Source organism: Kurthia sp. Dielmo (assembly GCF_000307285.2).
Taxonomy (GTDB): Bacteria; Bacillota; Bacilli; order Bacillales_A; family Planococcaceae; genus Kurthia; species Kurthia populi.
The window spans coordinates 234572-275441 of record NZ_HE578958.1 but is presented as its reverse complement, the minus strand read 5'-3'; the positions used below and the strand labels follow the sequence as shown (position 1 = coordinate 275441).

46 protein-coding genes are annotated in these 40870 nt (G+C 37.2%); 24 read left to right on the top strand and 22 right to left on the bottom strand.

Annotated features, from left to right (window positions below):
* On the top strand, positions 1-222 hold a 222-nt coding region (locus KTHG_RS21215), incomplete at its 5' end, for a hypothetical protein (RefSeq protein WP_186439555.1).
* A gap of 21 nt (positions 223-243) precedes the next feature.
* On the opposite strand, the gene KTHG_RS09970 is transcribed toward KTHG_RS21215, so the two are convergent.
* Entirely contained in the window at positions 244-648 is a 405-nt protein-coding gene (locus KTHG_RS09970) for an Ohr family peroxiredoxin (protein WP_126989727.1), read from the bottom strand.
* 108 nt (positions 649-756) lie between these two features.
* On the opposite strand from KTHG_RS09970, the gene KTHG_RS09965 reads away from it, so the two are divergent.
* Both KTHG_RS09965 and KTHG_RS09960 read left to right on the top strand, forming a co-directional pair.
* On the top strand, positions 757-1179 hold the full coding sequence (locus KTHG_RS09965) for a MarR family winged helix-turn-helix transcriptional regulator (protein ID WP_126989726.1): 423 nt from the start codon (positions 757-759) through the stop codon (positions 1177-1179).
* A gap of 292 nt (positions 1180-1471) precedes the next feature.
* A complete protein-coding gene (locus KTHG_RS09960) occupies positions 1472-1858 on the top strand; it encodes a GNAT family N-acetyltransferase (protein ID WP_255512425.1) in 387 nt (128 codons plus the stop codon).
* 352 nt (positions 1859-2210) lie between these two features.
* Here KTHG_RS09960 and KTHG_RS09955 read toward each other — a convergent pair whose 3' ends face one another.
* Complete coding sequence (locus tag KTHG_RS09955; protein WP_139993233.1) at positions 2211-2543, bottom strand: GNAT family N-acetyltransferase; 333 nt, start codon at positions 2541-2543, stop codon at positions 2211-2213.
* Positions 2544-2648: 105 nt separating this feature from the next.
* A complete protein-coding gene (locus KTHG_RS09950) occupies positions 2649-2861 on the bottom strand; it encodes a DUF4362 domain-containing protein (protein WP_186439554.1) in 213 nt (70 codons plus the stop codon).
* A gap of 817 nt (positions 2862-3678) precedes the next feature.
* On the opposite strand from KTHG_RS09950, the gene KTHG_RS09945 reads away from it, so the two are divergent.
* A complete protein-coding gene (locus tag KTHG_RS09945; RefSeq protein ID WP_126989723.1) occupies positions 3679-4101 on the top strand; it encodes a hypothetical protein in 423 nt (140 codons plus the stop codon).
* Between the two features lie 115 nt (positions 4102-4216).
* On the opposite strand, the gene KTHG_RS09940 is transcribed toward KTHG_RS09945, so the two are convergent.
* Together KTHG_RS09940 and gabT are read right to left on the bottom strand one after the other, a co-directional pair.
* On the bottom strand, positions 4217-5602 hold the full coding sequence (locus KTHG_RS09940) for an NAD-dependent succinate-semialdehyde dehydrogenase (RefSeq protein WP_139993229.1): 1386 nt from the start codon (positions 5600-5602) through the stop codon (positions 4217-4219).
* Between the two features lie 3 nt (positions 5603-5605).
* Entirely contained in the window at positions 5606-6907 is a 1302-nt protein-coding gene (gene gabT / locus KTHG_RS09935; RefSeq protein ID WP_126989721.1) for a 4-aminobutyrate--2-oxoglutarate transaminase, read from the bottom strand.
* Between the two features lie 98 nt (positions 6908-7005).
* Here gabT and gabR point away from each other — a divergent pair, with 98 nt between their 5' ends.
* The 5 genes from gabR (at position 7006) to KTHG_RS22125 (ending at position 10587) form a co-directional block, all read left to right on the top strand.
* Positions 7006-8418: a MocR-like transcriptional regulator GabR gene (gene gabR / locus KTHG_RS09930; RefSeq protein ID WP_139993227.1), complete on the top strand. Its 1413-nt coding sequence runs from the start codon at positions 7006-7008 to the stop codon at positions 8416-8418.
* Positions 8419-8565: 147 nt separating this feature from the next.
* The gene (locus KTHG_RS09925) at positions 8566-9495 is read left to right on the top strand and encodes a M23 family metallopeptidase (protein WP_139993225.1); all 930 of its coding nucleotides are present in this window, start codon (positions 8566-8568) and stop codon (positions 9493-9495) included.
* Between the two features lie 37 nt (positions 9496-9532).
* Complete coding sequence (locus KTHG_RS09920; RefSeq protein ID WP_139993223.1) at positions 9533-9949, top strand: hypothetical protein; 417 nt, start codon at positions 9533-9535, stop codon at positions 9947-9949.
* Positions 9950-10063: 114 nt separating this feature from the next.
* Entirely contained in the window at positions 10064-10345 is a 282-nt protein-coding gene (locus KTHG_RS22130) for a DDE-type integrase/transposase/recombinase (protein ID WP_139993221.1), read from the top strand.
* Positions 10342-10587, top strand: a complete 246-nt coding sequence (locus KTHG_RS22125) for an IS3 family transposase (protein WP_370362758.1) — start codon at positions 10342-10344, stop codon at positions 10585-10587. Before KTHG_RS22130 ends, KTHG_RS22125 begins: the two co-directional genes overlap by 4 nt.
* Positions 10588-10743: 156 nt before the next feature.
* On the opposite strand, the gene KTHG_RS09905 is transcribed toward KTHG_RS22125, so the two are convergent.
* Positions 10744-11511 carry a sporulation protein gene (locus tag KTHG_RS09905; RefSeq protein WP_370362757.1) on the bottom strand — a complete coding sequence of 256 codons (768 nt, stop codon included), beginning with the start codon at positions 11509-11511 and terminating at the stop codon, positions 10744-10746.
* A gap of 98 nt (positions 11512-11609) precedes the next feature.
* Here KTHG_RS09905 and KTHG_RS09900 point away from each other — a divergent pair, with 98 nt between their 5' ends.
* Together KTHG_RS09900 and KTHG_RS09895 are read left to right on the top strand one after the other, a co-directional pair.
* Entirely contained in the window at positions 11610-12080 is a 471-nt protein-coding gene (locus tag KTHG_RS09900) for a GNAT family N-acetyltransferase (protein WP_139993217.1), read from the top strand.
* 101 nt (positions 12081-12181) lie between these two features.
* Entirely contained in the window at positions 12182-12994 is an 813-nt protein-coding gene (locus KTHG_RS09895; protein WP_139993215.1) for a hypothetical protein, read from the top strand.
* 37 nt (positions 12995-13031) lie between these two features.
* Here the strand turns inward: KTHG_RS09895 and rbsK are convergent, their stop codons facing one another.
* The 5 genes from rbsK to KTHG_RS09870 all read right to left on the bottom strand — a co-directional run bounded on the left by rbsK (position 13032) and on the right by KTHG_RS09870 (position 18051).
* A complete protein-coding gene (gene rbsK / locus KTHG_RS09890; RefSeq protein WP_139993213.1) occupies positions 13032-13934 on the bottom strand; it encodes a ribokinase in 903 nt (300 codons plus the stop codon).
* 21 nt (positions 13935-13955) lie between these two features.
* Positions 13956-14966, bottom strand: a complete 1011-nt coding sequence (locus tag KTHG_RS09885) for an aldose 1-epimerase family protein (RefSeq protein WP_139993211.1) — start codon at positions 14964-14966, stop codon at positions 13956-13958.
* Positions 14967-14992: 26 nt separating this feature from the next.
* On the bottom strand, positions 14993-16345 hold the full coding sequence (fucP, locus tag KTHG_RS09880) for an L-fucose:H+ symporter permease (RefSeq protein WP_139993209.1): 1353 nt from the start codon (positions 16343-16345) through the stop codon (positions 14993-14995).
* A gap of 33 nt (positions 16346-16378) precedes the next feature.
* Entirely contained in the window at positions 16379-17017 is a 639-nt protein-coding gene (deoC, locus tag KTHG_RS09875; protein WP_139993207.1) for a deoxyribose-phosphate aldolase, read from the bottom strand.
* Positions 17018-17106: 89 nt separating this feature from the next.
* Entirely contained in the window at positions 17107-18051 is a 945-nt protein-coding gene (locus KTHG_RS09870) for a sugar-binding transcriptional regulator (RefSeq protein WP_186439552.1), read from the bottom strand.
* 442 nt (positions 18052-18493) lie between these two features.
* Here KTHG_RS09870 and KTHG_RS09865 point away from each other — a divergent pair, with 442 nt between their 5' ends.
* Positions 18494-18880 carry a DUF485 domain-containing protein gene (locus KTHG_RS09865; RefSeq protein ID WP_126989712.1) on the top strand — a complete coding sequence of 129 codons (387 nt, stop codon included), beginning with the start codon at positions 18494-18496 and terminating at the stop codon, positions 18878-18880.
* Entirely contained in the window at positions 18877-20424 is a 1548-nt protein-coding gene (locus tag KTHG_RS09860) for a solute symporter family protein (protein WP_139993203.1), read from the top strand. Before KTHG_RS09865 ends, KTHG_RS09860 begins: the two co-directional genes overlap by 4 nt.
* A gap of 46 nt (positions 20425-20470) precedes the next feature.
* On the opposite strand, the gene KTHG_RS09855 is transcribed toward KTHG_RS09860, so the two are convergent.
* The 6 genes from KTHG_RS09855 to KTHG_RS09830 form a co-directional block, all read right to left on the bottom strand.
* Entirely contained in the window at positions 20471-21886 is a 1416-nt protein-coding gene (locus tag KTHG_RS09855) for a phospholipase D-like domain-containing protein (RefSeq protein ID WP_139993201.1), read from the bottom strand.
* Positions 21887-22037: 151 nt separating this feature from the next.
* Positions 22038-22541 (bottom strand): SH3 domain-containing protein, encoded by a 504-nt coding sequence (locus KTHG_RS09850; RefSeq protein WP_139993199.1) that lies wholly within the window; start codon positions 22539-22541, stop codon positions 22038-22040.
* Positions 22542-22744: 203 nt separating this feature from the next.
* Positions 22745-23284, bottom strand: a complete 540-nt coding sequence (locus tag KTHG_RS09845) for a DUF1697 domain-containing protein (RefSeq protein WP_186439551.1) — start codon at positions 23282-23284, stop codon at positions 22745-22747.
* Positions 23285-23334: 50 nt separating this feature from the next.
* A complete protein-coding gene (locus KTHG_RS09840; RefSeq protein WP_139993195.1) occupies positions 23335-23616 on the bottom strand; it encodes a GNAT family N-acetyltransferase in 282 nt (93 codons plus the stop codon).
* Positions 23617-23859, bottom strand: coding sequence for a (4Fe-4S)-binding protein (locus tag KTHG_RS09835; RefSeq protein ID WP_139993193.1), 243 nt, complete (start codon positions 23857-23859; stop codon positions 23617-23619).
* Between the two features lie 77 nt (positions 23860-23936).
* Positions 23937-24209, bottom strand: a complete 273-nt coding sequence (locus tag KTHG_RS09830; RefSeq protein ID WP_139993191.1) for a GNAT family N-acetyltransferase — start codon at positions 24207-24209, stop codon at positions 23937-23939.
* Positions 24210-24631: 422 nt separating this feature from the next.
* On the opposite strand from KTHG_RS09830, the gene KTHG_RS09825 reads away from it, so the two are divergent.
* The 5 genes from KTHG_RS09825 to KTHG_RS09805 all read left to right on the top strand — a co-directional run bounded on the left by KTHG_RS09825 (position 24632) and on the right by KTHG_RS09805 (position 29047).
* Positions 24632-25555 carry a DUF4097 family beta strand repeat-containing protein gene (locus KTHG_RS09825; RefSeq protein WP_186439550.1) on the top strand — a complete coding sequence of 308 codons (924 nt, stop codon included), beginning with the start codon at positions 24632-24634 and terminating at the stop codon, positions 25553-25555.
* A gap of 95 nt (positions 25556-25650) precedes the next feature.
* Positions 25651-26511 carry a hypothetical protein gene (locus tag KTHG_RS09820; protein ID WP_139993187.1) on the top strand — a complete coding sequence of 287 codons (861 nt, stop codon included), beginning with the start codon at positions 25651-25653 and terminating at the stop codon, positions 26509-26511.
* Positions 26512-26764: 253 nt separating this feature from the next.
* Positions 26765-27643, top strand: coding sequence for a hypothetical protein (locus KTHG_RS09815; protein ID WP_126989704.1), 879 nt, complete (start codon positions 26765-26767; stop codon positions 27641-27643).
* A gap of 125 nt (positions 27644-27768) precedes the next feature.
* Positions 27769-28623 (top strand): hypothetical protein, encoded by an 855-nt coding sequence (locus tag KTHG_RS09810; RefSeq protein ID WP_139993185.1) that lies wholly within the window; start codon positions 27769-27771, stop codon positions 28621-28623.
* Positions 28624-28681: 58 nt separating this feature from the next.
* On the top strand, positions 28682-29047 hold the full coding sequence (locus KTHG_RS09805; RefSeq protein ID WP_139993183.1) for a GNAT family N-acetyltransferase: 366 nt from the start codon (positions 28682-28684) through the stop codon (positions 29045-29047).
* A 76-nt stretch (positions 29048-29123) separates the two neighbouring features.
* On the opposite strand, the gene KTHG_RS09800 is transcribed toward KTHG_RS09805, so the two are convergent.
* The gene (locus KTHG_RS09800; RefSeq protein ID WP_139993181.1) at positions 29124-30263 is read right to left on the bottom strand and encodes a hypothetical protein; all 1140 of its coding nucleotides are present in this window, start codon (positions 30261-30263) and stop codon (positions 29124-29126) included.
* 306 nt (positions 30264-30569) lie between these two features.
* On the opposite strand from KTHG_RS09800, the gene KTHG_RS09795 reads away from it, so the two are divergent.
* The 4 genes from KTHG_RS09795 (at position 30570) to KTHG_RS09780 (ending at position 33154) form a co-directional block, all read left to right on the top strand.
* Positions 30570-30974 carry a hypothetical protein gene (locus tag KTHG_RS09795; protein ID WP_126989700.1) on the top strand — a complete coding sequence of 135 codons (405 nt, stop codon included), beginning with the start codon at positions 30570-30572 and terminating at the stop codon, positions 30972-30974.
* 69 nt (positions 30975-31043) lie between these two features.
* The gene (locus KTHG_RS09790; protein WP_139993179.1) at positions 31044-31538 is read left to right on the top strand and encodes an NUDIX hydrolase; all 495 of its coding nucleotides are present in this window, start codon (positions 31044-31046) and stop codon (positions 31536-31538) included.
* A complete protein-coding gene (locus tag KTHG_RS09785) occupies positions 31528-32277 on the top strand; it encodes a GNAT family N-acetyltransferase (RefSeq protein ID WP_139993177.1) in 750 nt (249 codons plus the stop codon). Before KTHG_RS09790 ends, KTHG_RS09785 begins: the two co-directional genes overlap by 11 nt.
* 88 nt (positions 32278-32365) lie before the next feature.
* A complete protein-coding gene (locus KTHG_RS09780; RefSeq protein WP_126989697.1) occupies positions 32366-33154 on the top strand; it encodes a hypothetical protein in 789 nt (262 codons plus the stop codon).
* Between the two features lie 139 nt (positions 33155-33293).
* Here KTHG_RS09780 and KTHG_RS09775 read toward each other — a convergent pair whose 3' ends face one another.
* From KTHG_RS09775 to KTHG_RS09760, 4 genes are all read right to left on the bottom strand, one after another.
* The gene (locus KTHG_RS09775; RefSeq protein WP_139993175.1) at positions 33294-33842 is read right to left on the bottom strand and encodes a GNAT family N-acetyltransferase; all 549 of its coding nucleotides are present in this window, start codon (positions 33840-33842) and stop codon (positions 33294-33296) included.
* A gap of 167 nt (positions 33843-34009) precedes the next feature.
* Entirely contained in the window at positions 34010-34537 is a 528-nt protein-coding gene (locus tag KTHG_RS09770; RefSeq protein WP_126989695.1) for a hypothetical protein, read from the bottom strand.
* 12 nt (positions 34538-34549) lie between these two features.
* Positions 34550-35740 (bottom strand): ParA family protein, encoded by a 1191-nt coding sequence (locus KTHG_RS09765; RefSeq protein ID WP_139993173.1) that lies wholly within the window; start codon positions 35738-35740, stop codon positions 34550-34552.
* Positions 35741-35937: 197 nt separating this feature from the next.
* Positions 35938-37446 (bottom strand): primase C-terminal domain-containing protein, encoded by a 1509-nt coding sequence (locus KTHG_RS09760; protein WP_186439549.1) that lies wholly within the window; start codon positions 37444-37446, stop codon positions 35938-35940.
* Between the two features lie 749 nt (positions 37447-38195).
* Here KTHG_RS09760 and KTHG_RS09755 point away from each other — a divergent pair.
* Both KTHG_RS09755 and KTHG_RS21210 read left to right on the top strand, forming a co-directional pair.
* Positions 38196-40049 (top strand): XRE family transcriptional regulator, encoded by a 1854-nt coding sequence (locus KTHG_RS09755; RefSeq protein WP_139993171.1) that lies wholly within the window; start codon positions 38196-38198, stop codon positions 40047-40049.
* Positions 40050-40508: 459 nt separating this feature from the next.
* Positions 40509-40667, top strand: coding sequence for a hypothetical protein (locus KTHG_RS21210; RefSeq protein WP_186439548.1), 159 nt, complete (start codon positions 40509-40511; stop codon positions 40665-40667).
* The last annotated feature ends 203 nt before the right edge of the window (positions 40668-40870 follow it).

Sequence of the window (40870 nt, the reverse complement as noted above, 5' to 3'; positions counted from 1 at the left end):
TTATTAGTTAAAAATCGCTTTTATCGTCTTGGCGGTATTTCGATACAGGTCCTCATTGTGGCATGCATCGTGAGCCTGTCATGGCAGCGCGCTATTGATCTTCCAGAAGTTATGCACACCGTAATTCCAACAATTCTTCCCGTTATCACTATTGGCTTTAATAGCTTGATGACCATTTTTATTGGTTGGCTCGTATTAAAAAACCGCCCATCTAGCAACTAGAAGGGCGGTTTTTTATATAATTTAAACGGCTTTAATTGTTACATCAATATTACCAGCAGTTGCTTTTGAGTAAGGGCATACTGTATGCGTTAATTCTAAAAGCTCCTGCGTTTGTTCACGTGGCAGACCATCAATATGTCCGACAATCTCCACTGCTAAAATAAAATCAAATGGTGCTTTTTCAAATAAGCGTACAGTCGCTGTAATTGATGATTTTTCTTTAATCCCTTTTTGACGCTTAATCAAATCAAGCGCGCTATTGAAGCAGGCACTATACCCTGCAGCAAATAATTGCTCTGGATTTGTCGCATCTGCTACGTTTGAACCTGGAGGCGCAATCTTCACTTTAAATGATTTATCATCAGCAATCGATTCACCACTGCGGCCACCAACATTTAACATTTTCGTTGAATAAATTTCTTTCATTTCTTTACACACTCCTTTTAGTTACGAACAATTAGATTGTACACAATTTAATTGTGTTTGACAAGTAATTAGCTTCTTTCTAAAATAGAGTGGACTGGAGGTTTTACGATGAATGCAAGTTTAGATAATCAGCTTTGTTTTTTATTGTATGTATCATCAAAGGAAATTATTAAAGACTATACTGCTCGCCTGAAACAGTATGATTTAACGTATACAGGCTATATCACAATGCTCGCCTTATCCCATGAGGAGCCAATGACAATTAAAGAGCTTGGCAGTAAACTCTTTTTAGATTCGGGGACACTTACACCACTGCTAAAACGCTTAGAAACACATGGCTATGTAACACGCGCGCGTTCAAAAGAGGATGAACGAAATTTACTCGTTTCACTTACAGATGAGGGATTCACATTACGAGAGGAACTTGGCTGTATCGGTGAAGATGTGTTTGAAAAGTCTTCTTTAGATACAGAGCAGGCAAAAGCATTACATGCGATGTTAAGCCAATTTGTCGCAAGCCTAGACAAGTAAAAAAAAGGTGCCTTCGTGCGCCTTTTTATTTTACCTAAAAATGGCTAAATATATAGTTAAAGGTTATTCTGTGTTATGCTATGAAAGTGAAAATACGAAAAGAAAGTTAGAGGAAGTACTTTGAGTAATTATCAATTTTTAATGGCAAAGCATGCCTGCATGGAAAGTGAGCGTTTATTTCTACGCCCCGTTACGATGCATGATGCAGTGGATATGTTTGACTATACGTCAGACGAAGAAACGACACGCTTTTTGTATGAGCCGCATACGGAGCTGCAACAAACAGAAAAAAATGATTGGCAACTATTTTATGAAAGAACCTATCGGCAAATATGCACTCGTTTTAAAAGAGTCTGGTAAGATGATTGGTGCTATTGAGTTTCGGGTAGATGACTGGAATAAGAGTGGGGATTTAGGCTTCACCTTAAATCGCCGTTTCTGGGGAAATGGCTATATGACAGAAGCCGGGAATACCTTACTTCATTTAGCATTTACAATTTTAGAGCTAGAGCGCGTCCATGCTGCCCATGACGTCAATAATCCGATGTCCGGAAATGTATTACGCCGCTTAGGTATGACACAAGAAGGGATACTGCGTAAAAGTGAAATGATTCGTGGCACACTTGCAGATAGTGCGTACTATTCGATTTTAAAAGAAGAATATACCATCCGTTTCTAGCGCTTTTATGCGAGCCGAAGAAGCTGATATTAAGCGATATAAAAAGGATAGCTGAACGGAGAAATTCCTTTAGCTATCCTTTCTTTATGTATTTTAATAATTCGCTTAGCTATACCGCATCTAAATATTTAAGCACCCATATACCTACACCTAGAGCTACAAACACATAAAATGCGATTTTCGTTTTATTACCCGATTTCTTTTCTTCCATCTAATGACGACCTCTTTCTAATTATGATTATGATTATGATTATGTTAAATTATACCTTAACAAATCAATGATAGAAGGAATACCCCAATATTTCAGTACAATTCTTACTTTAAATACACATTTTTCGAATAAAACAACTTATCACAGCAACTTTTTTTCAAGCACTATTTTATGTAGCCCATTTTTATCTGTATATGTGCTCATCACATCAAATCCACTTTTAATATTTAAAATTAGCATATTCCGCCATTTATTCATTGTTTTCGTTTGGACAACATGACAGCCCTGTTCCCTTACATACTGATGCTGGATTTCCATTAGCTTAGAAGCAATACCATATTTTCGATACTTTATTTTCACGCCGCCTAGCCAGCTATAAAATGTATAAGTATCGAGTTCATAGCCCATCTTATAACCAATCACTTGATTTCCTTCCATTGTCGTAACAACGACTAAACGAGGCTTGCTTGTCATTTTATTAATTAACTCATCCGCTTCGCCGTAGCTATCCTATTTATTATCAATCGTCACCTGGATTTTGTTATTTTCAAACGGATAATTATATAAAATAGGATTACTCTATATCGTATAGCGCACAATTCTAATCGTACCGTCTTCCCCCTGTTGTTCATGTTCAAAAAATTGTTCAAAACGTTCCCTATTGTCGATTTCACCATGTAATTCCACAATATCACTCACTTTCACAACATAAGCATTTGTGGCATCATCACTACACGCTGACAGTACAAATAAAGAGCTTAGCGCTAAGAAAACCATCGATTTTTTTAACATATGAAGCTCTCCTTTATTTTCCAATTCCAACCACAATACCATATATCATTTGAAAACACTATTTGATTGAAGGCATTAAGATTTATTGTAAGACGACAAATTTTATTTGGGCATCACAAATCATTAAATCTAAATCACCAATCACCTCAAGAAGCGTGTTTTGGCTACGACATATTTCTGAATATGCGCCAACTGCATGTCATTTGGCTTGTTGGATTAATAAGCATTTGCTTCGTTTAATCATTATCACAAATAAATACGATTTATATGGCGATAATTGTGATGCTTTGTTAACCACTTCATTAAAAAACAGCCCGTTTCTAACCCGTTTTGCCGTATTTTGGGTTCATTTCGGCGCTCCGAGGGGCATTTTCCACACAGCGCTCGTTCAGTTTTGGATCTTTATGTCGCATTTTTTTATTACTTGAATAAATGACAGCACACACGCTTTTTTGAGCAGTACATAATCAAAAACAGCCCGAAATTCACGAAAATGGGTTGATTTTCGGGCTCTAGCGGCTAATATACGCCCTTTTCATTCCTTAAAAAATAGTCTTTATTTGCGCTAGAAGTAGTAAATAAAAATTTTCGTTGACAGCATATGCACGATGGTTAATACCCTTCTTTCTTTACGTATGCAATTTGCCCTTGTTTGGCACATATTTTCAATTATGTCGTAGCTAAAAGACGCTTCCTGATCAAATGACGATTTTCTAACTGCTTTATTTTTCTCGTTCCAAACAAATGAGGACTCTAGTAAATTTCCCGATTTATGATATGCTGTTAGCATCAACTAACAACGAAAGAGTGGAATTTCATGAAACAGATTACAGCCTTTGATTTTATTTTAAAAAATGGTGAGCGTCTTCATTTTGATGCGGATGATTTCCGTATGATGCACTTTGATCATATCGAACAGCATCAGGACGAACAAATCGTTCAAAATGTCAGCGTCTTTCTTTACCATAATGCCAATCGTTTTGAATCCTATGTCCACCAGCTAGCAGAAGGTGAACAGATTTTACCGTTTGATCGTATCCAACAAACATGTGATATTGCGAAAATTGCTCTTACATACGATGATGATGCACATGAGATCTATCATATCGGCTGGCATGCAGATGCACAGTCAAATAAATACCAAACGAGTATTGTACATCCACGCAGCGGTGATTTATTGATTACCATTAATCCAGATAAAACCGTGACACAGCAATTTGCAGAAGTATTAATGCCTTAATTTGATTTCGATTCGTAGCAGCTGACGCGTTCAGCTGTTTTTTTAACGACAAAAAGAGCCACGCGAATACTCGCATAGCTCTTTTTCACACACGCTGCTTAGGGGGCAAACGTTGTTATAAAGACATCGACACATATTTCGTTTCTAAATATGGCTCGATTCCCTCTGTGCCGCCTTCGCGACCCATGCCCGATTCCTTCATACCACCGAACGGAGCATGTGCGGCTGAAATAATGCCATCATTCCAGCCAACGATACCGTAATCTAAGTTTTCGCTTAAATACGTACCTGTCTTATAGCTTTCTGTAAAGAAGTATGTTGCTAGTCCGTATAATGAGTCATTTGCAATAGCAATTGCCTCATCTAGTTCCTTGAACGTCACAATCGGAATCACAGGACCAAATGTTTCTTCTGTCATAATTTTTGCATCTGCTGAGACATTCGTCAGTACAGTTGGCTCAACGAAGTAGAACCCTTGCTCTTCATCGACGTTATAGCCACCACCTACTGCTGCATCCGCGCCTTTTGATAAGGCATCCTGGATTTGGTCCTGGATTTTATCAAAGCCTTTACGGTTAATGACCGGGCCGACATTGACATCCGCTTCCATGCCATTACCTACCTTCAGCTCCTTTACCTTTGCAACAAGCGCATCTGTAAATGCATCTGCGATATTTTCATGTACAATAAGACGGTTTGGCGACACACAAGTTTGCCCTGCATTACGATATTTTGCAATAATCGTCTGCTCCACCGCTACTGCAATATTTGCATCCTCTGCCACGATAATCGGTGCATGACCACCAAGCTCCATCGTCGCATGCTTCACTGTTTGCGCGCACTGTGATAATAATAATTTACCGACAGCCGTACTGCCTGTAAATGTAATTTTACGCACCGCCTTATGCGATGTGAAAATTTCACCGACCATTGGCGCATCCGCTAGCACATACTGCACCGCATCCTCAGGAATCCCTGCACGATGCGCAAGCTCAATCAGACGAATCGTCGTAAGGGGTGTTTCCTCTGCCGGCTTCACGATAAATGTACAGCCCGCCGCAAGTGCTGGTGCTGCTTTACGTGTCATCATCGCCGCTGGGAAATTCCATGGGGTAATCGCCGCAACGACACCGATTGGCTGACGTGTCACAGATAAGCGCTTATTTGGTACATGTGTCGGAATCGTGCGACCATAAATACGCTTCGCTTCCTCCGCATACCAATCAATATAGCTCACCGCATAATCCACCTCACCAAGTGCCTCTGCAAGTGGCTTACCGTTTTCAAGCGTAATTAATTCACCTAGCTCCTGACGATTTTCACGAATCATTGCAGCCCAAGCTATCAATAATTTCGAACGATCATACGCAGTTAATGCCTTCCATGAAGGAAATGCAAGCTGCGCCTTGTCCACTTTTGCGGTTACTTCCTCTTTTGTGCTCGTTTGAAGTGAATGAATAATTTCACCCGTCGCTGGATTACTTACATGTACAACACCCATGGCCTACACTCCTTCTGCAAATGCTTTATCTAAAATCGCAAAGCCTTTTTCAAGCTCTTGATCTGTAATCACAAGTGGTGTTAAGAAACGAATAACATTGCCTTTAATACCAGCTGATAATAGTAATAAGCCATTTTCATTCGCATACTTTGTAATGCGTCCTACCGCTTCTTTATTCGGCACCTTGCCATCTTTCACAAGCTCTACCGCCACCATTGCGCCAAGACGACGAATATCACCGATGAAGTCATATTGCGTACGGTATGTTTCAAGCTTCGCCTCAATTTTTTGGCCGATTGCTTCTGCTTTTGAATTTAAGTTTTCTTCTTCTACAATATCAATAACCGCTAATGCCGCTTCACATGCAACTGGGCTACCAGAATATGTGCCACCTAATTCCCCAACATCTGATACTTCCATTATTTCTTTACGTCCAACAACGCCACTTAATGGAAGACCTGCTGCCATTGATTTAGACACCGTCATTAAATCCGGTACAACATCAAATTGTTCAATCGCAAATACGGTACCTGTACGGCTGAAGCCTGTTTGAATTTCATCTGCTACGAACACAATATCATTATCCTGACAGAATTTCGCAACCGCTTGAACGAATTTCTTCGGCGGTACGATAAAGCCACCCTCACCTTGTACAGGCTCCATTACAACACAAGCGACCATTTCTGGTGCGATTGTTGAGATGAAGAAATCGTGGAATTGCTCAATAATGTAATCCACATACTCTTCGTCTGTTAGGCTATCTGGTTTGCGATATGTGTATGGAAACGGTGCTTTATAAATTTCCGGCGCGAAAGGACCAAAACCAAGCTTATACGGCTTCACTTTTGATGTCATACCCATTGTTAAATTTGTACGCCCGTGGTAGCCATTTGTAAATGCGACTACTGCTTGTTTGCCTGTATATTTACGTGCGATTTTCACAGCATTTTCAACCGCTTCAGCACCTGAGTTTAATAAAATCACTTGTTTTTCATGTGTTCCCGGTGTGATTTCCACAAGTTTTTCAGCAAGCTTCATATAAGAATCGTACATAATCACGTTGAAGCCTGGGTGTAAAAACTTCTCTACTTGTGCTTGTACTGCTGATACTACCTTAGGATGGCTATGGCCAACATTAAGCGTACCAATAGCAGCTGCAAAATCGATCCATTCATTGCCCTCTACATCGATAATTGTGGCACCCTTTGCTTCTTTTGCAATTGCTGTACAGCCGTTACTAACACCTTTCACCACGTATTTTTGGCGTTTGTCATTTAATTCATCAGTAAGGTTTGTCGTAAGCATTGTTAAGTCCTCCCTTGTTTCTTTTTTTCCTATTATGAAGGATTTTGGTACAATAAAAAGCACCAAGATTTCAAAAAAAGGTACCAGGGGTGAACAGTATGTTGATTCAATTAGACAGAACACAAAAAGGCCGCTTCCTTTATCAAGAAATTTATCGTCAAATTAAACAGCTGATTTTAAATAATGAATTACGTGCCAATACAAAGCTTCCACCAAAGCGTGAGCTCGCTCAGATGCTCGATGTTAGTACAAATTCCATTGCAAATGCTTATGAGCAATTACTTGCCGAGGGCTATATTTATACGATTGAGCGCGTCGGTTATTTTATTGAAGAAATCGAGCAGTTTGATATTAACCCAAATGTCGCAACCACTTTTCCGGCTCATTTACGTGAGCAGCCAGAGCCACCTAAAACTTGGCTGTCCCTCTCTCATATGAATAGTAACGCACGACTTTTCCCGATGCGTAAATGGTTGAGCTGTGAGGCGAAGGTATATGATCGCTATATCGAAGAGCTTGGCGAAATGGCACATACACAGGGCCCCTATGTGCTACGAAAAAATATTGCCGAGCTTATTTATGCAACGCGTGGTGTCAAATGTGAGCCGGAACAAATTGTCGTCCATGCGACGAGCCAAGGTTTATTGGAGCGCCTTATTCGGATTTTGCCGGAGAATCCATCGTTTGCGGTAGAAAACCCCGGCTATGCGCGCTACTATCAATTATTAAAACGTCACCATATTCAGGCGCATCTTGTTCCACTCGATGATGCGGGTATCGATGTCCATCATCTCGAGCAGCTTGATGCCCAGCTCGTGATTGCTACCCCGTCGCATCAGTTTCCAACCGGAACCATTATGCCAATTTCTAGACGTGTCGAATTGCTCAACTGGGCTTCGCGACAGGAGGACCGCTATATTATCGAGGACGATTATGATAGTGAATTTAAATATGAGACGAATCATGTGCCATCCCTTCAAAGCATGGACTACAATCATAAGGTCATTTATATGGGCACCTTCTCAAAAACGCTGCTTCCTGGTATTCGCGTGAGCTATATGGTGTTACCAGTAAAATTACTTGAGAGCTACCGCGAGATGTTTCCACTTGAAATTCAGGCGGTCAATACATTGGTACTCTATACATTAAATGAATTTATTGAAAGTGGTCAGTATGAAAAGCATCTCCGTAAAATGACAAAGCATTTTGAAGAAGTGCGAAGCTGCTTAGTCGCGGAGTTAACGAAGCAGCTCGGCGACCAAATCATCATTTCAGATGTTCCTGCTGGGCTTCATTTTTTAATTGAGGCAAAAAGCGCGCGTAGCTATGATGAGATTGAGCAGCAGGCGGCGAAGCATAATGTAGAAGTGTATACATTAAAGCGTTTTTCATTAAATCCATATCCACTTATTCGCGAAAATCGCTTCATTATTATTGGTTTTGCGTATATCGACATGAAAGATATACCAGAAGCAGTACGTAGGCTTGGATGTGTATTGTTTGATGAATAGCTCTTATAATTAGAAACCGTCGGATTATACCAGTTCTATTTTTTCACTGCATACGATGTTTTTGTATTTTTTTAAGGAATGTGAAACTTTTTATCGCACTAAACCGTATTAATAGGTAATAGTCTGTTCACTTAAGGAGTGACAACGATGCAACCACAACAGCTTATTTCATCTATTAATGACGGTGCTTTTCGCGCCATTTACAATGCGACGATACCCGAGTATCGTGCGACCTATTCATTTGATCAATTTACGGCCATTGCACAAAAAATTCAACACGATACATATACATTACATTATACGATTTCACTGCCACCGCTAAAAAAAATGGTGTGGCTTGATGAAAAACGCAGCAATGCGATTTGTGCCATTTTTGACTCAAAGGGCTATATTCATTTTTTAACGATGAAGCCTTATTTGAGATTTCCTGAGGCCGATCAATGCTTTTCTACAACGCAGTTTGAGTTACCTGTGCGCGGTGAATGGCAGGTCGCTCAGGGCGGAATGAATGAACTCATTAATTATCATTATCCTTTCTCTAGTCAGCGCTATGCCATTGATTTAAAACGGGTCAAAAATAAGCGTTATTTTGAGAATATTGGCAATATGTGTGAAGATTATTATGCCTTTAATGAAGAAATTTATGCCCCAGCAGCCGGCAAGGTAGTGGCTATCGAGGATAACATTAGTGACCAACCACCTGGAGAACGTAATGAACTAAGCACGTTTGGTAACTATATTATTTTGAAGCATGGGCATAGTGAGTATAGTTTGCTCGCCCATTTACAGCAAAATTCGATTCATGTGAAAAAAGGAGATTCCGTACAGCTTGGCGAATTAATAGCGTATAGTGGAAACTCTGGCGATACGACCGCGCCGCATGTTCATTTTCAAGTGATGAATTCGATGGATTTAAATAAAGCGAAATCTTTACGCATTCGCTTTAAAAACAATCTACTTCCAATACAAGGCGATATTATCACTGGCACAATCGAGCCTAAAGAACATATCATTCCCCCTGAAAAACCATTTCTAGGTGGTATTCGTACAATTTTACAATTGTTTAATCGTAGTTAATGATAATTGTATAATTTAATAAATGGTGGTGATATGAATGAAAAAATACATTTTATTGCTTTCCTTTGTTCTTCTATTAATAAGCGGCTGCGCGCAGCAACCGAAAAATATGAATGTCAATGTTGTCGTCGAGCGTTATGATACGGTTCAAGAGGACTACATTAAATTCATGACAGTGAAGGACCAGCAACAAATAAAAGAAGGTAAAAAATTCGTTAAAGAATTAACGTGGTCAAACGAAGCGCCACCTAGAACGATTCCGAATTATCGCTTTTACGATGTAGCAGAGGACAGTGCAGATTTTGACATAAAGCCAGTCATGTATTATGTATGGTTTGATGAGGCAACAGCTACTGCCATCATTTCAAAAGATGACAAAAAAACTTCCGCATCATTAGACAATGCACAAGTAAATGACATGTATGATTTATTAGTCACTTCATCGAAAAAATAACAAAGAGGCTTGGATTCTCGAACTGACCTAAAAATCTGAGACAACATAAAAAGAAAAAGACACTTTCAAGGGTATACAATCTTTGGAGGTGTTTTTTGATGAGCAAAAAACTTATTGAACAGAGATTTCACAGCGAAGCGCCCACTTCAAAAGCTCGTAACCGATGTGACCTACTTACCTTTTGGGGATAAACTATTCTATCTTTCAATTATTATGGATGTATTTAATCGAGAAATTATTGCGTATACGATTCATGATAAACGAGACACCACGTCCACATTGGATACGTTAAGCTACAAGATCTACCACCAGGTTGTGTACTTCCTAGTGATCAAGAATCGGTATATACTTCGCATGAATACCAGCAAACGGTCAAAGAAAACGGCGTTATCATGAGCATGTTCCGTAAAGGCACGCCCGCTGATAACACCATCATTGAAACGTTCCACGCCAGTTTAAAATGCGAAACGTTTTATCTTGAAAGGCTTTTGAGAACAACAAATGACCTTGTCGTTCAAACCGTTCAATCATACATCAACTACGATAATCATACGCGAATTTTGGCAAAGTTAAACCACCTTTCTCCAGTTCAGTACCGGAAAAAGGTGGCGAAACAAGAATTTGACGGCGACTCCTAGGGGAATAGCATGAGTGGAAGACCCCGCAGTGAGCTTGCGAGCGAGGAGGCTTCCGCCATGCCCCAGGAAAGCGTCCGTCAAATTCAGCTGAAAGAATGTGTCTTTTTTCTTTGTCTCACTTTCGCGGGTCAGTTCCTATGCCAAAGCCTCTTTTTATTATAAATAATCTTGAATTAATCGACGTAAATCCTCTTGTAATGTAGGTAAATCCTGCTCTGTAAATGTGAGCCCCACATACGATTCATCCACATCAAATGCTTCCGATAAAAAGCTCGTAAATCCACGTGCCTTGCGGTCAACTTGGAATAATACTTCTACTTTATGCGATGTTTGATTCACAAACACGACTTCTAATTCATCTAAATAGCCGCGGAAGGGCCCAGTTGTTGGCACAAATTCATATTCCTGCACGAAAGAATGACGTGTATTCATACGTAATCCAGCCTTTTCACATTCTACCTCACGTAGGCGGAATCCTAAATTTTTCACTGCATCAATGACCGCACCCGCTAGACGTGTTGGACGAATCGCTACTGCATCCTTATCACTTGGATCAACGGCATGCTTAATATCTAGTCCCGTATTTAACCAAGCACGTGTACGGCCAACTGTTGCGGGGGCATCATATGGTAAATTAAATGAAAATGGTAATGATTTTTCCTCGCCTGCTTGAATACTGAAAGGCTCCGTTATTTTTTTCTGAAATATCGTTGCGGTATCCTCATATTCTTTATCACCTGATTTATTCGTAAAATTAATATGAAGGGATAAATAAATGGCATCAATACGTTGCTCCACATTGCCACCTTTAATATGAATGTCACCCTGTACTAAATCACCCGCTGTATACGTGTCATGGTCTAATACAGTATCAACTGTCGCAGCACCTACCCCAAAACTCGCTAATGCCTTGCTAAAAATCATTATTTTTTCCTCCTACATAATCGCTGTTTCTTATTATACGAATGAGCTTTTGAAACGTTTCAAAAATTACGCTATAATGCGAAAAAGGAGTGAATTTTTTGAAAATTAGTCAATTAACAACTGAATCGGTCGAACAAGCGGCTCGCTTATTAAATGCGTACCGCGTAGCCTTTCATCAGCCAGCTGATTTATCACTTGCCCGCTGGTTCGTGAAGGAGCGCTTAAAGCAAGATGAGTCGGTTGTCTTTTTAGCCTGGCTCGGTGAGGAAGCGGTTGGTTTTGTGCAGCTCTATCCGATTTTTTCGACCATCAGCCTAAAACGCGCTTATATTTTAAATGATTTATATGTAGCGAAAGAAGCGCGAAAGCATGGTGCTGCCACACAATTAATTGAAGCCTGCTATACGTATGCGAAGGCGCATAATGCACGCTTTGTCGCCCTAGAGACCGGTACAGAAAATGACAATGCCCAAAAGCTCTATGAAAAAATGGGGTTTATAGAGGAAACGGATGTTATGCATCTCATTAAATATTTTGACGAACACGAGTCACCTTCGCCAAATAGTTGAATGTCCGTCTTTTTTTACGCCGAATGTAGTCATTAAAACTTAACAACAACCTAATTTCAGCGTAAAATAGAACTATATTGGACAGCTAGAAGGGGTGCCGCATGGAAGGGATTATCAGTATTATTACAATTACTGCCTCGCAATTATTTCAACTACTAGGAGTTATATTTTTCTTCGGCTTTTTATTAAAATGGCTCGGTGAACAATCATTGGCTCATTATACATATGGTAGTAAGCTTTTTAACTTTATGTCTTTTATCGGTACACCTGTCCATGAATTTGGGCATTTTATTATGTGTAAAATTTTCCGCTATCAAGTAGAGGAAGTCATTTGGTATCAAAAACCGAATAATAGTGGCACACTTGGCTACGTTAATTTTTCGTATAATCCAGGAAGCATGTATCAGCGCATCGGAAAATTTTTCGTTGGCGTTGGTCCTCTATTTTCAGGACCTGTAGTCATTTTTCTATTGCTTTATTTTTTACTGCCTGACGCCTATCATGCAATCTCTACTCATATTGGTATGATTTCAACAACCTGGAGCCTTCATACATTTGAGCAAATTTTGCAACTAAGTTGGACATTCCTTGTTGCGCTTTTTAATGTCCACAATGCGTTAAGCTGGCAATTCTACGTTTTCATCGTATTAGCTTGCTCGATTGCCGTCCATATTCGGCTAAGCAAACCGGATTTAGAGAGTGCAACAAGTGGCATTGTTGCCATTACCGTTTTATTACTACTATTAAATATCGTATCGCAGTTTTTTCATCTATCGCTATCCAATCATATTTTGATCTACGTTGCGCATTTTAATGCTTTTTATATTTCGATTATGATTGTGATTACCGTCATTTCGTTACTCTTTTTTATGACGAGCATCATTTGGGGAACGATGAAAAATCGTACAGCATAAAAAGAGGATGCTAATAGGGGCATCCTCTTTTTTGTGCTTAATAATGTAGAAACGCTTCTTTTGTTGGGTATGATAATTGTGTCCCACGTTTTTGTACGGCCTGTGCCGCATAGAAGTTTGCCTTTTTCAGTGCTTCTTCTATTGAAGTCCCTTTTGTAATATAATGCGCAAAGCAACCAATGAATGAATCCCCAGCACCTGTTGTATCGACGGCTTGGATTTTTTCGCCCTCAATTACGTGGCTCTGTGTCGCTGTCATCCATAGCACCCCTTTGTCTCCTAATGTAACGATTAGATTTTGAACGCCTTGATCGATTAACGTTTGTGCTGCTTCTTTAATTTCCTCAAGTGTCGCAACCGGCATATTCGTTAAAATACCTAACTCTGATTCATTTGGCGCAAAATACGTGCACTTCGTTACATAATTAATATCAAGCGCTGGATTCGCTGGTGCTGGGTTTAACAGAACCGGAATATCGAATGCATTCGCGATATCGATCGTTTTATAAATCGTTTCAAGCGGAATTTCTAATTGTAAAATGATTAACTTCGCTTCTTTTAATTTTTCCTTATAGCCTTCTACTACATTCGGTGTTAACTCACTATTGGCACCTTGAATGATTAAAATACGATTTTTCGCATGTGGATCAACAAAAATAGGTGCAACACCACTCGTTTTTGTGCCAACCTCAACGGCTTCTGTGCGAATACCGTTTTTCTTGAAGTTTTCAATGGTATTTTGACCGAATAAATCATTTCCTACTTTTGTAACCATTAAAACATCTGAACCTAGGCGAGCTGCTGCGACTGCTTGATTCGCACCCTTACCACCACAGCCCATTTCAAATTCAGGCGCTTCTAATGTTTCGCCCTCTTCAGGCATACGTTCTAAATACGTGATTAAATCCACCATGTTTGAGCCTACTACTGCAATATCCATTTTAACTTCTCCAATCTGTGATTATTTCATGCCAGTTATGACAGTAAATGATCGTTTTTCATGCGGTGCTAACTGAATAAGTGAACCCGCTTTTTGTGCCGCGCTATAGCCCTCTGGTAAGCAAGTTGCAGGTAATGCAAAAGCTGCAACTTTTTGATCGGCGTTATGCAATAACCATCTTGTTGTGTACGGGAATTCAGCTGTATTGAAGCGAATGAAAAATTGTTGATTGTCTTTTTCCATTTCAAACTCTGCTTGTTCTATATAGTTGTTTAAATTTTCACCGAAGAAACAAATTTCAGGGTCATACATATCCGGACGCTCTAATTGCCCAATCATTTCTCCCGACTGCTCAAGCTCTTTCATATACGCTGTCCACTCTGCTGTTGGATTTACATGCCCTGGAATCGACGTGCGTAAACGAAAGGCCTCGTTTGGAATATTTTGTGACATTTGTGCATTATCTATATAAGCATAATTCATGTGACACATATATTGAAGTGGCATCGGTTGATAATTTGATAAATTTTGAACTTCTAAAGAAATTTGTAACTGTGTGGCATCTTTATACATTGTCACATTTGGCACTGCTTGATAATGGTGACCAAATCCTTTTACATATTCGAATTCACTAAACAACGTAATTTTTTCCTCTGAAAAACGTAGATAACTCATCTCCATCTGTGAACATGGAAACTCTCCATGTAATGGATGTGTATCTTCCTCTCCCGGACAGCCATTCGCTAAAAGTCCTGAATGAAAGGCGAAACAGCCATATGTGTCAACAATTTCACTGCCTAATTTAGGCTCCTTAAACATATGGTCCATCGTAAGGGATACATCATCAAACACGACATCCCAAATAATTTGACCATAGAAAGGTAAAATCGTTGTAAACCCTTTTGAATTGATTAAGTTAACTGCTTCAATTCCAGATGAATATTTAAAAGTTTCTACTTTAAAATGTTCATTTTCTAGAATGGTTTTCTTATTAGATGAAAAATCCTCTTTTTTCAAATAATACGTAAACATCTAAACAAATCCCTTCTATACATAGGTTATACATTTTTATGGCGTAGTTGATCGATTGAATATACAAGCACGACTAAGAAGCAAATTGCCGCTGTAATGAATGAAAATTGTAGTGAGCCTGACATATCTGAAATCAATCCTTGTGCAAGTGGAACAAATGCACCACCAATAATTGTCATTACGATAATAGCCCCAGCAGTTTCCGTATGGCGTTTGTCTTTCACAACATCTAATGTTTTAGAGTAAATTGTTGCCCAACATGGACCGAATAAACCACTTAATAAAATCGCCATATAAATCGCCGATTCATTGTGGACGAATGTAACATACAGTGCAGTTAACGTCCCCAAAATAGAGAAGCCAATCAGCACTTTCGTTGGCGAAATCTTACTCATAATTAAATTCGCAGCAAATTTCCCAATAAAGAAGGCCACAAAGCTATAAATCATAAAGGTTGAAGCACTACGTTCATTAATTGTTGGATCTAGATGCATCGCTAGTCGAATTGTGAATGACCATACCGCTGTTTGCATCCCTACATAGAAGAACTGTGCCACAAGCCCTTTTAAAAATTCTTTATTAGACGCTAAATATTTTAAAGTTTCTGTAATTTTAGCATTTTCGATTGCGGCTTTTACTGGCTTACTTTTCGGGAACTCGGTAATTAAGAAAATAATTAACGCAACAACTAAAATCATTACTAAAAATTTGTAAGGTAGTAATGTTTTTTGAAGCATTTCGGCGGCAAAAATAGTTTGCTCTGCCTCACTCATGCCCCTCATTTGCTCCTCTAACGTTGGACCATTACCAAAAACTAAATACTTCCCTAATACAATTCCTAAAATAGAGCCTAGTGGATAAAATGTTTGGCTAATATTTAAGCGCAATGTTGAATATTTTTTTGGACCAATTAGTGAACTATATGTGTTAGCAGATGTTTCAAGGAAACTTAAACCAACCGCGATAGCAAATAATGCAACTAAGAATACTGAATATGTAGCGAGATGTGACGCTGGGAAAAATAATGAACATCCGATAATATAACAAATCAAACCAATTAAGATGGCGACCTTATACGATGTTTTCTTAATAACTAACGATGCTGGAATCGCTACGATGAAATAACCAGCGTAGAATGCACTCTGTACGAATGCGCTTGCAAAATCACTTAGCGTAAAAATATGTTTGAACTGTGTAATTAAAATATCATTTAAACTCGCCGCTGCACCCCAGAGCGGGAATAAAATAGAAAGTAAAATGAATTGAAAGATTGGTGTTTTATCTAAATACCCATCATCTAGTTGATTCGATTTCATTTTAATTAGATTAAACGGATTTGGTTTAACTGTATGTTCAGCCTTTGTTTTAACTGTGCTCATTGCATTCCACCCCTTTATTATAAAAGCAATTTCTTACATTAAAGCGACACCATTACTTGCACCAACACGTGTTGCACCTGCTGAAACCATTACTTCAAAATCTTCTTGTGTACGAACGCCACCTGAAGCTTTTACCGCTACCTCCGTTCCAGTACTATCAGCCATTAGCTTGACATTTTCAGCCGTTGCGCCTGCTGTTGAGAAACCTGTAGATGTTTTAATAAACTCTGCTTTTGCATTTGTTACAAGTTTTGATACCGCAATAATTTCTTCTTTTGTTAATAATGCTGTTTCGATAATTACTTTTGTAAGCGCTTTACCTTTTGCCGCATTTACGACTGCTTCAATGTCTTGTTGTACAACATCCAAGTTATTGTTTTTCAGTTCACCAATATTGATAACCATATCTACTTCTGTTGCACCATTTTCAATCGCATTTTGTGTTTCAAAAACTTTCGTTGCTGTTGTATTAGCACCTAGTGGGAATCCAATAACTGTACAAACTTTTACATCTGTGCCTGCTAATAATTTTGCACATAATGGCACCCAATACGGATTAACACATACTGAAGCGAAATCATGTTTCTTTGCCTCTTGTGCTAATTTTTCAATCATTGACTGTGTTGCGTCTGCTTTTAATAATGTGTGATCAATATATTTACTTTTGTTCATTGTAAAATCCCCTTTTCTTTTAATTTTATTCAAAATTTAACATAAAAAAGCACAAATGTAAAATATTTATTTTACATTTGTGCCAATTGCTAATATTCTAATAACTTCATCGCTGTCATACTATCTGTAATTAAAACATTGGGAATTCCTTGTTTGAGAGCAGTATAAATCCCTTCTAGTTTCGCTTCACCATTCGCAATTAAAATACTCATTGTACTATTTTTCAACTGTTTTAATGAAATACCAAATGTCCGAGAATCTAGCTCTTCTAGCACAATTTCACCTTTTTCATCAATAAAGCGTGAGCAAATATCACAAATCGCATGTTTTTCCAAATAAGCATATTCTTCTTCTGTGATGGCATTCGTTTTATATAGCAATGAATTCTTCGATACATTTCCGATCGTGTACAATGCAATATCTACATTTGCCATCTTATCACTAATGTATTTAATTTGGCGCTCCTCCATCATGGCATGCTTCGTTTTTTCGGAGCCAAATATAATTGGTAATGGGACATATTGACCTTTTGCGTGAAAGTTTTTCACAAAATCCATCATAATTTTTTGATCATGAGTATCAGCATGAATTAAATTCATACCACCTTTAAGTTGCACAATTTCAATGCCTTGAATGTCTTTTGGTTGCAGCTCTTTTGCCATATGATATAACGTTTCTCCCCAACTAATACCAATACGCATACCATCTTCTACTACCTCATTCAAATAAAAACTTGCTTCTTTTCCAAGTGCCGTTAATAAATGCTCTGTATTCGTCATCGAATGATTCGTGTATGCTACGCGCACATCCTTCAGCCCGAATATTTCTTTTAACCTTGTTTCAAGTGAATGAATCGCCTCTACTGGTTTTTTTATCGTAATTTGAATAAACTGCTGTTCTTTTGCATATTTTAAAAGTTTAGAAATAGTTGGCCGAGAAATATTTAATTCTTTTGCAATTTCTTGCTGAGTTTTATCATATTCATAATACATTGTTGCCACTTCAATGCTTAATAAATCTTTATCCGAAATCAACTTAATCCCCCTATTCATTTCAAATTTTATCATACACGAAATTTTATTAAACAGAAAAAATTTTTACAAATAATAAGTGTTATTCCCTATTAATATAGAAACTCATGATTTTTTTCATAATATTCCGTTTAAAAAGCACCCAGCTAATGACTGTGCTCCTCGCGCAATTTTTATGCCATTATACTCATTATGACTTTAATTTTTTTACTTTTTCAGCAATTTACTTTTACAGAAAATGATAATATTTTTGCATCAAAACACTATAATGACAGTGCTTTTCATAGTTGAAAAATGCGTTTTTTGTAGATTTTAATTATCATAAAGTAGAAAATTTTATTTTTTTCGATAAAAAATGTTGCTTTTTGGTATACTTTCAAATATTATTACATCAAGAGGACGTCACAAATCCTTCACAACCACACAAAAAAAGGGGGGCAACCTTATGGAACAAAATTTAGACCGTCAACTTCTAAAAGAAGAACAAGAAAACAAACAGGCGGCAACGGGGCAAACAAGTTTCACGGAACAAGAGTATGTTAATATTTCTGAAAGCTCAGAATTTAAAACGCTTTCAAAACGTAAACTTGGCTTCATCGTACCGATGAGTATTTTATTCTTCGTTATTTATTTTACACTGCCATTATTATCATCATTCACTGGCGTATTAGACGGAAAAGCAATTGGAGAGGTTACATGGATTTGGATTTATTCACTAGCTATCTTCATCATGGTATGGACATTCACTATTATCTATGTAAAAAAAGCCGCTTCATTTGATAAAGATGCAGAGGCTATCAATGATAAGGCAAAGGCTGGTGGATATAAATGAGTATTATCGGGATTTCTTTCTTCGTCGCAATCGTAGGTTTAACACTTTTTGTGACATACTTAGCTTCAAAGAAAAACAATTCAGCAGCTGACTTCTATACAGCAGGCGGCGGCTTAACTGGCTGGCAAAATGGTATCGCTATCGCAGGTGACTACCTATCTGCCGCTTCATTCTTAGGGATCGCAGGTGCTATCGCCTTATTCGGTTTCGATGGTTTCTTCTATAGCTTAGGATACTTAGTAGCATACTTAGTAGTACTTTACATCGTGGCTGAGCCATTACGTAACCTTGGTAAATTCACATTAGCAGATATGATTACTGCACGTTTTAATCAAAAGAAAATCCGCGCAACAGCAGCTGTTAGCTCAATCGTAATCGTATTATTCTACATGATTGCACAGCTTGTAGGTGCCGGTGCATTAATCCAATTATTATTAGGAATCGACTACAAATATGCAGTTATTTTAGTAGGTATTATGATGACAATCTACGTATTATGGGGCGGTATGGGCGCAACAAGTTGGGTTCAAATCATCAAAGCCGTATTACTAATGATTGGTACAGTTATTATCTCCGTGTTAGTTTTAGCAAAATTCAACTTCAACATTTTAGAAATGTTTGCAACGGTTTCTGAAACAAATGGTAATGGTGGTGCCTACTTACAAGCTGGCCTGAAGTATACAAATGGTATTGATACAATGTCAATGATGATTGCATTAGTACTTGGTACAGCTGGTTTACCACATATCTTAATGCGTTTCTTCACTGTAAAAGATGCAAAAACAGCTCGTTCCTCAATCAACTGGGCAACTTGGATCGTAGGTTTATTCTACATCCTAACAATCTTCTTAGGCTTCGGTGCTGCGGCATTCGTTGGCTCTGAAAAAATCTTAGCTGCAAACCCTGCAGGTAACATGGCTGCGCCGTTATTAGCACAAGCTTTAGGTGGCGACATCTTAATGTCATTCATCTCAGCAGTAGCCTTCGCTACAATCTTAGCGGTAGTAGCAGGTCTTGTATTATCAGGTGCTTCTGCATTCGCACATGATATTTACGGCCAAGTTATTAAAAAAGGTAATATTACGGAGAAACAACAAATGGTTGCGGCTCGCTGGGCATCAGTTGGTGTATCAGTATTCTCAATCGTCTTAGCTTTATTCTCTCAAACATTAAACGTAGCATTCTTAGTATCACTTGCATTCTGTATCGCAGCATCTGCGAACTTACCAGTAATTATCTACACAATCTACTACAAAAAGTTCAATACAACTGGTGCGATGTCAGCAATGTTATTCGGTTTAATCTCTGCGCTTGTATTAGTAGCAATGAGCCCGAACGTATGGGCACCTGAAGCTGGTAAAGCCATCTTCGTCGGCGACCCACTATTCCCACTAACGAACCCAGCAATCATCTCGGTGCCACTTGGCTTCCTAGCAGGTTGGATTGGTTCAATGATTGGTGAAAAAGCAAATGCTCGTAAATACGCTGAAGTTAAAGTCAATGCAACAACTGGCTTAAACGTAAGTGATTCCGTAGATCACTAATCAAAAAAAGAGGCTTTGGGGATTTCCCCAAGCCTCTTTTTTTTGATTAGAATGTCGATAACCCCGTAAATTCTTGAATACGATACATTACGGTTTTCCATAAAGAGCCGTCCGCAAATTCCTCGTAATCAACAGTATATATGCCGTCTTGATTTGTCCACAAACGCTCAAAATAAGCATTCATATCACGCGCTGTCTCTTTTTCTTTTGGCATCGTCATATATAAATCGGTTTCTAAATTATAGTCATCGATATTACGACGTGTAAAGTTGGCCGAGCCACCAATTGCTGTAAATGTATCTGCTTGATTAAGCATTAAAAACTTACTATGATATTGCTCACCATGCGTATCATACCAACGCACTGTAATATTATCTTCTTTCATTAGCTCATGTGCTACAGGTCGATTTGGCACACCATTTTTCTTAATACCAAATGCATCACGGTTCGCATCTAAAATCATTTGGATATTGACACCGCGCTTGGCAGCATCTTTTAATGCATGAATAATCTCACGTTCTGCAATGTAGAAAACACCAATTTTCAAGGTATCTCCTGCCTTTGCCTGCTTAATTGTTTTGGTTAAAGCTTGTTGGATTTTTCCTTCTGTAACTAGCTTCACGTTAATATCTCCTGCTGGCTCATCTGCTACAAATGAAATATTTTTTGGAAGCTTTTTATCTGACATATGCAAGATTGCATTTTCTGATTCATAAATATCTTTCACAATAGCGCCCTTTACAACAAAGCCGATATTCGAGTGAAGGCTACTACCATCATGCGAAACATTCGCCGATATGACCATTGCTTCTTGTTCATTTAAGACAATTTTCCGGTGGTTCGCCTTAAAGTTCACTAAATCTAAATAGGCACCAACAGACATTTTATCACCATCTGGGTTAAATAAATTTGGTAAAAATCCATTTGTTGATACTGGCCACCATTGTAGATAAGAGCGCCACACACTTGAATAAAGCGGATTCGAGTCTCGTAACGGTGTTAAATTTGTTGTTAATACCTCAATATTTTGCGTAGCTAAATCTTTAAAGAATTGTGGATGAATCGAGCCATAGCCAGAATTTACATTGTCTGTAATAATCTGTATCGGCATGTCCGGCTGCTCTTTACGTTTTTCGATAAGCGCTTTTGTTAATTGCTCTGCACGATTATCATACGTCGCTTTTTGATGATTATAATCATCATTATATAAAAATAAATCAATCACTAGAACTTCTTTTGCCTCATCAATTATTTGAAGCGTACGTTCAAAAAGTTGTTGTTCCATTACAGCTTTATCATTTTTTTCATACGTAATATCTGTTAAAAATTCTACATTGTCAACCTGGTGAAACTTCCCATCAACGGACATTCCTTGTGGTAAAGCCTTTTGCGTATGCCAGTTCCACGCGAATAGTGGAATCAATATGAGGATACACAAAATCACCTTCATTCGTTTTTTCATTCTTTTCCCCCTTTGAATCGTCTTTTATAGTATACCATTATTACCAGCTACTAATATTAGTGTTTTATCATAATTAAAAACACCTCTCGTAAAGTAAAAAAACGCAACCAATTTTGCTGCGTCTTGTTTTGCTTACGATTGTATTTTACTATTAGTTAAAATCGTGTTCACCATCTACATATTTAGATGAAACATAACCGACTTTGCCTTTATATAGCACTTGATACCAGTTCGTATAACTATTTGTGATATAAATTTCTTGATTATTTTTATATTTACCGATTACTTTCGCTTTCGTACTTTTCGAAGCACGAACATTTAAGTTGACGCCCTTGCTTGTGTTTGCATACCCTATACCCACAACACCCGGTACATTTTTAACATAGGTTTTGCTTACGTAACGCTTTTTACCTTTATATAGTACTTGATACCAATTTTTACTATAGCTTTTGATCACTTTTACTTCATCATTTAGTTGATATTGTCCAACTACCTTACCTTTCGTGCTTGCACTTGCACGAATGTTTCGCTTAGCACCTTTTTCAAGGTTTGCATATTTCGTTGTTGTTTTAATTGTTGCTGCCTGGGCTGTTGTAGCTGTTACTGCAGAAGTTGCAATGACAGCAGCCATCGTTAATTTACCTAAATTTTTCATGTAATAGTCACCCTTCCATTTTTGGAACTAATTTCATTATATTGTTTAATTATTAATATGACAAACATAAAATTATCATTTTTAGTTAAAATTAAATGTTTTTTAGAAAAATTTTATTTTTGCAATTAAAAAAAATAAGTCTATTGGACTGATTTTAAAAAGTACTCTCTAATTAAAACTGCGCTTCAATAATGTTGTAACAATTAATTTCTTTCAATCAATTCCCGTAACTTCAATGCCGTATTACGATTTCTCACAGTCAAATGGCGATAAATAGCCTGCTTCATTAGTTTAGACCACATCGTTTTACTATAATGAGTTGTAAAGGAACTACTCCAAAAAATGGCATTACCACAAACTTTGCAGTGCTCATATTCTGAATTAATTTGCGCGGTTAAAGCACGTAAATCCTCCGCTGTATAAGGCGCTAGTACAAAAGCAAGATTATGGCGCCATTCTTCATTTTCACCCCACCAGGAAGGGGCCAATTCGAGCATTTTTTTATACTGCACTGTATCAAGTAGCACAAAATCGAGTTCAAAAAAATGCGACCTGAAAAGTGACTGTAGCGCATCGATACAAGCCTGCTTTTCAAGTGCTGATGATATTAAAAGATTGCCACTGTTAATATAGCTTGAAACATTTTCAAAGCCTTGTATAATAAACTGCTCCTTTAATTCCGTCATACTAATTTTTCTGTTTCCCCCTACATTAACACCCCGCAATAACAAAATATAATCCACACAGATTCCTCCTAAAAAAAATAGGAACCCGTTAGGATTCCTATTTTTCACTATGATTTTTTATACCACACATCTGCATATTGCTCATTTTCCATAAAACGTTTTTTAGCATATGGACAAACAGGAACAATTTTCAATCCATCATGACGTGCTTTATCGACTACTTTATCAACTAATTGCTGGGCAACACCTTGTCCTGAAAGTTCTTTTCGAACACCTGTATGAAGAATAACATAATAGTCTTTTCCTGCAGGTCGTGTAAAATCAATCTCAGCTAACTTATTATTTTCTTCTCCTACATAAAAGCGGCCTTGTTCATTAAATGCTACCACTTACGCATCCCCCTTACGAATATAATGCAGTGCACCAGATGGGCATGTGTCAATAACGCGTGCCACTTCATCAGCACTCGCATTATCTGCTAAAATCCACGGTTTTCTTTTTGTATTAAAGACATCTCCATTGCCTTTTACACAGTTTGCAGAATGCTCACAGATCGATGCGTTAAAAAATATATCAATATTCTCGCCTGAATATTTACGATATCCTTTATCCAATAATTGTTGTTCATTCATCATTTTTCCCCCTCTAATAGATTGAATCTCATTTTCGCCAAAAGAAACAATCTTAAATTCCTTTTCTAGCATATCATTTATTTACGCCAAACGTCGGCATATTCTGGATTACGCTCAAATTGTCCTTTCGCAAATGGGCATAGTGGAATAATTGTTTTATGATCTTCTCGTGCCTTATCCACTACAGCTTTTACTAATTGATTCGCCACACCTTGACCACGTAATTTATCATCTACAAATGTATGATCAATAATAAAAAATTCATCATTTGGCTGTGTAAATGTAATCTCAGCTAAGGTTTCACCTTGATCCTCTACGAAAAATCGTCCTTCTTCTTTTGAAAAATTCATATTCATTCCCCTTTCAAGTCGAATCTGCACACTATTAGCCCCATACAAATTCATGTACATTTTTAAATTACCCGCTTTACAAACAATTTATGCGTGAAACGATTTTATTCCTTTGCCTATATATATAGGAAGAAGTGTCAAAACAAAAATTAACGATAAAAATGGTACAGCATATATCTTCGCAAAATATGTCGACTAGATTATACCATAATAGTAAATAGGATGATAGGACATACGTGTAAAAACAACCGCTCATGGGAGTATAAGAAAAAACAAAATCACGCTGTGGCGCGGTTCCAGTTTTTCGTTGCGAACGGTTAAAAGGGAAATGACGTATTTTGTCCAAGTCCTCATTTTTTGTGAATTTGCAATATTCTTTATATTTACATACACTGAAAGAAATGGTAAAGGACGTGATAACTTTGCGAAAAACATTGGGGCTTAGTATGGGGGCTATTATTTTACTCGTAATGATTGGTATTTATGCTTTTACATTCTTTAATAAGAGCCAATCTGTCGCACTTTCAGATGCAGTGCTTCACACGATTCAACTAAATGTATCGAGTGCAGATATTTTTGTCGAGCAAACTTCTTCGGATTCCATCGAAGTAAAAACCACGGAGACAAGAACCTCAAAATTTGATATTCGTGAAAAATCGAATGGCCAGTTAGCCATCCAACAAAATACAAAGGGTTTTCTATCATGGCTGTCCTTTGGTAGCAAACCTGAAGTGCATATTAGCTTACCAGCTACACAATACGACAAACTAAAAATTCATGCATTAAGTGGGGATATTAAACTGAAAGATATTGCTGTAACATCCGTGCAAATTGAAGCATCAAGTGGCGATATTAAAGCAGATGATTTAAAAGCAGAAATCTATGATTTGAGAACTACTAGTGGCGACATGGAGCTTGGTCAACTAGGTAGTGACGCAAAAGAAGTTTTCATCCGTTCTTCAAGCGGCGATATTTTGGTTAAGACATTAACGACTAACACCTTACTTGCTGAAAGCACAAGCGGGGATGTATCATTTGATACTATCAAACTTGGACGTGGAAAAAGTACCGTGACGGCTACAAGTGGGGATATTCATATCACGCCGATTTTCAGTGAGGATACTTCTCTTTCTATTCATTCTTCAAGCGGCGACCAAATACTCACTAACAAAAATGACAATCAATTTTCATTTACAATCCGCACATCAAGTGGCGATATTCACGTACCATCTAACTATACATTAACAACAGAAAAAGATAATGAAGTCGCTGGCACAACAGCGACTACTTCCTCAAATACACTGACGATGGAAGCAAGCAGTGGCGACGTGAAAATTAAAGATTAAAAAAGATGATGCGCAGGCATCGTCTTTTTAGTTTCATTTATAGAACCTATCACCAACCCTGGTATACTAGCTATGAGCGAAAAAGGAGGAATACGATGTGGCATAAAACAACAACCCATAAACAACTAGACATTAATGGCATGACATATAATGTTACACAAATCGAGGCTAGCGAATCATTCACCGTTCAAAATAAAAAAATTACGAAAGGAACACTTGGTGGTTTTATTAATGATGCCAGTAAATTAAGCCCAACATTTTTTTGTGATGAAGCGACAATTATCGTCGATAGTGAGATTCAAGGCTCTATGTACGTGCAACAAAGTATGCTCATATCCAGTCATATCCAAACAGATGGTTTACTGACAAAAACGCAGCTTTCATTTTGTACACTCAAATCGGACTACGTATCAATTGAAGCTACGACACGGCTACAATTACTCGCACTCCGCACAACGGGCGAAGCATTTCGATTAAAAAGTAATGGTCAACTAAACGATTGTGCATTTCATGGTGACGTCGATATTCAGACAACAACGATCACATTGGCCTCTATGGAATGGTCTGGGAAAAAATTTGTCGCAACTGGCACACTTCATATCCAACAAAGTGATTTAGCAACTGTTTACTGGACAAGTCATGACACCACCATAAAACGTTGCTCGGCACAACTACATACATTGTCATTAAACGTAGGAACATTTATAAATTGTGCATGCCAAGGCATTAGTTTTAACCTACAGTCTGCAACATGGCATGACTGTGACATGTCGATACAGTCACTTCAACTGACAATGAGTGAACTAGATAATGTCACTATTTTTTCACCACTTGGTCAGCTTTTAATAAGCGCACCTTTCATTTCTGGGGAATCTTTTTCACTTCATTTCGAAAAAATAAACAAGCAGCTGAGCAGTGACAGCCCACTTTTATTATCAAAAGATTTTTTAATATAAACTTTTAAATAAAAGGTTTTTATACAATTATTATTTTATCTATTTATACGTATATAATCGCCAATTACCTAAAAAAATCGTATTCGATTCCGTATAATTTACTGTTTTCTTTTGATTTCGTTTACGATAGAATGCACAGGGAATGAGTATCCTGTAGGTGTGGTTCCCTTTTGCGCAATGTTTACTTTCTTCAATGCCTCTTAGCATATTGAGGCATACATGCTATACTAACGAGCAGAGGAGCTGAATTCTTATGAAAAAAATAATTCTTTATGGTTTTGCACTACTTCTATTTTTCGCACTTCCTACACTAGACGCAAATGCGGCAGCAAGCACAGCAAAAGGTGACGCAGCACTTGCACAATTAAAACAACGTCATGGTCAATTTGTAAACATTGTTCCTTCGCATGTAGCTGATACAGAATCTGAGAAAATCATTATTAAATATCGCGTAAAAAATGGTCAAATTTATGCGCCCCATGCAGGAAATACAGCGACCTATAAAAAAATTGCACAAGATGGTAATTTACACAAACGTCTATGGGAAAAATTTATTGTAACGGTCCCTGCTAGTAAACGTCAGCAAGTAACAAACTTTACGGTTTTCACAGATGGTCATAATAATGACCAGGCATTTGTGCAACCAAATGATAGCACATGGAAAACATGGACACTTGCAGTCGATTACAAAGATGCACTTGATCAACCGAATAATTTCTTCGCAACACTTGTCCATGAATCAGCACATCTTGTGTCACTAAATAAAAAGCAAACAAATAATGCAGGGGCGAATTGTAAAAACTTCACATCAAATGGTGTTTGTATGAACAAAGATTCGCATTTAAATCGTTTCTATCAATTATTCTGGCAAGGACCGATTCATAATGATTGGGTAAAAACAGGTAAACAAGCGAATCAATTATATTTAAAATACCCTTCATCATTTGTAGACCAATATGCAGCTGCTTCTCCTGAGGAAGACTTTGCAGAATCATTTATGTACTTTGTGTTCAGTGAACGCCCAACAACAGCAAAAACGCGTGCTGAGCAAAAAATTGCATTCTTCTATAAATATGATTCGATGATTCATTTCCGAAATGCCATCTTAACAAGATTAAATAGCTATTATTAAAAAACACAGACCATCTCACAAAAAGATGGTCTTTTTATATAAATTTATATTTACATAATTGTATAATTCATTGATTTGGAGGGATTAAACTGCTTAGATTTATTTTTTTCATTTTATTATTGGGGTTGATTTGCTTTATACCCCGTACAGAAATTGCACCGAATCCTGCACACGGTGATGCAGCATTAAAGAAGATAAATGACCGGCATGGTGGTACGATGTTTAGCTCGAAAGAATATCCGTATTACGATAGAGAGGATTTCAGTTCTTTAAAAATCTATACTGTCAAAGATCATACACAGCTCATTCATCCTGAAAATGGGCTCGGTTCAAAACAGCATCCGAAACTCACAAAAAAAGTAGTCACGCATGAAAAATTGTGGCAGCGCTTCAAAGCGGTAATCCCTGAACGTATTCGTGAAGATGTGAAAGAATTTGAAATATTCACTGATGGCCATGGTGAGTATTATGGTTCTGTATCCCCGCTTAATTTCATTCAAACACAATGGCGTTTATCCTTTGATATACAGGACTTCACCTATGATAAAAAATTGTCCTATAAAGTTATCGTACATGAAGCGGCTCATTTGATTGGTTTTGATGATAGCCAACACAATAATACCGCAAAGAGTTATTGTACCAACTATCAAATTTTAGAGCGCTGCGCGAATGATGAAGCGTACACGCAATTATTTTATAAGCAATTTTGGACGAAAGAAATGGTCGAGGAATCCTATACATACGCTTACGATTCCGTAGAAAACCGTAGCTATGCATCGACCAAAAATTTTGTTACACCTTATGCAATGAACAATGTGGATGAGGACTTCGCAGAATCATTTAGCTATTTCATTTTTAGTAAGCGCCCTACTGATCTCAAAAAAATAAAGCATCAAAAAATCGAGTTCTTCTATCAATTTGAAGAGCTTATCAAATTACGCAATGAACTATTACACAATATCGAGAGGGATTACCGATGATTAAACAAACAACAAATTATCCATGGGCGCTTTTATTACGCGCAGACCCAGATAAAAAATGATTGAACAGTATATTACTACAAGTAAATGCTTCGTACTCGATCAGCTCGGCGTTATTGTGCTACAACAAGTTACACCAACAATACTTGAAATTAAAAATATTGCGGTGGACGCAGCGCATGAACAAATGGGCTATGGCAAGCAACTGCTACAGTTTGCGATTGATTTTGCAAAAGAGCATCATTATGAACAGCTGGATGTTCGCACAGGCAATTCGAGTATTTCACAATTAGCCTTTTACCAAAAAGCAGGTTTTCGTATCGTTGAAATCATTCCAGATTATTTTACGACACATTATGAAGAACCCATTTATGAGGATGGCATTCCTTGTATAGATCAGCTTAGATTGTCTACAATACTGTAATTTATACAATTATGATTTTATGAAAACATACAAAAAGCAGCAACCCTAACGAAATGGATTGCTGCTTTTTTACATATTAATCTTCTAACACTTTTTCTAACTTCGTATATTGTTCATCTGTTAAATACGGTTTGTATTGTTCTAGCGCTTGTTTTCGTTGTGCTTTAGACATCGATGCTTTTGATGATTTCGCTTGTTTTAATAGCGTTTTGAATTGTTCATCCGTAATCGTCGTGCTACCTGTAGTATCTGTTGTGTCTGTACCTGTCGCCGCACCCATCGCTTCATTCAACTGCTCCTCTGTCGCAAGCTGGTCACTTGTCGGAACAGTTACCTCTTTCACTTTATCAGAAGGCGTTGTTGAAATGGTGAATTTCACCGCATCGATATTGTTTTTTGCAGAAGCAATATCGACATCATATGTTTGCTTCTTTGTTTTTGAATCAATAACTGTTTGAATATTGACCTTATCTAGCTCTTTTAGCATATCCCCAATATTCACCTTAAACTGCTCATAATCCGGATTATCCTTCGCTAATTTTGCTTGAATATCATCAAGCTTCGCGATATCGTCTTTATTCATTGTAAATGACAACTTGCCATCTTTTTCTTCAAAGCGTTTATCATCCACATCGTCTTTTAAATACTTAATAAACTCTTTTTGTAAATCCTTTTGATATGCAAGTAATTGCTTCATATCTAAATTTTCTACATCTGCAGTGACACTAGAGCCTGTTGTCTCGGCACTATCCTTTGCAAATTGCTGTAAGTCGATATATTTACCATCTAGCTCTTTTAATTTTGATGTATCAACTGCTGCAGAGCTACCACTAAGTGATTGTGTAATATCCATAACAGCTGATAAGAAAGCTGTTGATAAATACATCGCTTTATCGTCACCAATGACGTTAAATGGAATTTCTTGTCCCATCGCATTTACGTTTACATCTACTGCATATTTTGAGTCATCTGGCATTGAATACGAACCGCTAATTTTCATATCATTTAATTGGCTTTTCACCATATTAATCATCGTCGTCGTTTGACTATCGCCACCTGATACAGCGATGTCCTTAAATTTCATATCAAAAGTGCCTGCTTTTGCATCGCCCGCATCTTCCATTGCACCAATGTATTCATCTTTTGGCGATTGTCCACATGCTGCAAGTAATGTCGTTGCTAAGGCAAGACTTGCTAGCTTCCCCATTGTTTTCATTATGCCCAACTCCTTACTATTCTAATAATTTCCTATTCCTATTTTTCTATATTTATAAACGAATTTTCACTAAAATAAGTCCAAGGGTGAGCGTTTTAGCTTATATGATGAATCGATATCCTTAAATTCATTATAAGTAAAAAGTATTTTTTTCCTTATTCCTTTGGTTTACTATGTTTGTATAACGGCTATATATAAAGTTGTGTTGCACAACAGATATCGAAATTATCTGACTATATCTTTATGATTGTTTAATTATTTCGGAAAATGGTAATATATATGTAGTAATGAAAGAGGGCGATTTTTTTGAAACGTATTATTCGACATGCAACATTAGATGACGCAGATCAGATTGCGGCGATTCATACCGTTTGTAAAGCTGATTTGACGAAGCCGATTACGAATCAAAACAGCCAACGTTCTAACACTGTCGGGACGGGCGGTACACCTATTCGCTTTGAATATGATATCGCATTATGGAAAATTTATTTACAGGACCCTGCATATAAAGTAATGGTCCTACAAGACCGTATTATTATCGGCTTCATTGTAGCACATCAACCTGCACATACGGATTCATGGCTTATTGCAGATGCTGTTGTATTACAGGAGTATGCAAAACCACATGATCGAGAGATGTTGTATGAATCATTAATGAAGGAAATTTATCCTGCCGTTAATCATCCTCCGCAATTAGTGGAGTCATTATAAGAAGTACGAAAAGAACTGCCTCGTTGCGGTTCTTTTTTATGTTATATTTTAACTATTAGGAGGGATTTCATGGAAAAATATTGCTGTTTTACAGAGGGTTCAAATTGGTTCCGTTACCGCGCAGCCGCGATTATTATCGAGGAGGGCTGTGTATTAGTAGCCGGCAATGAAGTGGCTAATTATTATTATTCTATTGGTGGTGGCGTTCAGCTTGGTGAGACCGCAGAACAGGCTGTTGTACGTGAAGTATTTGAGGAAACGGGTGTCCATTATGACATTGATCGACTTGCTTTTATTCACGAAAACTTCTTTCCTGGCGATGGCTCGATCGAAGGATTTTCATGTCATGAAATTGCCTTCTACTTTTTAATGAAACCTCGTGGTAAAAAACAAGTGAATAGCACTGGTTACTGCACCGAAGGGAAGGAAGAAGTCTATTGGATTCCAATTGATGAACTAGCCAAGCATGCTGTTTTCCCAACGTTTTACGCAGAGAAGCTACGTAATTTACCACAAGTAGTAGAACATATTGTAACGAAAGAGGTGGATACAATTGAATTTTAAAGATACATATATAGATGCACCTCTGTATGAGGAGGATTCTATTATAAAGCATTATTATGATGCTGAAATGCCATCTCGCTATAACAGTAATTTTATGCTCTTTAAGCACATGCCAACGCTAGCAGAGTTTCAATATTACGAACAAAAACAACTTGATTTTCATCAGACACATCAGATGAAGCATCGCCGTTTTCTGTTTCCGGAAAATCAGCAACTTCCAACTGCATTGCTCGCCTATATTGAAGCACAACACTATGTCGTTGGCTCACTTGAATTATATGCGATGTTGCCGATTGAATTTAATGGCTCCTCCTTTAATGAGGAGGTAGTTGTCCAGTATGTAGATGACGCATTGTTTCCTTCTTTTTTGACGTTCCAATATATGGTTGACCTCACATATGGCGAAATTTTTGCCACAGAGAAGCAGCATCTACTCAAAAAACAATTTAACGACTCATCAATTCAATTTGTTGTTGCTTTACTTGATGGACAAATTGTTGGTTCATTACTATTATTTTTAACAGCTGATACGGTAGAGCTAGATAGCTTCGTTATCATCGATTCCTTACAACGACGTGGAATTGGCTCAACCATGCAGCAATTTGTTATGAACCAGCATACAGAGCAAACAATTTTACTTGTGGCAGATGGCGAAGATACGCCGCGCAAAATGTACGCTAAACAAGGCTATCATTACTGTAGTGCCTGGCATGAAATTGTCTTTGTACCAAAAGAATAATAGTTGAGACTTTACTTTCATTTTCATAAGTCTCTATAATGAGCATAGTCAATACTTTGTCACATTTTAAAATTGAAGGTGTGTAATTATGATTCTAACTGAAACAATGCTCAAAGACGTATCATCAAAATTTCGCGCTGCGCATTATCATGAGGCTCTCCTGTTAATTGACGATTATTTGTTATTAGCACAGCAGTCAGAGGATGTCGATGCGCAGTGCTACCTTTACTATATTGCCTTAAATATCGATGCAAACTTAGCCAATGATGATAATTTACAACGCCGTTTTGCACTTTACGAACGGCTGATTCAACAAAGTCCAAGTGTGCTTGAGCGATTGAAATTTATTCATGTGGCAGCATTGATGCAAATGAAAATTCACCAAGACTATGAACAAGCGAAAAAAACGCTACTACGCTTATTAGCACAAATGGAAGAACATGATTTTGAGCAACAGTATCCGAATATTTATATTTCAATCTACGCACATTTAATGGAATGCTTTATGCACCTAGAAGAAGTGAATCATGTTTTGAAATACTACAATATTATCGACCGCATTTATGTGCAAAAATTACTTCATTTAGATGCAACAACGTATTTTGCGCTTCATAGCGTGTTAGCACAAAGCTATATTGAACAAAAGCAATTAATAACAGCTGAAATGATTATTGAGGACTGTTTATCATTGCCCCAAATTGAACAAAATTTAAAATCGAAAGGCACATTTTTAATTTTAAATTCTGCTCTTTATGCGCTGCGCAATGATTTTAAAACTTCTAACAAGCTGTATGAAGAGGCCATGCTACTCGTTTCACCAAATGTCAGCCGGCATATTTTAAATGAATTATCGACAATATTCATTCATTATTTATAATTGTATAATTTGATAAAAGTAAAAACTAAATTTCGACATATAAAACCCCCTTCAAAGCCTCTTTAAGAGGTTTTAAAGGGGGTTTTATGTTTTTTTCATAAATGAAAGAAAAAACGTTTAAATTGTATTTAAATACCTTTTAAAACGACGATTCATTGAACTTCGCATAAAGCGTTACATCATGAAAGATGCCATTTAAATAAAAATGACGCTTTAAAATGCCCTCAATGTTCATATTTAGTTTCTGCAATACACGATGGGTTGGATAATGTTCAATAAAACATTTCGCTAGTAATTTATTAAGTCCAAGCTTATCAAATACGAAGTCAATGACACATGCCACGGCCTCCGTTGAAAAACCCTGCCCCCAATAATCCTCTGCCAATAAAAAACTAATCTGAGCATGCCGATGAATTTGACTCACATTACTTAGATGAATACTGCCAATTAATGTATTGTTTGGCTGTAAATAAATACCCCATAAATAGACTTGTTTATCGTTCTTTAACATGTCTGTAATATACTCAACTGTATCTTGAATTAAATAATGTTCCCCTAAAGGGATAGATGCATTTGTAGCTGAAGAAGCATGATAATGAATACATTGCTGCTCTTCTAGTGTCATTGGTTTAACAACTAAACGCGGTGTTTGAAAAGTAAGGCAATCCTGTGAAATCGCTCGCATCATTTTAAGACCCCTCCTCTAACAAATATGCTTTATATATATTCATTATAAGTTAATTAGTCTAAATATACTACTTATTATTTTTCGTTTTTTATACTTTATACTTATTATTGTGAAATAAACGTAAAAAAACACTTTCAAAGAAACATCTCTTTGAAAGTGTTTTTTTATTAATCCATTGTCATAAAACGGTCAACATATTCTGTAAACTGACTTGCACCTTGGTGATCACGATAAACATCGACCATCATTTGTGATAATTCACGAATCGTTAGCTTATGCACACGTGCATTGTGACGGATCATGCGATAAATATTTGGATAAATGTGTATCGCACGCGATGTTGTCGTTGCTTTTGCAATATCTTCTGCATGAGGACGATATTTTTCAATAAGCTCCTCTGATTGATGATCCTCAAAAAATAAGGCTAAGACCGCGACCATCATATTAAATTTTACATCATGGTCTTCTGCAATTTCTGCGATTTCATCTTTCGTATCAGGAGACACGCCAATTGGGCGACGTACATCTGATGTATAACGTGGGCGTTCTGCATGATAATTTAAATTTGGAATTTCACGCTTTGACATTTTTTTCGTTAATGTATTTTGTGTTGAAGAAACCTCATCATCTTTTTTAGCCTGAGGTTTTACTTTCTTAATATTCAATGACGTGTTGGGTTTTAACCAATCGGCCATGAATGCCACCTCCTAAACAATCTCTAACGCTTTACGATGCTTACGAATTAAACGCTGCATCGCGCTAATACTATATGCTGTAGGCTCTTTTGCAAGCCATTTCTCTAACTGAATGAATTGTTGCTCAAATAACGCCTCATTGTCTTTAGAGCCTGTAAATAGACGAATCATATGCGTTTGTAATGTTTTACGCGGATCACTTGATTTATAACCTCGTAAACGGAGGGATTCGATATTTTGTAATCCCTTACCTTCAATGGCTTCTTTCAAGCGGAATAACTGTTCATCTGTAAAATATTCTTGTAATGGCATTAAAATTTCCTGTGTTGCGACACGTACTGTATCTTCAGGTAATGCCTGCATACGAATTAATAATTCCTGTGTAACCTCTTCAAACATTTGTAAGAAGTCATGATTCTCCTCAGTATCTTCAAAGAATAATGATGGCATGCGTTCATGTTCACGAACGACATCTGCACGACGAATTTTTGAGTCAAAAATTAGATCCCCAAAGAAATCCTGTGCAGCATCGGCTACATATTTTTCTTCTTGTAGATTTTGTGTAACAAAATACATGACGACACCTAAATTTTGTGCAACATCATAGTCTTGTAAAAATTGCTGTGCACGTACACTATGTTCATTACACATATCAAAGAAGGGTTGTAGCTTGCGGAATGCTTTTTTCTCTGTCGACATAATCCCTACATAAAAATCTGATGCGATAATAACATTTGTTACAAGATGTCCTGCACTTGGTGGAATATCAAATAAAATGAAATCATAATCATCCTCAATCGTTTCAAGGACATTACGAATATAGGTTGTACCCTGAATTGATTCTGTTGTTTTCATCCGAGAAAGGAATGTTGAAAATTCTTCTAACAATGAATTAGCTGGAATAAACGATAATGAATCCGTCACTGGAACAATTGCTTTATGAATTGCTTCAGGATTATTGTTCTTTGCATAATCTTGAATGGCATCATAAATTGTAAACATAGAGCCATGCTGTCCTTGCTCCATACCTAAATCAATATTGAAATAATCACAGAAGAAGTCCGTAGAATCCCCCTGATGGTCACAATCAATAACAAGAACACGTTGATTATATTGTGTGGCTAATATATAGGCTGTCATATCAGTAATTGTTGTTTTACCAACGCCACCTTTAACATTTCCGAAAAAGAGTTTAATTGCCATAATTGCACCTTCCTATGTACATTTGTATAATTTCTTAACTATTCGTAATTTGTATAAACCTTAATAAAATAAAGCTATACAGCTCATTATAGGACTATACATAGTATACCATGTTTTCAAAAATCAATGTGCTACCAGGTTGAATATAGTTAAACATGTTTCACGTGGAACAAACCAGAGATGACCTTAAAATATGTTTAGGCACTGTGGACCAATAAGTGTTGCCTTCGCCTTCGTTCGATTTGAGATGCTGTTTCGTGAATAAATGACAATAATGGTAGAAGTGCTACTGGTGCGATAATTGTGTAAAGCTGTGCAACTGCAAATGGAATAAATGTTGATGATTTTTTATTGGCGATAAATGATTTTACTAAATAAGATTTGAATAATGTCGTTGTTGAAAATTGTGTAATAGCGCCACGTCCTGCACCAGATACTTTACGAATAATTATTGATGATGCATTTAATAATTTATTTAGTGTACTTTTGGCGATACCTAAAGCCTGACATAATTCACTTTGTGATAATTGAACAAATGGTTCTTCAATTGATGTACGTGCTTCAATAAACGCAATGACATCTGCTTCCCATTCCTCAAGATGTGAACGGACGCGGTCTTTGCGTTCTTTTTTATGCTTGTACCAGCTACCAATAGCTAATTGCGGTAATTCAATTGATGCATCAACATATTCAACGATTAACTGTTCAATATACATCTTTTGCGGCCCATTATATTTACCTGAATAGGCTGAGCGACAAATTGTTCGCACTTCACTATCTTTTAGCGGTGATTGAAGCGTTGAATTCCACTCATCGAGTAAATCATACGTTTTTTCAAATGACCATTGATCGTGATAGCAAGCAAGTGCAAGCGTGAAAATAGCATTGTTTCGACCGAGTTGCCCCTTTTGACCACGAATGTTGTTCGTTTGAATAATTGCTTGGAACCATGGTTGTTCAGTTAAGCGTAAATTATTCACTTTTGGACCACGAATGTAGAGCGGTCGTTCGATATTATCATCTTGGCGTATCGACCAATCAATTAGCGAGGCAATATTATAGACGTGATTCAATTGGCAGAAGCGAATATTTTGTTCGGTTGGCACACGGAAAAAGCCAAAGTCATTACAATATTCATCGGCATCGATGTCACGTAGACTTTGTTTAATATTTTGTGCGATTCGTTTTGCGATATGCAAACTACGTGCTTTATTATCCGTCGATAAGTAAAACGGTGTTTCAAGCATAAAGTACAATTGATAACCGCGTGGTGATTCAATAATTAATGTTGGTAGCCCGATGCTGTTATCCATTGTTGTTAGCAAAATGTCTTCAACAGAATGCTTTTTCGTATCAATATCCACGACAAATGTATTGATTTGCAATAAATGGTCGTCGCTAAAGCCCGTCACATGTGTTCGCGCATGATTTGTATAGCGATAAGACACATAGGGATTCGGTGTAAAGTGCGATAGTGATGCACTATGAACAAGCAATGATTCAATCGATGTTAAAATCATACCCTTTACGCCACCATTTGAAGCAAAATCTTCTTTTTGACGCACCGCAAAAATGCCACCCTGTACAGAATGCTGTTCTGCCTGGTTTGCTAGTTCTTGTAATGAATGCGATGCAGTTGAATTTTTTTGTTTATAACGATGAATAGATACATTAAATAGTTGTTCATAAATCGCTGCCATGTTCATAGTCTTTCACCTCCGATTTCAGTATAATAAATAAAATCGCAGTGAATAATGAATAATCATTTTTGAATAATTCTCTGAGCCTTAGAGCCACAAGGGCTGAAGGTACTTTTTTTTATGGTAAAAAGAGGCCTTATCCGACACTTGTGGGCCACTTTTTGAGTGAATTGAATAATTTCTGTGGATAATTTAACGTTAAAGAACCCTTGATATAATAAAGTTTTTGACTTATCCACAGGAAATCGAGCGACACTTGTGGCGAGCGACACTTGTGGCGAGCGACACTTGTGGGCCAAAAATGAATAATCCAAAACCTTTTGAATAACTGATATGACGCGATTCACATTTTTGAACAATTCAATCGAGCGACACTTGTGGGCCAAAAAAAAATTTGAGCGACACTTGTGGGCCAAAAATGAATGACTGTCGCGGAAATCGAGCGACACTTGTGGGCCGGAAATGAATAATTGAATCATTTTGAGTAGCATTTATGGGCCGAAAATGAATAATCGACAATTCGAGCGACACTTGTGGTTGAAAATTGAATAATTTGGGTTTTTGAGCAACATTCGTGGTTGATTGTTGAATGGTGAATAGAAATCGAGCGACACTTGTGGTTCATAATTGAATAACTGAATTACATTAAAATAACAAAATCGAGCGACATTCGTGGCTGATTTATGAATAATTACATGAATATGAATAATTTGCTATACTACAAGTAACGAAATGATTCAGAAAGGCGGTACATCATGAATTATGAACAGTTGCCACCAACTTTATTAATCAAAAAAGAATGGAAGCCGCTAGCCATTTGTGAAATTGTGCAGCCCTATTTTGTAGCGAGCTATCCAGAACAAGTAATTGAATGGTCCGAAGATGCTTATATGTTAAGCGTGGACGAGGAATATGAATCGTCTGCGAGCTTTAAGAAGCTTTTAAAAGTCATTAATGAGGACTTTTTTGAATTACAGCCCTATAATAAGGCAACTTTGATTGAACGCGTTGAGAAAAATAGTGAATATGTGCGTATGAAAATTGAACCTTTGTTAAAGCAAAGTGATTCAGCGCGACAAAAGCCAGTCAAAAAAGTAGAACCTGTTACGAAAGTGACTGAACCACCAAAAAAAATCAAAAAAGAAACACAAAAGTCGCTCGTTGAATCACAAATTAAAGAAATCTCTGACCCGCTTGTTAAAAAGGCGGTCGAAATGATTCAAAAAGAAGAGATTCCTGCAGATTTAGTACATGTTGAATTAGAGCAACCGATTGAGCGCATTATTGAAAAAGAGCATTTATATTCAAATTCAAGCTCGACATTTCAAATCTTGCGAGATTTAGTAACAAAACCGGATTTCACGAAAAATGAAAATGGTACGTATTCAGAAGATATTCTTGGAATGGATGGTAGTTTACAGGGACAAGCAGAAATTAGAACGAATGAAGAAATTCAGCGCCTCCCTGCTGATACAGTAGAGAAAAAGAAAGTATGGTTCTCACTTATGGAGTCTGCCATTACGTCACTTGATGAATTATCAGCGGATTTATTCGATTTGATTTCATACTTATGGATGGTGAGCTCTAAAAATTCAGAAGGCTATATTCATTTTGAAAGTGATGAGGCTTTGAAATTGAAATATGCGGACCCGTATCGTCAAAATTTCAAAACGCGTGAACGTGAACGTTTTGCTATTATGCAACGCGTAGCCGCATTATCAAGTGTGTGGATTGCCGTTGAAAATGATGATTTCATTATCGTCAATGAGGCGAACCTTGAAGACCGTACAGAATATGATTTGACGAATTTCCAGCCAATGTTCCAAATCGGTTCACTTGAAATGGCGTATGATAAAAAGACTGGTAAGGCAAAAGGGATTTATTCATTAACGATTAAGCCATCGTCATTACTGGCATATTATTTAACCGATAATACGCAAGCATTTGGCTATCTAGATTACAAAGTATTTCAGTACAATTATTATCAAAAACGACCGCATAAGCGCCTTGTTCGCTTTTTGAATTATGAATGGAAAGTACGTACAGAAGATTTATTGGAGCCATTTACGGTAGAAGCCTTAAATCATGCGATGGACTTGAATCCACGCTATACGGGCTCGAAAAATCGTGAAAAGCTTGAAACCGTATTGGATGAATTAATGCAGGATTCGGTTATTAAATCATGGTATTATGAAACACAATTTACTGATGCAGAAATAGCCGACCAGCGTTATTGGTACAAAAATGAATGGCAGAAAGTACAAGTCGTTATTTTACCACCCGATGTCGTTGTAGAGGAAAATCGTAAATTGTTGATTCCTCAAACGATTTCAAATGAAATTTATACAGAGGCTAAGCAAGAAAAAGAACGTCGTACATTATCACCTGAAATGTTAAAAGAAATTAAAGAGGTACGAAATATTCCATTGTCTGTTATTGCGGAAGAAGCGAATGTATCGTATAGTGCCGTGCAACGGTATTTAAAAACGGCGAAGCTGCCGAAGAAAAAAGAAACGGTGCAGCAACTAGAGCAATGGGTGAATGAATGGTATGTCTTAACACAAGAGGCAGAAATCATTGAAGAAATTGAAGTGCTAGAAAATAAATAAAAGTTGAATGCCTGCAGAAGAAAGTATTGCTAAAGGCATTCAACTTTTTTACATTTATCAAATTATACAATTATCAAAAAGACAACGATTAATACTGCGTACTATATAATAGGAAGAAACTCAAAAAAATATAATTGTATAATTCTATATTTTAATGAAAAATTGTTTAGATAAGAGGTGCCTTATGAAGTGTCAAATTTATCAATCATCGCTTAACGAGTGGAAGCCTACGCTATTCATTTAAATAGTAAAGATGCTTATGTCTATGAGTTAGCTTTTCCAGATACAGAGAAATTACCATTTGAAGTAATTGAGGTAGTGATGAAACAGAGTCAGTCATTTCCACTGTATGTTTATCTGGAAACGTCGGAATCATTTGTTGAGCTTTTTGATGACCTGCGACTGCAGTATGACATAACTTATTATAAAAAAACACGAGCTAAAGATCGTTGGAAGATAATGTTTAAAATTAATGATAGTCAACAATTTCAAGGCATGTCACCACTAGTGGAGTTACTTAGTAATATGGAAGATCTCGTATTTTGGTCAACAAATAAACAGCAATTTTTGACGAGGAATCGCTGGCAGGGTTCTGGCGTTCAAGTGAATTTAGAGTAGGGCGAAACGCTTTACTGTTTACCTAATGCGGGAACAGCACTCGCTATTTTTTCAAAAAATACGTCCTTTTCAACGACTGAAAAGGTACGCGCATTGTTGTCTCCAGAAAGGATTATGTGACAAAAATTATACAATTATTAATTTATCATTTTATCAAAATATAAAATGATTGATTTATAAAAAAGCTCCAATGCTTTAAAGCA

Excerpts from the sequence above, each read along its gene's own strand:
- KTHG_RS09905 (WP_370362757.1), bottom strand. The coding sequence starts at position 11,511 with ATGATTTTTAGCAAGGCATTAGCGAGTTTTGGGGTAGGTGCTGCGACA.
- KTHG_RS09800 (WP_139993181.1), bottom strand. The coding sequence starts at position 30,263 with ATGAAAACAATGGGGAAGCTAGCAAGTCTTGCCTTAGCAACGACATTA.
- KTHG_RS09815 (WP_126989704.1), top strand. The coding sequence starts at position 26,765 with ATGAAAAAAATAATTCTTTATGGTTTTGCACTACTTCTATTTTTCGCA.
- KTHG_RS09775 (WP_139993175.1), bottom strand. The coding sequence starts at position 33,842 with ATGATGCGAGCGATTTCACAGGATTGCCTTACTTTTCAAACACCGCGT.
- KTHG_RS09820 (WP_139993187.1), top strand. The coding sequence starts at position 25,651 with ATGTGGCATAAAACAACAACCCATAAACAACTAGACATTAATGGCATG.
- KTHG_RS09835 (WP_139993193.1), bottom strand. The coding sequence starts at position 23,859 with ATGAATGAACAACAATTATTGGATAAAGGATATCGTAAATATTCAGGC.
- KTHG_RS09885 (WP_139993211.1), bottom strand. The coding sequence starts at position 14,966 with ATGTTTACGTATTATTTGAAAAAAGAGGATTTTTCATCTAATAAGAAA.
- rbsK (WP_139993213.1), bottom strand. The coding sequence starts at position 13,934 with ATGGATATTGCAGTAGTAGGCTCAAACATGGTGGATTTAATCACGTAT.
- fucP (WP_139993209.1), bottom strand. The coding sequence starts at position 16,345 with ATGAGCACAGTTAAAACAAAGGCTGAACATACAGTTAAACCAAATCCG.
- KTHG_RS09860 (WP_139993203.1), top strand. The coding sequence starts at position 18,877 with ATGAGTATTATCGGGATTTCTTTCTTCGTCGCAATCGTAGGTTTAACA.
- KTHG_RS09970 (WP_126989727.1), bottom strand. The coding sequence starts at position 648 with ATGAAAGAAATTTATTCAACGAAAATGTTAAATGTTGGTGGCCGCAGT.
- KTHG_RS09895 (WP_139993215.1), top strand. The coding sequence starts at position 12,182 with ATGGAAGGGATTATCAGTATTATTACAATTACTGCCTCGCAATTATTT.
- KTHG_RS09760 (WP_186439549.1), bottom strand. The coding sequence starts at position 37,446 with ATGAACATGGCAGCGATTTATGAACAACTATTTAATGTATCTATTCAT.
- KTHG_RS09865 (WP_126989712.1), top strand. The coding sequence starts at position 18,494 with ATGGAACAAAATTTAGACCGTCAACTTCTAAAAGAAGAACAAGAAAAC.
- KTHG_RS09925 (WP_139993225.1), top strand. The coding sequence starts at position 8,566 with ATGCAACCACAACAGCTTATTTCATCTATTAATGACGGTGCTTTTCGC.
- KTHG_RS09765 (WP_139993173.1), bottom strand. The coding sequence starts at position 35,740 with ATGGCAATTAAACTCTTTTTCGGAAATGTTAAAGGTGGCGTTGGTAAA.
- KTHG_RS09940 (WP_139993229.1), bottom strand. The coding sequence starts at position 5,602 with ATGGGTGTTGTACATGTAAGTAATCCAGCGACGGGTGAAATTATTCAT.
- KTHG_RS09830 (WP_139993191.1), bottom strand. The coding sequence starts at position 24,209 with ATGAATTTTTCAAAAGAAGAAGGACGATTTTTCGTAGAGGATCAAGGT.
- KTHG_RS09945 (WP_126989723.1), top strand. The coding sequence starts at position 3,679 with ATGAAACAGATTACAGCCTTTGATTTTATTTTAAAAAATGGTGAGCGT.
- deoC (WP_139993207.1), bottom strand. The coding sequence starts at position 17,017 with ATGAACAAAAGTAAATATATTGATCACACATTATTAAAAGCAGACGCA.
- KTHG_RS09805 (WP_139993183.1), top strand. The coding sequence starts at position 28,682 with ATGATTGAACAGTATATTACTACAAGTAAATGCTTCGTACTCGATCAG.
- KTHG_RS09920 (WP_139993223.1), top strand. The coding sequence starts at position 9,533 with ATGAAAAAATACATTTTATTGCTTTCCTTTGTTCTTCTATTAATAAGC.
- KTHG_RS09950 (WP_186439554.1), bottom strand. The coding sequence starts at position 2,861 with ATGTTAAAAAAATCGATGGTTTTCTTAGCGCTAAGCTCTTTATTTGTA.
- KTHG_RS09850 (WP_139993199.1), bottom strand. The coding sequence starts at position 22,541 with ATGAAAAATTTAGGTAAATTAACGATGGCTGCTGTCATTGCAACTTCT.
- gabR (WP_139993227.1), top strand. The coding sequence starts at position 7,006 with ATGTTGATTCAATTAGACAGAACACAAAAAGGCCGCTTCCTTTATCAA.
- KTHG_RS09770 (WP_126989695.1), bottom strand. The coding sequence starts at position 34,537 with ATGGCCGATTGGTTAAAACCCAACACGTCATTGAATATTAAGAAAGTA.
- KTHG_RS22125 (WP_370362758.1), top strand. The coding sequence starts at position 10,342 with ATGAGCATGTTCCGTAAAGGCACGCCCGCTGATAACACCATCATTGAA.
- KTHG_RS09855 (WP_139993201.1), bottom strand. The coding sequence starts at position 21,886 with ATGAAAAAACGAATGAAGGTGATTTTGTGTATCCTCATATTGATTCCA.
- gabT (WP_126989721.1), bottom strand. The coding sequence starts at position 6,907 with ATGCTTACGACAAACCTTACTGATGAATTAAATGACAAACGCCAAAAA.
- KTHG_RS09790 (WP_139993179.1), top strand. The coding sequence starts at position 31,044 with ATGGAAAAATATTGCTGTTTTACAGAGGGTTCAAATTGGTTCCGTTAC.
- KTHG_RS21210 (WP_186439548.1), top strand. The coding sequence starts at position 40,509 with ATGTTTAAAATTAATGATAGTCAACAATTTCAAGGCATGTCACCACTA.
- KTHG_RS09780 (WP_126989697.1), top strand. The coding sequence starts at position 32,366 with ATGATTCTAACTGAAACAATGCTCAAAGACGTATCATCAAAATTTCGC.
- KTHG_RS09965 (WP_126989726.1), top strand. The coding sequence starts at position 757 with ATGAATGCAAGTTTAGATAATCAGCTTTGTTTTTTATTGTATGTATCA.
- KTHG_RS09960 (WP_255512425.1), top strand. The coding sequence starts at position 1,472 with ATGATTGGCAACTATTTTATGAAAGAACCTATCGGCAAATATGCACTC.
- KTHG_RS09755 (WP_139993171.1), top strand. The coding sequence starts at position 38,196 with ATGAATTATGAACAGTTGCCACCAACTTTATTAATCAAAAAAGAATGG.
- KTHG_RS09955 (WP_139993233.1), bottom strand. The coding sequence starts at position 2,543 with ATGACAAGCAAGCCTCGTTTAGTCGTTGTTACGACAATGGAAGGAAAT.